Annotated in this window: 52 protein-coding genes and 1 pseudogene; 26 read left to right on the top strand and 27 right to left on the bottom strand. The window is 68.6% G+C overall.

What is annotated here, in order from left to right:
* Window positions 1-393 precede the first annotated feature (393 nt).
* The 7 genes from DK254_RS18335 to ppc form a co-directional block, all read right to left on the bottom strand.
* On the bottom strand, window positions 394-1,179 hold the full coding sequence (locus DK254_RS18335; RefSeq protein WP_109934928.1) for a class I SAM-dependent methyltransferase: 786 nt from the start codon (window positions 1,177-1,179) through the stop codon (window positions 394-396).
* 47 nt (window positions 1,180-1,226) lie between these two features.
* Entirely contained in the window at window positions 1,227-2,054 is an 828-nt protein-coding gene (locus DK254_RS18340) for an oxaloacetate decarboxylase (protein ID WP_109934929.1), read from the bottom strand.
* 50 nt (window positions 2,055-2,104) lie between these two features.
* On the bottom strand, window positions 2,105-2,965 hold the full coding sequence (locus DK254_RS18345; protein ID WP_109934930.1) for a DUF72 domain-containing protein: 861 nt from the start codon (window positions 2,963-2,965) through the stop codon (window positions 2,105-2,107).
* A complete protein-coding gene (locus DK254_RS18350; RefSeq protein WP_109934931.1) occupies window positions 2,962-3,312 on the bottom strand; it encodes a hypothetical protein in 351 nt (116 codons plus the stop codon). The genes DK254_RS18345 and DK254_RS18350 overlap by 4 nt, the downstream gene beginning before the upstream one ends.
* Window positions 3,313-3,376: 64 nt before the next feature.
* Window positions 3,377-4,051, bottom strand: coding sequence for a tRNA (adenosine(37)-N6)-threonylcarbamoyltransferase complex dimerization subunit type 1 TsaB (gene tsaB, locus DK254_RS18355; protein WP_109934932.1), 675 nt, complete (start codon window positions 4,049-4,051; stop codon window positions 3,377-3,379).
* An 87-nt stretch (window positions 4,052-4,138) separates the two neighbouring features.
* Window positions 4,139-4,786 carry an adenylate kinase gene (gene adk / locus DK254_RS18360; protein ID WP_089391528.1) on the bottom strand — a complete coding sequence of 216 codons (648 nt, stop codon included), beginning with the start codon at window positions 4,784-4,786 and terminating at the stop codon, window positions 4,139-4,141.
* A gap of 160 nt (window positions 4,787-4,946) precedes the next feature.
* A complete protein-coding gene (gene ppc / locus DK254_RS18365) occupies window positions 4,947-7,583 on the bottom strand; it encodes a phosphoenolpyruvate carboxylase (RefSeq protein ID WP_109934933.1) in 2,637 nt (878 codons plus the stop codon).
* A gap of 195 nt (window positions 7,584-7,778) precedes the next feature.
* Here ppc and DK254_RS18370 point away from each other — a divergent pair, with 195 nt between their 5' ends.
* Window positions 7,779-8,126 (top strand): pilin assembly protein, encoded by a 348-nt coding sequence (locus DK254_RS18370; RefSeq protein ID WP_089391526.1) that lies wholly within the window; start codon window positions 7,779-7,781, stop codon window positions 8,124-8,126.
* A gap of 152 nt (window positions 8,127-8,278) precedes the next feature.
* Here the strand turns inward: DK254_RS18370 and cadR are convergent, their stop codons facing one another.
* Complete coding sequence (cadR, locus tag DK254_RS18375; protein ID WP_074985207.1) at window positions 8,279-8,746, bottom strand: Cd(II)/Pb(II)-responsive transcriptional regulator; 468 nt, start codon at window positions 8,744-8,746, stop codon at window positions 8,279-8,281.
* A gap of 85 nt (window positions 8,747-8,831) precedes the next feature.
* Between cadR and DK254_RS18380 the strand changes: the two genes are divergently transcribed.
* Entirely contained in the window at window positions 8,832-11,096 is a 2,265-nt protein-coding gene (locus tag DK254_RS18380; protein WP_109935780.1) for a heavy metal translocating P-type ATPase, read from the top strand.
* 50 nt (window positions 11,097-11,146) lie between these two features.
* Here DK254_RS18380 and DK254_RS18385 read toward each other — a convergent pair whose 3' ends face one another.
* Window positions 11,147-12,349 (bottom strand): ISL3 family transposase, encoded by a 1,203-nt coding sequence (locus DK254_RS18385; RefSeq protein WP_109931384.1) that lies wholly within the window; start codon window positions 12,347-12,349, stop codon window positions 11,147-11,149.
* A 261-nt stretch (window positions 12,350-12,610) separates the two neighbouring features.
* On the opposite strand from DK254_RS18385, the gene bfrB reads away from it, so the two are divergent.
* On the top strand, window positions 12,611-13,087 hold the full coding sequence (bfrB, locus tag DK254_RS18390) for a bacterioferritin BfrB (RefSeq protein WP_009618404.1): 477 nt from the start codon (window positions 12,611-12,613) through the stop codon (window positions 13,085-13,087).
* A gap of 40 nt (window positions 13,088-13,127) precedes the next feature.
* Here the strand turns inward: bfrB and DK254_RS18395 are convergent, their stop codons facing one another.
* The 3 genes from DK254_RS18395 to DK254_RS18405 all read right to left on the bottom strand — a co-directional run bounded on the left by DK254_RS18395 (window position 13,128) and on the right by DK254_RS18405 (window position 16,891).
* Entirely contained in the window at window positions 13,128-14,288 is a 1,161-nt protein-coding gene (locus tag DK254_RS18395; protein WP_109934934.1) for an MFS transporter, read from the bottom strand.
* Between the two features lie 79 nt (window positions 14,289-14,367).
* A complete protein-coding gene (gene grxD, locus DK254_RS18400; protein ID WP_058070522.1) occupies window positions 14,368-14,694 on the bottom strand; it encodes a Grx4 family monothiol glutaredoxin in 327 nt (108 codons plus the stop codon).
* A gap of 103 nt (window positions 14,695-14,797) precedes the next feature.
* Window positions 14,798-16,891: a molybdopterin oxidoreductase family protein gene (locus DK254_RS18405; protein WP_109934935.1), complete on the bottom strand. Its 2,094-nt coding sequence runs from the start codon at window positions 16,889-16,891 to the stop codon at window positions 14,798-14,800.
* A gap of 316 nt (window positions 16,892-17,207) precedes the next feature.
* Between DK254_RS18405 and argF the strand changes: the two genes are divergently transcribed.
* Complete coding sequence (gene argF, locus DK254_RS18410; RefSeq protein ID WP_109934936.1) at window positions 17,208-18,125, top strand: ornithine carbamoyltransferase; 918 nt, start codon at window positions 17,208-17,210, stop codon at window positions 18,123-18,125.
* Window positions 18,126-18,253: 128 nt separating this feature from the next.
* Window positions 18,254-19,327 (top strand): ABC transporter ATP-binding protein, encoded by a 1,074-nt coding sequence (locus tag DK254_RS18415; RefSeq protein ID WP_109934937.1) that lies wholly within the window; start codon window positions 18,254-18,256, stop codon window positions 19,325-19,327.
* Between the two features lie 330 nt (window positions 19,328-19,657).
* On the opposite strand, the gene DK254_RS18420 is transcribed toward DK254_RS18415, so the two are convergent.
* Both DK254_RS18420 and DK254_RS18425 read right to left on the bottom strand, forming a co-directional pair.
* Window positions 19,658-22,540: an HD domain-containing phosphohydrolase gene (locus tag DK254_RS18420; RefSeq protein ID WP_109934938.1), complete on the bottom strand. Its 2,883-nt coding sequence runs from the start codon at window positions 22,538-22,540 to the stop codon at window positions 19,658-19,660.
* Window positions 22,537-23,388 (bottom strand): ABC transporter substrate-binding protein, encoded by an 852-nt coding sequence (locus DK254_RS18425; protein WP_109934939.1) that lies wholly within the window; start codon window positions 23,386-23,388, stop codon window positions 22,537-22,539. Before DK254_RS18425 ends, DK254_RS18420 begins: the two co-directional genes overlap by 4 nt.
* A 491-nt stretch (window positions 23,389-23,879) precedes the next feature.
* On the opposite strand from DK254_RS18425, the gene DK254_RS18430 reads away from it, so the two are divergent.
* Window positions 23,880-24,782 carry an alpha/beta fold hydrolase gene (locus DK254_RS18430; protein WP_089394773.1) on the top strand — a complete coding sequence of 301 codons (903 nt, stop codon included), beginning with the start codon at window positions 23,880-23,882 and terminating at the stop codon, window positions 24,780-24,782.
* 228 nt (window positions 24,783-25,010) lie between these two features.
* Complete coding sequence (gene ppnN, locus DK254_RS18435) at window positions 25,011-26,387, top strand: nucleotide 5'-monophosphate nucleosidase PpnN (protein ID WP_109934940.1); 1,377 nt, start codon at window positions 25,011-25,013, stop codon at window positions 26,385-26,387.
* A 378-nt stretch (window positions 26,388-26,765) separates the two neighbouring features.
* On the opposite strand, the gene DK254_RS18440 is transcribed toward ppnN, so the two are convergent.
* Window positions 26,766-27,194: a MarR family winged helix-turn-helix transcriptional regulator gene (locus DK254_RS18440; RefSeq protein WP_109934941.1), complete on the bottom strand. Its 429-nt coding sequence runs from the start codon at window positions 27,192-27,194 to the stop codon at window positions 26,766-26,768.
* A gap of 77 nt (window positions 27,195-27,271) precedes the next feature.
* Between DK254_RS18440 and DK254_RS18445 the strand changes: the two genes are divergently transcribed.
* From DK254_RS18445 to DK254_RS18460, 4 genes are all read left to right on the top strand, one after another.
* On the top strand, window positions 27,272-28,006 hold the full coding sequence (locus tag DK254_RS18445) for a siderophore-interacting protein (RefSeq protein WP_109934942.1): 735 nt from the start codon (window positions 27,272-27,274) through the stop codon (window positions 28,004-28,006).
* 218 nt (window positions 28,007-28,224) lie between these two features.
* Window positions 28,225-29,580, top strand: a complete 1,356-nt coding sequence (locus DK254_RS18450; RefSeq protein ID WP_109934943.1) for an aromatic acid/H+ symport family MFS transporter — start codon at window positions 28,225-28,227, stop codon at window positions 29,578-29,580.
* Window positions 29,581-29,601: 21 nt separating this feature from the next.
* The gene (locus tag DK254_RS18455; RefSeq protein WP_109934944.1) at window positions 29,602-30,864 is read left to right on the top strand and encodes a gallate dioxygenase; all 1,263 of its coding nucleotides are present in this window, start codon (window positions 29,602-29,604) and stop codon (window positions 30,862-30,864) included.
* Window positions 30,865-30,953: 89 nt separating this feature from the next.
* Window positions 30,954-32,198: an OprD family porin gene (locus DK254_RS18460; RefSeq protein WP_109934945.1), complete on the top strand. Its 1,245-nt coding sequence runs from the start codon at window positions 30,954-30,956 to the stop codon at window positions 32,196-32,198.
* Window positions 32,199-32,567: 369 nt separating this feature from the next.
* On the opposite strand, the gene DK254_RS18465 is transcribed toward DK254_RS18460, so the two are convergent.
* A complete protein-coding gene (locus tag DK254_RS18465; RefSeq protein ID WP_177412080.1) occupies window positions 32,568-33,770 on the bottom strand; it encodes a PilT/PilU family type 4a pilus ATPase in 1,203 nt (400 codons plus the stop codon).
* Window positions 33,771-33,963: 193 nt separating this feature from the next.
* Here DK254_RS18465 and DK254_RS18470 point away from each other — a divergent pair, with 193 nt between their 5' ends.
* The 5 genes from DK254_RS18470 (at window position 33,964) to DK254_RS18490 (ending at window position 38,072) form a co-directional block, all read left to right on the top strand.
* On the top strand, window positions 33,964-34,242 hold the full coding sequence (locus DK254_RS18470; RefSeq protein WP_109934947.1) for a peptidylprolyl isomerase: 279 nt from the start codon (window positions 33,964-33,966) through the stop codon (window positions 34,240-34,242).
* Between the two features lie 13 nt (window positions 34,243-34,255).
* Window positions 34,256-34,618 (top strand): MmcQ/YjbR family DNA-binding protein, encoded by a 363-nt coding sequence (locus tag DK254_RS18475; RefSeq protein ID WP_109934948.1) that lies wholly within the window; start codon window positions 34,256-34,258, stop codon window positions 34,616-34,618.
* The gene (locus tag DK254_RS18480) at window positions 34,615-35,172 is read left to right on the top strand and encodes a putative glycolipid-binding domain-containing protein (RefSeq protein ID WP_109934949.1); all 558 of its coding nucleotides are present in this window, start codon (window positions 34,615-34,617) and stop codon (window positions 35,170-35,172) included. The genes DK254_RS18475 and DK254_RS18480 overlap by 4 nt, the downstream gene beginning before the upstream one ends.
* 177 nt (window positions 35,173-35,349) lie before the next feature.
* Window positions 35,350-36,549: an MFS transporter gene (locus DK254_RS18485; RefSeq protein ID WP_109934950.1), complete on the top strand. Its 1,200-nt coding sequence runs from the start codon at window positions 35,350-35,352 to the stop codon at window positions 36,547-36,549.
* A gap of 242 nt (window positions 36,550-36,791) precedes the next feature.
* The gene (locus DK254_RS18490; RefSeq protein WP_109934951.1) at window positions 36,792-38,072 is read left to right on the top strand and encodes an OprD family porin; all 1,281 of its coding nucleotides are present in this window, start codon (window positions 36,792-36,794) and stop codon (window positions 38,070-38,072) included.
* A gap of 90 nt (window positions 38,073-38,162) precedes the next feature.
* Here the strand turns inward: DK254_RS18490 and DK254_RS18495 are convergent, their stop codons facing one another.
* Window positions 38,163-39,458: an OprD family porin gene (locus DK254_RS18495; protein WP_109934952.1), complete on the bottom strand. Its 1,296-nt coding sequence runs from the start codon at window positions 39,456-39,458 to the stop codon at window positions 38,163-38,165.
* Between the two features lie 236 nt (window positions 39,459-39,694).
* Between DK254_RS18495 and DK254_RS18500 the strand changes: the two genes are divergently transcribed.
* From DK254_RS18500 to DK254_RS18510, 3 genes are all read left to right on the top strand, one after another.
* The gene (locus DK254_RS18500) at window positions 39,695-40,213 is read left to right on the top strand and encodes a sigma-70 family RNA polymerase sigma factor (RefSeq protein WP_109934953.1); all 519 of its coding nucleotides are present in this window, start codon (window positions 39,695-39,697) and stop codon (window positions 40,211-40,213) included.
* Window positions 40,214-40,215: 2 nt separating this feature from the next.
* On the top strand, window positions 40,216-41,184 hold the full coding sequence (locus DK254_RS18505) for a FecR family protein (protein ID WP_109934954.1): 969 nt from the start codon (window positions 40,216-40,218) through the stop codon (window positions 41,182-41,184).
* Window positions 41,185-41,263: 79 nt separating this feature from the next.
* A complete protein-coding gene (locus DK254_RS18510; RefSeq protein ID WP_109934955.1) occupies window positions 41,264-43,699 on the top strand; it encodes a TonB-dependent receptor in 2,436 nt (811 codons plus the stop codon).
* 48 nt (window positions 43,700-43,747) lie between these two features.
* Here the strand turns inward: DK254_RS18510 and DK254_RS18515 are convergent, their stop codons facing one another.
* From DK254_RS18515 to DK254_RS18540, 6 genes and pseudogenes are all read right to left on the bottom strand, one after another.
* A complete protein-coding gene (locus DK254_RS18515; protein ID WP_109934956.1) occupies window positions 43,748-44,218 on the bottom strand; it encodes an arsenate reductase ArsC in 471 nt (156 codons plus the stop codon).
* A 26-nt stretch (window positions 44,219-44,244) separates the two neighbouring features.
* On the bottom strand, window positions 44,245-45,531 hold the full coding sequence (locus tag DK254_RS18520) for an arsenic transporter (RefSeq protein WP_109934957.1): 1,287 nt from the start codon (window positions 45,529-45,531) through the stop codon (window positions 44,245-44,247).
* Between the two features lie 21 nt (window positions 45,532-45,552).
* Window positions 45,553-45,897 carry a metalloregulator ArsR/SmtB family transcription factor gene (locus DK254_RS18525; protein WP_109934958.1) on the bottom strand — a complete coding sequence of 115 codons (345 nt, stop codon included), beginning with the start codon at window positions 45,895-45,897 and terminating at the stop codon, window positions 45,553-45,555.
* Window positions 45,898-46,084: 187 nt separating this feature from the next.
* Window positions 46,085-46,240, bottom strand: a pseudogene (locus DK254_RS18530) (alcohol dehydrogenase); the annotation flags it as partial.
* A gap of 108 nt (window positions 46,241-46,348) precedes the next feature.
* On the bottom strand, window positions 46,349-46,690 hold the full coding sequence (locus DK254_RS18535) for a gamma-glutamylcyclotransferase family protein (protein ID WP_109934959.1): 342 nt from the start codon (window positions 46,688-46,690) through the stop codon (window positions 46,349-46,351).
* 12 nt (window positions 46,691-46,702) lie between these two features.
* Complete coding sequence (locus DK254_RS18540; protein WP_109934960.1) at window positions 46,703-47,368, bottom strand: M24 family metallopeptidase; 666 nt, start codon at window positions 47,366-47,368, stop codon at window positions 46,703-46,705.
* A gap of 166 nt (window positions 47,369-47,534) precedes the next feature.
* On the opposite strand from DK254_RS18540, the gene DK254_RS18545 reads away from it, so the two are divergent.
* From DK254_RS18545 to DK254_RS18555, 3 genes are all read left to right on the top strand, one after another.
* On the top strand, window positions 47,535-48,353 hold the full coding sequence (locus DK254_RS18545; RefSeq protein WP_109934961.1) for a protein phosphatase 2C domain-containing protein: 819 nt from the start codon (window positions 47,535-47,537) through the stop codon (window positions 48,351-48,353).
* Window positions 48,354-48,750: 397 nt separating this feature from the next.
* A complete protein-coding gene (locus DK254_RS18550) occupies window positions 48,751-49,212 on the top strand; it encodes an antitoxin Xre-like helix-turn-helix domain-containing protein (protein ID WP_089390473.1) in 462 nt (153 codons plus the stop codon).
* Entirely contained in the window at window positions 49,212-49,709 is a 498-nt protein-coding gene (locus DK254_RS18555; protein WP_089390472.1) for an RES family NAD+ phosphorylase, read from the top strand. Before DK254_RS18550 ends, DK254_RS18555 begins: the two co-directional genes overlap by 1 nt.
* Window positions 49,710-49,834: 125 nt before the next feature.
* On the opposite strand, the gene DK254_RS18560 is transcribed toward DK254_RS18555, so the two are convergent.
* From DK254_RS18560 to DK254_RS18570, 3 genes are read right to left on the bottom strand one after another with little or no spacing between them, the layout of a single operon-like run.
* Complete coding sequence (locus DK254_RS18560; RefSeq protein WP_089390471.1) at window positions 49,835-50,260, bottom strand: VOC family protein; 426 nt, start codon at window positions 50,258-50,260, stop codon at window positions 49,835-49,837.
* A gap of 48 nt (window positions 50,261-50,308) precedes the next feature.
* Complete coding sequence (locus DK254_RS18565) at window positions 50,309-50,584, bottom strand: type II toxin-antitoxin system RelE/ParE family toxin (protein ID WP_109934962.1); 276 nt, start codon at window positions 50,582-50,584, stop codon at window positions 50,309-50,311.
* Window positions 50,584-50,862 carry a CopG family ribbon-helix-helix protein gene (locus DK254_RS18570; RefSeq protein ID WP_089390469.1) on the bottom strand — a complete coding sequence of 93 codons (279 nt, stop codon included), beginning with the start codon at window positions 50,860-50,862 and terminating at the stop codon, window positions 50,584-50,586. The genes DK254_RS18565 and DK254_RS18570 overlap by 1 nt, the downstream gene beginning before the upstream one ends.
* A gap of 298 nt (window positions 50,863-51,160) precedes the next feature.
* Here DK254_RS18570 and DK254_RS34400 point away from each other — a divergent pair, with 298 nt between their 5' ends.
* Both DK254_RS34400 and DK254_RS18575 read left to right on the top strand, forming a co-directional pair.
* Entirely contained in the window at window positions 51,161-51,322 is a 162-nt protein-coding gene (locus DK254_RS34400; RefSeq protein ID WP_177412081.1) for a hypothetical protein, read from the top strand.
* A 2-nt stretch (window positions 51,323-51,324) separates the two neighbouring features.
* The gene (locus DK254_RS18575) at window positions 51,325-51,954 is read left to right on the top strand and encodes a helix-turn-helix domain-containing protein (RefSeq protein WP_256595901.1); all 630 of its coding nucleotides are present in this window, start codon (window positions 51,325-51,327) and stop codon (window positions 51,952-51,954) included.
* 68 nt (window positions 51,955-52,022) lie between these two features.
* On the opposite strand, the gene DK254_RS18580 is transcribed toward DK254_RS18575, so the two are convergent.
* The gene (locus DK254_RS18580) at window positions 52,023-52,526 is read right to left on the bottom strand and encodes a hypothetical protein (RefSeq protein ID WP_081884540.1); all 504 of its coding nucleotides are present in this window, start codon (window positions 52,524-52,526) and stop codon (window positions 52,023-52,025) included.
* Window positions 52,527-53,171: 645 nt separating this feature from the next.
* Between DK254_RS18580 and DK254_RS18585 the strand changes: the two genes are divergently transcribed.
* Window positions 53,172-53,471 carry a metalloregulator ArsR/SmtB family transcription factor gene (locus DK254_RS18585; RefSeq protein WP_208604341.1) on the top strand — a complete coding sequence of 100 codons (300 nt, stop codon included), beginning with the start codon at window positions 53,172-53,174 and terminating at the stop codon, window positions 53,469-53,471.
* Between the two features lie 124 nt (window positions 53,472-53,595).
* The gene (locus DK254_RS18590; RefSeq protein WP_109934963.1) at window positions 53,596-54,864 is read left to right on the top strand and encodes an OmpP1/FadL family transporter; all 1,269 of its coding nucleotides are present in this window, start codon (window positions 53,596-53,598) and stop codon (window positions 54,862-54,864) included.
* Window positions 54,865-55,025: the final 161 nt, after the last annotated feature.

Here is a 55,025-nt window from a genome sequence, read left to right on the forward strand (position 1 = left end):
TGTGCCGGTGCCTGGCCTGAACTCCGCTCCCTCTCCCTAACCCTCTCCCTGAAGGGAGAGGGGACCGTTCGGTGTGCTTGGATGTTCTGGAGTTAGTCGGCAACTCCAGCGGTTTCCGGCTGAAACCATTCCTTGTCTCGGCACGGACAAGCCCCCTCTCCCTTCAGGGAAAGGGGGCCGTTCGGAGTGTTTGGATGTTCTGGAGTTAGCCGGCAACTCCAGCGGCCTCCGGCTGAAACCATTCCTTGTCTCGGCACTGACAAGCCCCCTCTCCCTTCAGGGAGAGGGCTGGGGAGAGGGGACGGACTTCGACATCGCTCCGGAGCAGGGCCTGACGCCATTGTTCGCGAGCAAGAGCTAGGCGCCCCCCTCGCTCCTACGAAAAGCCGTCAGTCAGGGCTTGAGGGACTTCAACGGATAGATGTCATACCGGCTCGACTTGCCTTCCAGGCTGTAGCTGGGCTTGGCGCCGTCGATGATCGGCGCCTTGCGCGGGCGCTTGACCACCACGCGGTGGCTGGCCAGGGCCAGGGCCGCCTGGAGCAGCGCCGGGGCGTCCTGGTCGTCGCCCACCAGGGGACGGAACAGGCGCATTTCCTTCTTCACCAGGGCGCTCTTGTCGCGGTGCGGGAACATCGGGTCGACGTAGACCACCTGGGGCGCCTCGCCCTGCCAGGCGCCCATCAGCTCGATGGCGTTGCCCGGCAGCAGTTGCATGCGCGCCACTATCGGCGCCACTTCCAGGTCGCGCGCGGCGCGGGCCAGGCCGTCCTCCAGCAGGGCGGCGATCAGCGGTTGGCGCTCGATCAGCTGCATCTCGCAGCCCAGGGTGGCGAGGACGAAGGCGTCGCGGCCCAGGCCGGCGGTGGCGTCGAGCACGTGCGGGCGTACGCCCGGCTGCACGCCCACCGCCTTGGCGATCATCTGCCCGCTGCCGCCGCCGAACTGGCGGCGGTGGGCGGCGGCGCCCTCGACGAAGTCCACGCGCACAGGCCCCGGCGAATCCGGGCCCAGTTGCAGCAGTTGCAGGCCCTGCTCACCGACCTGCAGGGCGAAGTCCGCCACGCCCTCCTCCGCCAGTTCCAGGCCCAGGCGCTGCGCCCATTGCCCGGCGGCCTCGCGGCAATGCGGCGCCAGGGCCTGGACGATGATGCGGGGGGTGGCTGCGCTGGCGCTCATGCGGGTCGATCCGGTGCAAAAGCGCCGATTCTACCGCAGCCCCGGGCTCAGCGCCGGAACAGCGCGTTGAGGCGGGCGAAGGGCATGCCCTCCTGGGTCGCCTCCAGGTGCCCGCTGGCCAGCTCGGTGGCGGCGTGGAAGAAGGCGCCGTAGGCCACCCGCGCCAGGGACGAGCCCAGGCTGACGCGCTTCACGCCCAGCTCCGCCAGTTCGCTCAGCGACAGTTGCAGGGCCGGCGAGCCGACCAGCACGTTCACCGGCCGCGGCGCCACCGCGCGCACCACCGCGTCGATCTGTTCGCGGGTGCTCAGGCCGGGGGCGTAGAGCACGTCGGCGCCGGCCTCGGCAAAGGCCACCAGGCGGCGGATGGTGTCGTCCAGGTCGTCGCGGCCGTGCAGCAGGTTCTCCGCGCGGGCCGCCAGGGTGAAGGGGAATTCCAGGGAATGCGCGGCCTGGACCGCCGCGCGCACGCGCTCCACGGCCAGCTCGAAGGGATAGATGGGATCGTCCGGGCGGCCGGTCGCGTCCTCGATGGAGCCGCCCACCAGGCCGATGCTGGCGGCCAGGCGAATGGTCGCCACGCAGTCCTCGGGCGCATCGCCGTAGCCGTTCTCCAGGTCCGCGGCCACCGGCAGCGGCGTCGCCTCGACGATGGCGCGGGCGTTGGCCAGGGCTTCCTCGCGGCTCACCTCGCCCTCGGCGTCGCAGCGGCCAAGGGCGAAGGCCAGGCCGGCACTGGTGGTGGCCAGGGCCTCGAAGCCCAGGCCGGCGAGCATCTTCGCCGAGCCGGCATCCCAGGGGTTGGGCAGGACGAACAGGCCGTCGCGCCGGTGCAGGGCCTGGAAGGCCAGGCCGCGTTCGCGTTGGGTGGTCATGGGCGCTCTCCGTGCCTGAGGGGAGCTTGCAGGTTAGCGCAACCGGGGCCTCAGAGCAGGCCCAGTTGCTCCACTTCCGGCTGCGGCAGCTGCAGCGCCGGCAACCCCGGCAGGCGCTCGCCCAGCAGGGCGTGGAAGCGCTGCGCCTGTTCGGCGGCGCGGTGGTTGTCCGGGGTGTGGAGGAACACGTGGGGCGTCAGGCCGTCCTCGATCCAGCCGGCCACCTTGTCCACCCAGGGCGTCAGGTAGGCCCGGTTGGCGTCCAGGTCCGGCCCGCCGATGAAACGCACCTGCGGGCTGTCGCTGAAGGCCGCCGGGCGCACCGGAATCCTCGGTTTCTTCGATTGCGCGTGGCGCACCGCCGGGTCGTCGGAGCGGCAGGCGAACAGCGCCCGCGAATCCAGGCAGATGCGCTCCACGCCGCGCTCGTGGAGCAGGCGGTTGAGCACCCGCTCTTCCTCGCCCTTGTCGAAGAACGCCGGGTGGCGTACTTCCACGGCGATGCGCCGGGCGCCGAACTCATCCAGCCAGGCGGCCAGCTCGCCCAGGCGCTGCGGGCCGAAGCCGGCGGAAAGCTGCAGCCACAGCGGGCTCACCCGTTGCCCCAGCGGTGCCAGCAGGTCGAGGAAATCGCCGGTGGCGCCGAACTGCTCGCGCAGGTCGCCTTCGTGGCTGATGTCGCGGGGCAGCTTGGCGCAGAAGTGGAAGTCCGCCGGCATGGTCTGCGCCCAGCGTACCAGCGTTTCGGCGCTGGGCCGGGCGTAGAAGGTGGTGTTGCCCTCCACCGCGTTGAACACCTGGCTGTAGAAGCCCAGGGTATCGGCCGGGCGCAGGTCGGCAGGGTAGAAGCTGCCGCGCCAGGCGGGCTCGTTCCAGGATGGGCAGCCCAGGTAGTACGGCAGGGCCATCAGGCGTAGAGGTCGATGCCCAGCACTTCCGGGGCGTCGTAGCCGCCCAGCGGCAGGTTGGCGGTGCTGCTGTAGCTGGCCAGGGCCTGGGCGGCGCGGTTGCTGACCGGGCGCTGGTAGGCCAGGACGTCGCTGAGGACGATGGGCAGGCTGCCGGTGCCGGCGTTGCCCGGCTCCACGTAGCGCGCCTGCGCCTGCTGCTCGAAGCCCTGGCTGGCGGCGATGGACGCCGGCTGCTCGCGACGCGCCTCGGCCTCGCGCATGACCTCGCGATAAGGCGTGACCGCGGTGCCGGAGCGGCTGCCGGAGTCGGGCGTGATGGAGTAGCTGGACAGGCCGTCGATGCGCATCTTTCAGGGCTCAGCGGGTAAGGATTTCACTCTAGCGAGCGCTCCCGGGCTTGGCAATCGCCGGTCAGCCGGCCTTGGGCGTGGCCACGTTGTCGCGCAGGTACACCGGCTGCGCCTGGTCCGCCGGCACGGCATCGCCGCGCTGCCAGGCGAACAGCGCCAGGTCCAGCAGGTCCTGGGCGTTGGGCAGCAGGCTGGCGTCCTCGGCCTGCACCTTCACCGCCAGGCGCTCGCGGTAGCCCCAGCCGGTGCCGGCGCCGAACCAGTCGCCCCGGGCATCGCGTGGCAGCGCCACGTGCTCCGGCGGCAGCACCGCCTCGGCGCCGGCCAGGCGCATCTCGCCCTGCTCCAGGCGGTAGCTGCCCCAGTACACCTCGTCCATGCGCGCGTCGATGGCGGCCGCCACCTGGCTGGCGCCATGCTCGCGGTGGGCGCGCTGGGCCAGCACGGCGAGGTCGGAGATCGGCAGCACCGGCTTGTCCAGGGCGAAGGCCAGGCCCTGCACCACGCCGATGGCGATGCGCACGCCGGTGAAGGCGCCGGGGCCGCGGCCGAAGGCGATGGCATCCACCGCCCCCAGGGCGATGCCGGCTTCGTCGAGCAGTTCCTGCACCATCGGCAGCAGGCGCTTGGCGTGCAGCCGCGGGATCACCTCGTGGCGGCTGAAACGCCGGCCGTCGTGCAGCAGGGCGACGGAGCAGGCTTCGGTGGAGGTGTCCAGGGCCAGCAGGGTGGGCATCGGGGTCTTCCGGCAAGCTGAAAAAGGGCGGGCATTATAAACGCCAAAGGCCCGCAAGCGGGCCTCTGGTGCAGGTCGGGCGGCGGCTCAGCTGAGCGCGGCCAGGACCTTGGCGGTGATCTGGTCGACCGAGCCGACGCCTTCGACGCGGCTGTACTTCGGGGTGCCTTCGACGGCGGCCAGCTTCTGGTAGAAGTCGACCAGCGGCTTGGTCTGGGTGTGGTAGACCGACAGGCGGTGGCGCACGGTCTCTTCGCGGTCGTCGTCGCGCTGGATCAGGTCTTCGCCGGTGACGTCGTCCTTGCCGGCGACCTTCGGCGGGTTGTGCTCGACGTGGTAGACGCGGCCGGAGGCCGGGTGCACGCGGCGGCCAGCCATGCGGCTGACGATCTCTTCGTCGTCGACGGCGATCTCGACCACGTGGTCGATGGTCACGCCGGCTTCCTTCATGGCCTCGGCCTGGGGAATGGTGCGCGGGAAACCGTCGAACAGGAAGCCGTTGGCGCAGTCGGGCTGGGCGATGCGCTCCTTGACCAGGTTGATGATCAGGTCATCCGAAACCAGGCCACCGGCATCCATCACGCTCTTGGCCTGCAGGCCCAGCTCGGTGCCGGCCTTGACCGCCGCGCGCAGCATGTCCCCGGTGGAGATCTGCGGAATGCTGAACTTCTCGGTGATGAAGCGGGCCTGAGTACCTTTGCCGGCACCGGGCGCCCCGAGCAGAATCACACGCATCGATATGCTCCTTAGTCTTGTTGAAAGCGAAATCCCGGATCTGCCTTATGGGGCCAATCTGAACATGCTTGAAATGGCGCAGGAATACGCCGAAAGGCTGATCAAGATACACAGCGCACCCTGAGCGCACAAGCCACCGGAAAGTCGTGGTCGGGGCCCCTCAGCCGGTGTTGCGCAGCCCCGCGGCGATGCCCGCCACCGTCACCAGCAGGGCCTGTTCCAGAGCGCCGCAGGCGTCGCCCTCGCAGCGTCTGGAACGGGCCAGCAGCTCCGCCTGGAGCAGGTGCAGCGGGTCCAGGTAGATGTTGCGCACGGCTATGGATTCGCGCGTCTCGGTGGCCTGCGCCAGCAGGCGCTGCTGGCCCGTCAGGCCGAGCACCACGCGCAGCGCCTGCGACAATAGGTCGCGTAAATGCGCACCTAATGGTCGCAGTTCCGATTGCACCAGACGTTCGTCGTAGAGTTGGGCGATCTCGCCGTCGGCCTTGGCCAGGACCATCTCCAGCATGTCGATGCGCGCGCGGAAGAACGGCCACTGGCTGCGCATGCGCTCCAGCAGGCTGCCTTCGCCGCGGTCGATGGCGTTGAACAGCGCGGTCTCCCAGCCCAGCCAGGCCGGCAGCATCAGCCGTGTCTGCGTCCAGGCGAAGATCCACGGGATCGCCCGCAGGCTCTCGATGCCGCCCTGGCGGCGCTTGGCCGGGCGGCTGCCCAGGGGCAGGCGGCCGAGCTCCTGCTCCGGGGTGGCCTCGCGGAAGTAGTCGACGAACTGCGGCGTCTCGCGCACCACCTGGCGGTAGGCGGCCAGGGAGTCGGCGGCCAGGCGCTGCATCTCCTCGCGCCAGGCCGGTTCCGGCGCCGGCGGCGGCAGCAGGGTGGCCTCCAGCACCGCGGCCAGGTAGAGGTCGAGGTTCTGCCGGGCGATGCCGGGCAGGCCGAACTTGAAGCGGATCATCTCGCCCTGCTCGGTGGTGCGGAAGCGCCCGGCCACCGAGCCCGGCGGCTGCGAGAGGATGGCCGCGTGAGCCGGGCCGCCGCCGCGCCCGACGGTGCCGCCGCGGCCATGGAACAGCAGCAGCTCGACGCCATGGGTGCGGCAGATGTCCACCAGCGCTTCCTGGGCGCGGTACTGCGCCCAGGCGGCGGCCAGGGTGCCGGCGTCCTTGGCCGAGTCGGAGTAGCCGATCATCACTTCCTGCGGCCCGGCCAGGGCTTCGCGGTAGGCGTCCAGGCCGAGCAGGCGGTCGATGCAGGGGCCGGCGTTGTCCAGGTCGTCGAGGGTCTCGAACAGCGGCACCACCCGCATCGGCCGGCGCAACCCGCACTCCTTGAGCAGCAGTTGCACCGCCAGCACGTCGGACGGCTGGCCGGCCATGGAGATGACGTAGGAGCCCAGCGACGCCCGCGGCGCGGCGGCCGCCACGCGGCAGGTGGCCAGGACCTCGGCGGTGTCGGCGCTGGCCTGGTAGTCCGCCGGCAGCAGCGGGCGATGGTTGCCCAGCTCTTCCAGGAGGAATTCCTGGCGCACCGCCTCGTCCCAGTCCTGGTAGCGGCCCAGGCCCAGGTACTCGGTGATCTCGCTCAGGGCGGCGGCATGGCGGCCGGCGTCCTGGCGGATGTCCAGGCGCGTCAGGAACAGGCCGAAGGTGGCGGCGCGGCGCAACGTGTCGAGCAGCGCGCCGTCGGCGATCACGCCCATGCCGCAGGCGTGCAGCGAGCGGTGGCACAGCTCCAGCGGCTCCAACAGCTCGCGGTTGTCCTGCAGCACCGCCTCGGGTGCAACCTCGTCCTCGGCCAGCGCGCGTTCGGCCCAGGCCCGGGTGGCCCGCAGGCGCTCGCGCAACTGCTTGAGCAGGGCGCGGTAGGGCTCGGCCACCGCGCCGGTTTCCGCCAGCAGTTCCTCGCTGGCCTGTTGCATGGAGAGGTCCGCGGCCAGGCTGTCGACGTCGCGCAGGTACAGGTCGGCGGCCATCCAGCGCGCCAGCAGCAGCACCTCTCGGGTGATGGCGGCGGTGACGTTGGGGTTGCCGTCGCGATCGCCGCCCATCCAGGAGGCGAAGCGGATGGGCGCGGCCTCCAGCGGCAGGCGCTGGCCGGTGCCGTCTTGCAGGGTCTCGTCGACGTGGCGGAGGAAATCGGGCACGGCCTGCCACAGCGAATGCTCGATCACCGCGAAGCCCCACTTGGCCTCGTCCACCGGCGTCGGCCGGGTGCGGCGGATCTCCTCGGTGTGCCAGGCCTCGGCCACCAGCCGGCGCAGGCGCCCGTCCACCTGCTCGCGCTCCTCGGGGAGCAGGTCGGCGTGGTCCTTGGCCGCCAGTTGCGCGGCGATGGCGTCGTACTTCTGGATCAGCGTGCGCCGCGCCACTTCGGTGGGGTGTGCGGTGAGCACCAGCTCGATGTCCAGCTGCGCCACCTGGCGCGCCAGTTCCGCCGGCTCCACGCCGGTCTTGCGCAGGCGCCCCAGCAGCTCGCCCAGCACGCGCTGCTCGAAGGGCTGCGGCTCCTTCGGCCCGCGGCGGCGGATGCGGTGGTACTGCTCGGCGATGTTGGCCAGGTTGAGGAACTGGTTGAAGGCCCGCGCCACCGGCAGCAGCTCGTCCTCGCCGAGGCCGTCGAGGGCCGCCGCCAGCTGCCGCGCGCCTTCCGCCGAACCGCGCCGCGCCGCCTTGGCGCCCTGGCGGATCAGCTCGACCTTGTCGAGGAAGGCCTGGCCGTACTGGTTGCGGATGGTCTGCCCGAGCAGTTCGCCGAGCAGGTGCACGTCCTCGCGCAGGCGCGCGTCGATATCCGCCATGACGGGTTCTCCGTGTCTGATTCTACTTACAGTGCCGCCTGGCGACACCGGCTGACAAGCGTGCGACGAACGCCCGCGATCCTGCTCCGACAGCGTCTAGGCTGAATGTGATCCCGAAGGAATCGGGAAATTCTTCCCGGCGGCCCCAGAAGGGCCGTCTTCCACGCCGGCCACGAGCCGGCCCACGAGGTGAACATGAAGATCCGCGATCTGGTACGCCATTGGGAACAGAACGCCAGGGGGCGCATGACCAGCCACAGCTACAGCATCCCGCTGGACGTGGAAACCGCGGCGCGCCTGGCCGCGCTGCACGACATGTACCCCAAGCGCAGCGTCGAGGAACTGCTGGGCGAGCTGGTCGGCTCGGCCCTGGAAGAGCTGGAGGCGAGCTTCCCCTACGTGAAGGGGCAGAAGGTGGTGGCGCACGACGAGCAGGGCGACCCGCTCTACGAGGACGTCGGCCCTACCCCGCGCTTCCTGCAGCTGTCGCGCAAGTACCTGCACGAGCTGACGGGGCACCAGGAAGAGCCGAGCCACAGCTGAGCCCATCCCGTAGGGCGCATAACGCCTCCGGCGTTATCCGACGTTTGGCCTTGGTCCCCGGCGGCTCCGGGACCAACCTTGGCGTTGACTTTGGCCTCGGTGTATCGGCGGATAACCGCGAACGGTTATGCGCCCTACGGCTGGAACGGGCTTCAATGCCGGCCATGCACCCCGGGCACATGCAGGTGCCCGGCCTCGGCGCAGGCTTCCGGCACCGCCGAGGGCTCGGCGGGCAGCTGCAGTTCGCGGAGGATGCCGCAGTCCTCGCTGTTGCCGCTGCCGCTGCAGCGGGCGCGCAGGTCCTGCAGTTGCTGGCGCAGCGACTGCAGCTCGGCGATGCGCACCTCGACGTGGTGCAGGTGCTCGTCGATCAGCCGGTTGGCGGTGCCGCAATCGGACTCGGGGCGGTCGCGCAGGCCGAGGAGGATGCGGATCTCCTCCTGGGTCATGTCCAGCGAGCGGCAGTGGCGGATGAACGACAGCCGCTCGACGTGGGCGTTGTCGTACTGCCGGTAGTTGCCGCCCGTGCGCGCCGGTTCCGGCAGCAGGCCCTCGCGCTCGTAGTAGCGGATGGTCTCCACCGGGCAGCCGGTCAGTTTCGCCAGTTCACCGATCTTCATCAGCCTTTCCTCCCGGAACCGCTTGACTCTGTAGTTGCTACAGGGTGTGCAATCGCAAGCATACCGTCAAATGGGAAACGACCTGATGACCGACGCCAACAGCCGCCAGCCTGGATGCGGGCCCTGCTGCCACGACCACGCCCCCGCCGCCGCGCACCGCCACGAGCACGACCACGGGCATGACCACCACCACGAGCGCCCGCGCCATGCCGAAGCCGCGCTGGGCGCCGCCGCGGCCGTCGCCACCGGCGAGCTGCGCTGGAGCAGCCTGCGCATCGAAGCCATGGACTGCCCCACCGAGGAGCGCCTGCTGCGCGACGCCCTGGGCAAGCTGCCGGCGGTGGAGCAACTGGAATTCAACCTGATGCAGCGCCTGCTCAAGGTGCAGCACCGCTTCGACAGCCTGGAACCGCTGCAGAAGCTGGTGGCCTCCCTGGGCATGGAAGCCGAAGCCATGGAAGACGGCCAGCCGCTGGCCAGCGCGCCGGCGAAGCACAAGCCCTGGTGGCCGCTGGCCCTGGCCGGGGTGCTGGCGCTGGCCGCGGAGGTCTGCGAATGGTTCGCCCTCGGCCCGCAGTGGCTGGTGGCCGGCCTGGCCGTGGCGGCCATCCTCGGCGCCGGCCTGCCGACCTACCGCAAGGGCTGGATCGCCCTGAAGAACCGCGACCTGAACATCAACGCACTGATGAGCATCGCCGTGACCGGCGCCATGCTCATCGGCCAGTGGCCGGAAGCGGCCATGGTGGCGGTGCTGTTCGCCATCGCCGAGCTGATTGAGGCGCGCTCCCTGGAACGCGCGCGCAGCGCCATCCGCGGCCTGCTGCAACTGGCCCCGGAACAGGCCACGGTGCTGCGCGACGGGCAGTGGCAGGACGTGCCGGCCAAGTCGGTGGCCGTGGGCGAGCGCGTGCGCGTGCGCCCCGGCGAGCGCATCGCCCTCGACGGCGAGGTGCTCGACGGCCGCTCCAGCGTCAACCAGGCGCCCATCACCGGCGAGAGCCTGCCGGTGGAGAAACAGGCCGGAGAGCCGCTGTTCGCCGGCAGCATCAACGGCGAGGGCGCGCTGGAGTACGCGGTGAGCCGCGGCGCCGACGACAGCACCCTGGCGCGGATCATCCACGCCGTGGAAGAAGCCCAGGGCTCGCGGGCGCCGACGCAGCGCTTCGTCGACCAGTTCGCACGCATCTACACGCCAGTCGTGATCCTCATCGCCATCGCCACCGCGCTCATCCCGCCGCTGGCCTTCGGCGGCGCCTGGCTCGACTGGGTGTACCGCGCCCTGGTGCTGCTGGTCATCGCCTGCCCCTGCGCGCTGGTGATCTCCACCCCGGTGACCATCGTCAGCGGCCTGTCGGCGGCGGCGCGCGCCGGCATCCTGATCAAGGGCGGGGTGTTCCTCGAACTGGGCCGGCAACTGCAATGGCTGGCCCTGGACAAGACCGGCACCCTCACCGAAGGCCGCCCGACGCAGACCGACTTCCACGGCCTGCGCGGCGACGCGGCGCGCGCCCGTGCGCTGGCCGCCAGCCTGGCCGCCCGCTCCGACCACCCGGTGTCCCAGGCCGTGGCCCGCGCCGCCGAAGCCGACGGCCTGGCGCTGTATGCCGTCGACGCGCTGGAGGCCATCCCCGGCCGCGGCGTGAAGGGCGAAGTGGACGGTCGCCTGCACCACCTGGGCAACCACCGCCTGGTGGAGGAACTGGGGCTGTGCTCGGCGGCCCTGGAAGCCCGCCTGGACGCCCTGGAGCAACAGGGCAAGACCGTCATCGTCCTGCTCGACGACGAAGGCCCGCTGGCGCTGTTCGCCGTGGCCGACGCGGTCAGGCAGACCAGCCGCGAGGCGCTGGCCGAACTGCACGGCCTGGGCGTGAAGACGCTGATGCTGACCGGCGACAACCCGCACACCGCGGCCGCCATCGCCGCCCAGGTGGGCATCGACCAGGCCCGCGGCAACCTGCTGCCCGAGGACAAGCTGCGCGAGGTCGAGCAGCACCAGGCCGGCGGCGCGCGGGTGGGCATGGTCGGCGACGGCATCAACGACGCCCCGGCCCTGGCCCGCGCCGACATCGGCTTCGCCATGGGCGCGGCGGGCACCGACACGGCCATCGAGACCGCCGGCGTGGCGCTGATGGACGACGACCTGCGCAAGCTGCCGCAGTTCATCCGCCTGTCGCGCCGCACCCACGCCGTGCTGGTGCAGAACATCAGCCTGGCGCTGGGCATCAAGGCTGTGTTCCTGGCCCTCACCCTGGCCGGCCTGGGCACCCTGTGGATGGCCGTGTTCGCCGACATGGGCGCCAGCCTGCTGGTGGTGTTCAACGGCCTGCGCCTGCTCCGCCTGCGCTTCTGAAAGCCGCGCCGCAGATAGGGCCGTCCTTCCGGGCGGCCATTTTTTTTGGTTCATCGCGCTTTCCCGGGGAAGGCGGCCTTGATTTTCAGGAAGAAGTAGGCGGAGTCCCTGAAGCCATAGGCCATGCGCTTGATCACCTTGATGCGGTTGTTTACCCCTTCCAGCAGGCTGGTGTGCATGGGGAAGCGAGCGCTGGCCAGGATGCCTCGGACGTATTTGCGCAGATTGCGAGCGAAGCGTTGCAGCGGGGCCAGGCCACTGTCCCTGGCGTGGCGCAACCAGTCCCGCCAGCGGCGCCAACCCTCCCGCACGCTGGGGGCGTACCAGATTTCCTTGAGCGCATCCTTGAGCACGTAGACCGTGGCCAGTGGCTGGTTGGCCTCGAGGATTTCCTGCAACTGCACGGCTTGCTGATCCTTGAGGTTTTCGCGATTGCGCAGCAGCAACCAACGACTCTGCTTGATTACCTTGCGTGCCGCTTTGTCCTGGCGTAGCGCGTTGGCCTGATCGACACGGATGCGGTCGATCACCTCCCGGCCATAGCGAGCCACCACGTGGAATAGGTCGTAGACCACTTCGGCACGGGGGCAATGCTGTTTTACTTCCAGATCGAAGGCGGTGTTCATGTCCATCGCCACGGCCTCGATTTGCTGGCAGCGCTCACCGAGCAGTTCGAAGAACGGCTGAATCGCCTCGCGGCTGTTGCCATGCCCGACCCACAGCACGCGTGTCCGCTGCGCATCCATGATCACGGTGGCGTAACGATGTCCTTTGTGAAGAGCGAACTCGTCCATCACCAGGCGGCGAACGTCACCCGGCTCGAAAGCACCGACTGCGGCCTCTAGACGACGTTTGTCGAGCTGCTTGAGCGTGTGCCAATGCAGACCGACGAGGCGACTGACGTGACTGATGGGCAGTAATTGCAGCAAAGCCTCGAGCCAGATGCGCAAGCGCTGGGTCAAGCGCGACGCTGGCTCCAGCCAGTCGATCCGCTCGGTCACCCGACCACAGCGCAGGCAGTCGACGCGGCGCACCGGCAGTTGGAGCAGGACGCGCTGGTCGAACAGATCGCGATCACGCACCCGGCGAATCCGCCGTTCGTGGATTAATGGACTGGCCTGACCGCAGCGCCCGCATTTGGGGACAGCGCTGGCGTGAGGCTTGAGCTCGATCAGCAGGGTGCTGTCGGCAGATGGGTGGCAGGCGATGACTTCGTAGCCTGGCCAGAAAGCAGCAAGATCAATAGGATGCACGGCGACAGCAGGGGGTGGGGGTTGGTTCGTTTGGCGACTGCCAATCTACCCGCTTCCCTGACTGTCAATCCGCTCTTTCCCCAGACTCCGCGAAGAACCTTTTTTTATGCCCGCAATTCAAGTATTTAGCGTCTAACTGCGGAATGAAAACATTCGTATTCATATTCCTTTTTATAACTAAATCAATAGCTTACGTTTGACATCAGGTTATAAGAAGCCCAAAATTTCAGTCCTACCCCACTCCATACGGCAGGACTCGGCATGAAAGGCGACAAGAAAGTCATCCAGCATCTGAACAAGGTCCTCGGCAACGAGCTGATCGCAATCAACCAGTACTTCCTGCACTCGCGCATGTGGAACGACTGGGGCCTGAAGCGCCTCGGCGCCCACGAGTACCACGAGTCGATCGACGAGATGAAGCATGCGGACAAGCTCATCGAGCGCATCCTCTTCCTCGAGGGCCTGCCCAACCTGCAGGACCTGGGCAAGCTGCTGGTCGGCGAGAACACCCAGGAAATGCTGCAGTGCGACCTGAACCTGGAACTCAAGGCCGCGAAGGACCTGCGCGACGCCATCGTGCATTGCGAAAGCGTGCATGACTACGTCAGCCGCGACCTGCTCAAGAACATCCTCGAGTCCGAGGAAGAGCACATCGACTACCTGGAGACCCAGCTCGGCCTGATCCAGAAGGTCGGCCTGGAGAACTACCTGCAGTCGCACATGCACGAAGACGACTGATGGCTACGGGCGCCGCCCCGCGCGGCGCCCCGGCCCTGCTCTACCCCGCCTGCTGCGGGCGGCGCACCAAGTGCGCCCAGCACAGCAGCCCCGCGCACAGCCCCACCACCACCAGCAATGCCAGGCGCAGGCCGATGTGCTCGGCCAGGATGCCGATCAGCGGTGGCCCCAGCAGCAGCCCGCCATAGCCGAACGACGCCACCGCGGCGACCCCGCTCGATGCCTCCACGCCCGGCCGGTTGCCGGCCGCGCCGATGAGGATCGGCACCACCACCGACAGGCCCAGGCCGACCAGGGCGAAGCCCGCCACCGACAGCTCGACGCGGCCGCCGAACAGCGCCAGCAGCATGCCGGCGATGGCCAGCAGGCTGAGCCCGCGCACCAGGGCGACGTCGGCGACGTGCAGGCGCAGGCGGTCGCCGAACAGCCGGCCGACCACCATCGTCGCCGAGAAGGCCGCGAAGCCCAGCGCCGCCACCCGCTCCGAAGCGCCCAGGACGCTGTGCAGCAGCAGCGCGCTCCAGTCCGCCACCGCGCCTTCGGAGACGAACGCGCAGAGCGTCAGCAGCCCCAGGCCGACCAGCGCCGCCGGTGGCAGCCGCGGACCGCGGCGGCGCGGTTGCGCCTCGGCCTGCGGTTCGCTGCGCCCCTCCAGCAGGCGCCGGCCGAACAGCGGCAGGGCCAGCAGCGCCAGCACGGCGAGCAGGCTGAAATGCCAGAACGGCGTGAGCCCCGCCAGCAACGCCGCGCCCAGCGCGCCGAGCAGGCCGCCGAGGCTGTACATGCCGTGCAGGCTGGACAGGCAGGGCCGGCCCAGCAGGCGTTCCACCTCCACCGCCTGGGTGTTCATCGCCACGTCCAGGGTGGCGAAGGTCAGCCCCACCAGCAGCAGCGCCAGGGCCAGCTCCCACCAGCCGTGGCACAGCCCCAGCAGCGGGAACACCAGCAGCAGCGCCGCGGCGCTGGCCAGTGTCACCCACCGGCTGCCGAGGCGGCGCACCAGGGCGCCAGCGAAGGAGAACGCCAGCAGCGCGCCGAGCCCGGCGCCCAGCAGCGCCTGGCCCAGCGCCTGCTCGTCGACGCCGGTGAGGCTCTTCAGCGCCGGGATGCGCCCCATGACGCTGCCATGCACCAGCCCGCCCGCGCCGAAGCAGAAGGCGCAGGCCCAACGGGCCGCGCGGGCCCTCTTGCGGTCGTCCATCGGTTCGAATCCCTTCCCCGCACAAATGAAAAACCCCGCGCTGGCGCGGGGTTCTTCGCTACGACGGCTACGCCGTCGATCAGGCTTCGGCGTTGCCGACGGCCTGCTTGATCAGCGGCTGCAGTTCGCCCTTCTCGAACATCTCGACGAGGATGTCGCTGCCCCCGACCAGCTCGCCACCCACCCACAGCTGCGGGAAGGTCGGCCAGTTGGCGTACTTCGGCAGGTTGGCGCGGATTTCCGGGTTCTGCAGGATGTCGACGTAGGCGAATTTCTCGCCGCAGGCCATCAGCACCTGCGCGGCGCGGGCGGAGAAGCCGCACTGCGGAGCGTTCGGCGAACCTTTCATGTACAGCAGGATGGGGTTGTTGGCGATCTGCTCTTTGATGGTATCGATGATGTCCATTGGCTAACCTCGGCTGAACTTCGCTACTGCCCGGCCATGCAGCCGGTACTTTGCCGGCAGTGTACCGGAAAGCCGAGCACCGCGCTCGGCTTTACCGCCGACTTCAGGCCGCCTCCACCTCCACCGGCACGCCATTGAGCGCGGCGTTGCCGGACAGCGTGTCCAGGTGGCGCTCGTCGGTCAGGTCGTTGGCGCTGGCGCCGCCCTGTTCGCTGGCGATGGCCAGTTGCACCCCGGGGCGCGCGTGGCCCCAGCCATGGGGCAGGCTGACCACCCCGGCCATCACCTCGTCGCTGGCCGCCACCTCGATCTCGACGCTGCCCACCCGCGAGCGTACCCGCACCCGCTGGCCGTCCACCAGGCCGCGGCTGGCCAGGTCCTGCGGGTGCATCAGCAACTGGTGGCGCGGCTTGCCCTTCACCAGGCGGTGGTAGTTGTGCATCCAGGAGTTGTTGCTGCGCACGTGGCGGCGGCCGATCAGCAGCAATTGGCCCTCGGCCGGCGCCGGGGTGTCGGCGAAGCGCCCGAGGTCGGCGAGGAACAGCGCCGGCGCGGCCTCCACCTGGTGGCTGGCGGTCTTCAGCCGCGCTGCCAGGTTCGGCTGCAGCGGGCCCAGGTCGAGGCCGTGGGGGTGCTCGCGCAGGCGCGCCAGGCTCAGCTTGTGCTCGCTGGCATCGCCGTAGGGGCCGAAGCGCAGGCCCATGTCGATCATCTGCTCCGGCGGCGCCGTCGGCTTCAGCTCGGTGCCCTGGCGCGCGGCATAGGCCCTGGCCAGGCCGACGAATATCTCCCAATCGTGCAGCGCGCCAGCCGGCCGGGGCAGCACCGCCTCGTTGAAGCGGGTGACGTTGCGCACCGCGAAGACGTTGAAAGTGGTGTCGTAGTGCTCGTGCTCCAGCGGCGCTGTGGGCGGCAGGATGAGGTCGGCGTAGCGCGTGGTCTCGTTGATGTAGAGGTCGATGGCGAGCATGAACTCCAGGCCGTCCAGGGCCTGCTCCAGGCGCCGCCCGTTGGGGGTGGAGAGCACCGGGTTGCCGGCCACGGTGATGAGCGCGCGGACCTGGCCCTCGCCCTCGCTGAGCATTTCCTCGGCCAGCGCCGCCACCGGCAGCTCGCCGCCGTATTCCGGCAGGCCGGACACCCGGCTGCGCCAGCGGCCGAAGGCGCCGCCGGAGGTACTGGCCACCAGGTCCACCGCCGGCGTGGTGCAGAGGCTGCCGCCGACGCGGTCGAGGTTGCCGGTGACCAGGTTGATCAGTTGCACCAGCCATTGGCAGAGGGTGCCGAAGCGCTGGGTGGAGACGCCCATGCGCCCATAGCACACCGCCTTGTCGGCGGCGGCGAAGTCCCGGGCCAGGGCGCGGATATCCGCCGCCGGCACGCCGCAGCGCCGGGCCATGGCCTCGACGCCGAAGGGCGCCAGCGCCGCGCGCACCTCGTCCAGCCCGGCCACCGGCAGGTGGCTGGCGCGCCCCAGGTTCTCGCCGAACAGCACGTCGAGGATGCCCAGCAGCAAGGCCGCGTCCTGCCCCGGGCGGACGAACAGGTGCTGGTCGGCCAGCGCCGCGGTCTCGGTGCGCCGCGGGTCCACCACCACCAGGCGGCCGCCGCGGGCCTTCAGGGCCTTGAGGCGCTTTTCCACGTCCGGCACGGTCATGATGCTGCCGTTGGAGGCCAGCGGGTTGCCGCCGAGGATCAGCATGAAATCGGTATGGTCGATGTCCGGAATGGGGATCAGCAGGCCGTGGCCGAACATCTGCTGGCTGACCAGGTGGTGCGGCAGCTGGTCCACCGAGGTGGCCGAGTAGCGGTTGCGCGTCTTCAACTGGCCGAGGAAGTAGTTGCTGTGGGTCATCAGCCCGTAGTTGTGCACGCTGGGGTTGCCCTGGTACACGGCCACGGCGTCGTTGCCGTGGCGCTCGCGGATTTCCGCCAGGCGCGCGGCGACCAGCTCGAAGGCCTCTTCCCAGGCGATCGGCTGCCACTCGCCGCCGACCCGCCGCATCGGCTGGCGCAGGCGGTCGGGGTCGTTCTGGATGTCCTGCAGGGCCACCGCCTTGGGGCAGACGTGGCCGCGGCTGAAGCTGTCCTGCGCATCGCCCCTGATCGACAGGATGCGCTGTTCCTCGGTCTCGATGGTCAGGCCGCAGATGGCCTCGCACAGGTGGCACGCACGGTGGTGGAGGGTCTTGCTCATGGCTCGCCTCTTGTTGTTGCGCCGACCTTCGCGGGCCGGTCGTTACCAGAGCGAGCACTATGGAACGGCGCTGCGGCGAGCGCCACAAGCCTAAGTGCAGTGAATCGCGGGATATAGGCGCGAATCGGGGCCGCGCAGCTGCCCGGCGGGGCGCTCCGCGGCAAACTTGCGTGAATGCGTAATTTCCTTATAGGATCGCGTCTTCCCCCTAAATTTCCGCTGCATGCGGTCAGGCCGCAGGTTCAGTCCGTTTTTTCTCGAAAAGCCGGCCAGACCCTCGGTCGCAACTCTGAGAATAAGCAGTAGGTACTGAATCATGAGCGCAAGGCACTTCCTCTCGATGCTGGATTACACGACCGACGAACTCCTCGGTCTGATCCGCCGCGGCAGCGAGCTGAAGGACCTGCGCGACCGAGGCGTGCTCTACGAGCCGCTGAAGAACCGCGTGCTGGGCATGATCTTCGAGAAGGCCTCCACCCGGACGCGGATTTCCTTCGAGGCCGGCATGATCCAGCTCGGCGGCCAGGCGATCTTCCTCTCCCCGCGCGACACCCAGCTGGGCCGCGGCGAGCCCATCGCCGACGCGGCGAAGGTGATGTCGCGCATGGTCGACGCGGTGATGATCCGCACCTTCGCCCACAGCACCCTCACCGAGTTCGCCGCCAACTCGCGGGTGCCGGTGATCAACGGCCTGTCCGACGACCTGCACCCCTGTCAGCTGCTGGCCGACATGCAGACCTTCCACGAACACCGCGGCAGCATCGCCGGCAAGACCGTGGCCTGGATCGGCGACGGCAACAACATGTGCAACAGCTACATCGAGGCGGCCATCCGCTTCGACTTCCAGCTGCGCGTGGCCTGCCCCGAGGGCTACGAGCCCAGCGCCGCGCTGCAGGCCCTGGCCGGCGAGCGCGTGCGCGTGGTCCGCGACCCGCGCGAAGCGGTGGCCGGCGCGCACCTGGTGAGCACCGACGTCTGGGCCTCCATGGGCCAGGAAGACGAGGCCCAGGCGCGCCTGCGCACCTTCCGCCCCTACCAGGTGAGCCGCGAGCTGCTCGACGGCGCCGCCGCGGACGTGCTGTTCATGCACTGCCTGCCGGCGCACCGTGGCGAGGAGATCAGCGAGGACCTGCTGGACGACCCTCGCTCGGTGGCCTGGGACCAGGCAGAGAACCGCCTGCACGCGCAGAAGGCGCTGCTCGAACTGCTGGTCGAACACGCCCACTACGCCTGAGCCCTCATTGCCGCCGCACGGCCCCGGCCTGCCGTGCGGCACGGGGTCACCGGCATCGCGTTGGCGAGTAATTCTCATTCGCCACGTGTAAACTCTCTGCCTCCGCTTCTTTCTCCACGGCACCATCCATGACCCGACCGTTGTTGCTCGAACTCAGAAACCTCTCCTGTGGCTATGGGCAACAGCGCGTGGTAGAGGACGTCAGCCTGCACCTGAACGCCGGCGACATCGGTTGCCTGCTGGGCCCCTCGGGCTGCGGCAAGACCACCACCCTGCGCGCCATCGCCGGGTTCGAGCCGGTGCAGGAAGGCGAGATTCACCTGGCCGGCGAGACCATCTCGCGCCCCGGCTTCACCCTGGCGCCGGAGAAGCGCCGCATCGGCATGGTGTTCCAGGACTACGCGCTGTTCCCGCACCTGACGGTGGAGGACAACGTCGGCTTCGGCATCCGCAAGCACCCCGAGCGCCGGCGCATCGTCACCGAGCTGCTGGAGCTGGTGAAGCTCGACAAGCTCGGCCGGCGCTACCCCCACGAGCTGTCCGGCGGCCAGCAGCAACGCGTGGCCCTGGCCCGCGCGCTGGCCCCCGAGCCGCTGTTGCTGCTGCTCGACGAACCCTTCTCCAACCTCGACGTGGAGCTGCGCCGCAAGCTCAGCCACGAGGTCCGCGAGATCCTCAAGGCGCGCGGCACCAGCGCCGTGCTGGTGACCCACGACCAGGAAGAAGCCTTCGCCGTCAGCGACCAGGTCGGCGTGTTCAAGCACGGCCACCTGGAGCAGTGGGACACCCCCTTCAACCTCTACCACGAGCCGCAGACGCCCTTCGTGGCCAGCTTCATCGGCCAGGGCTACTTCATCCGCGGGCAGATGCTCGACCCGGACAGCGTGCAGACCGAACTGGGCGTGCTGCGCGGCAACCGCGCCTACAGCCTGCCCCAGGGCAGCGCGGTGGACGTGCTGCTGCGCCCGGACGACCTGGTCTACGCCCCGCAGGGCCCGCTGAAGGCGCGCATCGTCGGCAAGTCGTTCCTCGGCGCGGCCACCCTGTACCGCCTGCAACTGGCCACCGGCACCCTGCTGGAGTCGATCTTCCCCAGCCACGCCGACCACCAGCCGGGCGAGGAAGTCGGCATCGGCGTGGCCGCCGACCACCTGGTGCTGTTCCAGGCCGAGGGCAGCGTGGCGCTGGACTCGCCGCGCTGACGCGGCCCCCGGAGGGAGAGGGGCTGTTCGTGCCACCGGGGCGTCCGGCGTGGCCGGTGAATCCAATCGCGGACAAAGTCCGGCCCCACCCGCGCCATTCCCGTTGTAGGAGCGCGCCCTGCGCGCGAATCGCGGGCAGGGCCCGCTCCTAGGTGGAGGAGAAACGCCGTCGTAGGATGGGTTGAGCTTGCGATACCCATGCTGCCGTGGTGATGGGTATCGCTTCGCTCAACGCCATCCTACGAAAAGCCGTGTTTCCCTGAACCGTAGGAGCGGACTCTGTCCGCGATTCGGCGGATAACGCCGTAGTGAACAGCATTACGCTGCAGCTCAGGCCTTCTCCGCCTGGTCCGCCTCGACGATCGCCAGCAGCGCCGCCTCGTCCACCACGTCCATCTGCTCCGGGCGCAGGAAGCGCTCGCCGTATTCGCGGTAGACGCCGCTGGCCACGAACAGGCGGAACAGCCCCGCGTCCACGTGGCGGTCACGGGCCATGCAGGCGAGGATCTTCAGCGACTCGGAGAGCGTCTTCGGCGCCTTGTAGGGGCGGTCGGCGGCGGTCAGCGCCTCGAAGATGTCGGCGATGGCCATGATCCGCTCGGGAATGCTCATGTCCTCGCCCGACAGCCGCCGCGGGTAGCCGGTGCCGTCCATCTTCTCGTGGTGGTTGGCGGCGATGGTCGGCACCCGGCGCAGGTGCCGGGGCAGCGGCAGCGCGCTGAGCATCATCAGCGTCTGGACGATGTGCTCGTTGATCTTGAAGCGCTCCTCGTCGGTCAGGGTGCCGCGGCGGATGCCCAGGTTGTACAGCTCGCCGTAGTGGCTGGCGAAGGCCGGCAGGCGCATGTCGAAGCCCCAGGCGTTGCGCGGGTCGTCCCGGGCCACGGGTGGCTTGCGCTCGCCCCAGGGCACCTGGTGCGACGGCTTGTCGGCCAGCAGGCGCTCCTCCACCGGCAGCGGCTCGGCCGGCGTCGCCGCCAGGCGCTCGGCCTCGTCGTGGGAAATGCCGATGCGGTCGTCGAAGTGCCGCCACCAGCGGCGCTCGCCGATGCGCGCCAGGCGCTCGATGTCCTCGTCGCGCATGAACTCGCCGCCGACGTTGGCCTGGGCGACGAAGGCGAAGTCCTCGCGCAGCGCCTGCTGCTCGGCATCGCGCCGCTCGCGCAGGGCCGCCTCCTCGCCGCCCTCGGCGCGGCCGCGCCAGTAGCGGATGTCGGCGTCGCGCCAGAGCACCTCGAAGCGCATGCGGACCTCGTGCAGGCGGTTGTACAGGGTCTCCAGCTTGGTGGCCTTGTCCACCACGTACTCGGGGCTGGTGATCTTGCCGCAGTCGTGCAGCCAGGCGGCGATCTGGAATTCGTAGCGCTCGGCGTCGCTCATGGCGAAGGCCGCGTAGGGCCCGTCGCGGTCGTCGATGGCCTTCTGCACCAGCATGTCGGCCAGCTGCGGCACCCGCTCGCAGTGGCCGCCGGTGTAGGGGCTCTTGGCGTCGATTGCATCGGCCAGCAGCTTGATGATCGCGTCCAGCAGGCGCTGCTGCGCCTCGATCAGCTGGCGCGTCTCGATGGCCACGGCGGCGGCCCCGGACAGCTCCTCGACGAAGCGCTTGAACGGCCGCCGCGGCTGGCGCCGGCGCTCGCCCTCCTCCTGCAGCTGCAGCACCAGCATGCCCAGCAGCTCCTCGCTACGGTTGCGCAGCGGCACCTCCATGTGCCGGCCGCGGCCGCTCAGGGCCTGGTCCACCAGGCTGGCCAGCTGCGCCTCGTCGAAGCCTTCGATGAGCAGCGACTGCGGGTAGTGCCCGCCGTTCACCGCGCAGGCCTGCGCCAGGCGGTTGTCCTGCTCCTGCAGCAGGTACACCGCGCCGCCCCGCACGCCGGTGGCCTCCACCAGGCGCGTGAGCACCTCGGCGAGCATGCTGTCCAGGCGCGTCTCGCGGCTCAGGCTCAGGGTGATGCCCTGGAAGTTGTGGATGGTCCGCGACATGCCGCCGAGCACCCGGCTCAGCTCGCGCACCTCGCGGATCTTCGAGTCGACGCCCACCGGCCGGGCGAAGTCGAAGGCCGCCAGCGCGCCCACCTGGTCGGCCAGGGCCCGCAGCGGGCGGGCGATGCGCCGGCCGATCAGCCAGCCGAGCAGCAGCAGGACCAGCAGCAGCGCGCCGCTCCAGGCGGCCTGGCGCAACAGCACCTGGCGCGCGCCGGCCAGCAGTTCGTCGGCCGGGATGCCGATCAGCACCCGCGCCTGGCCGCTGGCGAAGTTCACCAGCGGCACCCAGATGCCGTACCAGTCCTCGCCCGCCACCTGGTAGCGCTGCGGCGTGCCGGCTGGGCCGCCGAGCTCCACCAGGCGCTCCAGGCTGGGCACGCCGAGTTCGTCGAGGTGGGCCAGGCGCACCTCGTGGTCGTCGTGGCGCAGCAGGCGCCCCAGGTCCGGGTAGGCGATCACCGTGTTCTGCGCGCCGAGCACCGCCAGCTCGGTGTTGGCGGTCTGGCGCAGGTCGCCCATCTCGGTGGCCAGGTCGTCCACCGAGGCGTCCATGCCGATCACCGCCGCGCCGTCGACGCTGCGCAGGGCCAGGGTCAGGCCGATCTCCTGGGTGGTGAAGAACACGTAGGGCTGCGTCAGCACCGTGCCCTTGCCGGTGTAGGCGTCCTTGTACCAGGGACGCTGGCGCGGGTCGTAGCGGTAGTCGGGGCGTTCCTGGCGCTGCAGCAGTTGCAGCCGCGCATCGTAGAAGCGCCACTCGCCGACCAGCGCGCCCTGCTCGCCGAGGGTCTGGCTCTGCACCAGGTAGAGGGTCTTGTCCGGCGCCTTGAGCGCCTGCCGCGCCTTCGCCGTGCGCAGGGCGCGGATCAGCAGGAACTCGCCGTTCGGGTAGCCGACGTAGAGCGCGCTCAGGGTGCGGTTGGCGCGCAGGTTCTCCGCCAGCATGGGCAGGCGCTCCAGGCGCGCCGGCAGGTTGTCGGTCTGCGAGATGCCGTCGTAGCTGAGCAGGCGCAGGGTGTTCTGCGCCGGGTCGAGCAGGCGGCGGATGCGCTCGTTGACCGTCACCCCCAGTTGCGCCGCGGACTCGCCCGCCGCCGTCACCAGCGCCCCTTCCACGCCGCGGTAGCCCTGCACCAGCAGCGACACGGCCAGCACCAGCATGCTCAGGATGATGGCGCCGGTCACCAGGACCTGCAGGGGAATGCCGCGCTTGTCTGCCCTCATGGTGCCTCGTCCTGTTCGCCGAGCCCATCGGGCGTCGGTCGGTAGCCGTTGTCGAGAAGCGACGCCGCGACGTCCAGCGGCGCGTTGCCGAGGAAGATGCGGGCCAGCGAGCCGTCCAGCCGCAGGTCCTCGAACAGGCGCTGCCACTGCGCGCTCTGCGCCGCACTGAAACGCCCGCGGGCCAGCACCAGGCTGCGCGGCACGCCGGTCCCGCGGGCCACGTCGATGCCGCGGAAACGGTGACGCAGCGCCGGGTCGTGGAGCAGGCCGGCCAGGCTCAGCTCGTGGCCGATCAGCCCGTCCACCTCGCCCCCCAGCAATGCGTTGAAGCAGGCCGTCTCGTCGACGTATTCGCGCACCCGCCCCTCGCTGCGCAGGATGCGCAGCATGGCGTCCAGGTAGGGGCCGTGGTTGTAGCCGGCGACCGCGCCCAGGCGCACGCCCGGCAACGCGTGGAAGTCGTCCAGGCTGTGCAGGTCGGCGGACAGGTCCAGCGGCACTATCAGCCGCTCGCGCAGGTGCAGGTAGGGCACGAAGTAGGCGTAGCGGCGTTGCTCGGCGGTGGCCACGGCGCTGGTGGCCATGTCCAGTTCGCCACGCTGCAGGGCCGTCCAGATCTGCGCCCGTGGCCGCACCGAGACCTCGAAGGCGCAGCCGGTGCGGCGCGCAAGCTCGGCCACCAGGTCAGCGTCCAGGCCCTTGCCGTCGTGGTAGAACACCTGGTTGCGGTAGAACGCCAGGCGCACGGGTTGCGTGCAGCCGTAGCGATCATCCGCGGCCGCGGGCAGGCACAGGCAGGCCAGCACGGCGAAAGCCAGCCCGGTTCGCAAAACAGGGTGCACGACCATGAATCCGACCCATCCATTGTGTCGGCCAGGGAGGAGCGCAACGACCTCTTCCGCGGCTGGAGGATTCGCAGGAAACGACTGAAGGAAAGTGTAATAGGGCGCTGGCCTTTTGCCGGAAAAACGCAGTTCGTCGGATTCCCGGTCGACGGCAGTGGGAAAACGCCCGGCACAGGGTTGCGGTCGACGAACCGTCCTGCTTAACTCTGCCCCATGCGTGACTCATCGGTCACGCATCACGTCCAAGAAGATTTTTCCGCCCGGCACTTCCCCGCCCGGCCTTTCCTACCTGCCTCGAAAGCCCCCGCGCACGGCCCTCGAAAAGAGGTTCGACGCTTCGCTTTTGCAATTATAAGTTTTTGAAAATAAAGAAAATATGAACTTTCGCCGGGTGACATGAAGCTGTCACCTCGAGGCGTTTTCCTTCTGCCTGGTAGTTCTCTCGCACCCGATCGTGGGGTGCATCCATTCGAGCTGCGTATGGAGGAAGCGACATGAGGCCGGAAACCGCCGTCGTCGAGATTCTGCAACACCGGGTATACACGGAGTTCCACGCCAACAGGGAAGCACGCCAGACCATCATCCTGGTCAACGGCTCGCTGTCCACTACCGCCTCCTTTGCGCAAACGGTGAAATACCTGCAACCGCACTTCAACGTGGTCTGCTACGACCAGCCCTATGCCGGCGGGTCCAAGGCGCACAACGACTGCCGCGAGTTCATCAGCAAGGAGTACGAGGCGCAGCTGCTGCTGGGCCTGATCGAGCACTACCGCGCCGACGTGGTGATGTCCTTCTCCTGGGGCGGGGTGGCCACCCTGCTGGCCCTGGCGCAGCGCCCGAGCCGCATCCGCAAGGCGGTGATCAGCTCCTTCTCGCCGCTGCTCAACGCCTCGATGCTGGACTACCTGCACCGCGGCCTGGACTACCTCGGCGCCTGCGACCGGCCGAACGTCGCCAACCTGGTCAACGACACCATCGGCCGCTACCTGCCGCAGTTGTTCAAGCGCTACAACTTCCGCCACGTCGCCGGCCTGGACGATCACGAGTACCGGCAGATGCACTTCCACGTCTGCCAGGTGCTCAAGCTCAGCGCCGAGAGCTACATGGAGAAGTTCGCCGCCATCGACATCCCGCTGCTGTTCGTCAATGGCGAGCTGGACATCTACACCACCCCGGCCGAGGCCAAGCTGTTCCAGCAGCTGATCCGCGATTGCGAGTTCCGCACCATCCGCAACGCCGGGCACTTCATCGACGTCGAGCACAAGCAGGGCTGGCAGGACACCCGCGACGCCCTGCTGGGCTTCCTGAAACCGCAGCGCCAGCCGGTCAGCCTGTCCCTGGGCAACGGCTACCTGCCCAACCACGAGGGCATTCCGCTGGCCGCCCTGGCCGGCTGAACGCCCCTTCCCCGTCGTCCGGCTCCCGCCTCCCGGCGGGCGGCCGAGGCCGGCCCGCAGCCGTGATGGCAATCCGCAGGGCTCGCCGCCTCGCTCCCCACGCACTACTATCCGGATAAGCCCCACCCTCACCGGGCCGCCCTTGCGGCCACACCGGGGCAGGACACCGCCAGCGCGCGGTCGAGTACCCAGGTGCCCTCCCGGGCATCCGCACCAATGGAAGCTGTAATGTCCCCCAGACCCACCATCAATGCCTCGGTCAGCCCCAAGGGCACCCTCGAAACCCTGTCCCAGCGCGAAGTCCAGCAACTCAGCGAAGCCGGCTCGGGCAGCGTCTACCAACTGTTCCGCCAGTGCGTCCTGGCCATCCTCAACACCGGCGCGCGCATCGACAACGCCAAGACCATCCTCGACGCCTACCGCGACTTCGAGGTACGCATCCACCAGCAGGACCGCGGCGTGCGCCTGGAACTGGTCAACGCGCCGGCCGACGCCTTCGTCGACGGCGAGATGATCGCCGGCACCCGCGAGATGCTCTTCAGCGCCCTGCGCGACATCGTCTACACCGCCAACGAACTGGACGACCAGCGCGTCGACCTGCACACCTCCCAGGGCATCACCGACTACGTCTTCCACCTGCTGCGCAACGCGCGCACCCTGCGCCCGGGCGTGGAGCCGAAGATAGTCGTGTGCTGGGGCGGCCACTCCATCAGCACCGAGGAATACAAGTACACCAAGAAGGTCGGCCACGAGCTGGGCCTGCGCAACCTGGACGTGTGCACCGGCTGCGGCCCGGGCGTGATGAAGGGGCCGATGAAGGGCGCCACCATCGGCCATGCCAAGCAGCGCCACCACGGCGGCCGCTACCTGGGCCTGACCGAGCCGGGGATCATCGCCGCCGAGGCGCCCAACCCCATCGTCAACGAGCTGGTGATACTGCCGGACATCGAGAAGCGCCTGGAGGCCTTCGTCCGCGTCGGCCACGGCATCATCATCTTCCCCGGCGGCGTCGGCACGGCGGAGGAGTTCCTCTACCTGCTGGGCATCCTCATGCACCCGGACAACCAGGACCTGCCCTTCCCCCTGGTGCTCACCGGCCCGCGCAGCGCCTCGGCCTACTTCGAGCAACTGCACGCCTTCGTCGGCGCCACCCTGGGCGAGGCGGCGCAGCGGCGCTACCAGATCATCGTCGACAACCCCGCCGAAGTGGCGCGGCACATGGCCCAGGGCCTGAAGGAGGTCAAGCAGTTCCGCCGCGAGCGCAACGACGCCTTCCACTTCAACTGGCTGCTGAAGATCGACGTCGGCTTCCAGCGCCCCTTCGACCCCACCCACGAGCACATGGCCGGCCTGCAGCTGAGCACCGACCTGCCGCCCCATGAACTGGCGGCCAACCTGCGCCGGGCGTTTTCCGGGATAGTCGCCGGCAACGTCAAGGAAAAGGGCGTGCGGGCGATCGAGGAGTTCGGCCCCTACGAGATCCACGGCGAACCGGCGCTGATGCGCCGCCTGGACGAGCTGCTGCACGCCTTCGTCAAGCAGCACCGGATGAAGCTGCCGGGCGGCGCGGCCTACGAGCCGTGCTACCGGGTGGTGGAGGGTTGATACGCGCCATGTCCCTGTAGGAGCGGGCCCTGCGCGCGAATCGCGGGCAGGGCCCGCTCCTACGGGGGCCGCTATTGCGCTCGGGCATCGGCCAGCTTTTCGTAGGAGCGAGCTTGCTCGCGAACGAGGTAACCGGCGGCGCCGCTGCCATGCCAACCTCCGCGCCCTCTCCCTAACCCTCTCCCTGAAGGGAGAGGGGACCGTTGGGCAGAGTCTGCTGTTATGACGTCAGCCGGTTAGCCCGGCAGGTTCCGGCTGAAACCATCACTTCTCTCGGCACGGACTAGCCCCCTCTCCCTTCAGGGCGGGGCGCGCAGCCGAGGGCTGGGGAGAGGGAACGGCGCCCACCCACCCCACCAAAACCACCGGCGAGCCCCCTCACTCCCCCTGCAGATTCGCCTCCACCCGCGCCAACAACCCCTGCAACTGCGCCCGCTCCTGCGCGCTGAAGCCCCGCACGGCCACCTCCGAGAGATGCCGGCCCTGGCCTTCCACCTCGGCGTAGACCGCATCGCCTTCGGCGCTCAGGCTCAGGCACACGCTGCGCTTGTCCAGCGCGTCGGCGCTGCCCTCCAGCAGGCCCTTGTTGCGCAGCCCCTGGATCAGCCGGGCGATCTGTGCCTTGTCGCGGCCGCTGTGCTCCACCAGTTGGCGTTGGGTGGCGCCCGGGCGGCGGGCGAAGAAGGCCAGCACCTTGAACTCCATGTGCGTCAGGTCGTGGGGGCCGTCGCGCAGTTCGCGGTACTGCCGCGAACGGTACAGGTGCATGACGGCATGGATGGTTTCGAGAACGTCGTCGGCTTTCATGGCTATACGGTTGACTTTATCAACTAATGATTCTTATGATCGTTGATATTATCAACCATAGCTCAAGAGGGCCACCCATGACCCAAGCCACCCAGCAACGCCGCGTGCACCGCGTCCGCCACGAACTGCGCATGCGCGAAGTGCAGGTCGCCCGCCGCGAGCAGCTCAGCCCGCATTTCGTCAGCCTCACCTTCGCCGGCGAGGCCCTGGCCGACTTCGTGTCCGCCGGCTTCGACGACCACGTCAAGTTCATGTTCGAGGACGACGACGGCAGCATCGTGCGCCGCGACTACACCCCGCGCCGCTTCGACGCCCAGGCCCGCGAGCTGACCCTGGAGTTCGCCCTGCACGGCCACGGCAAGGCCTGCCAGTGGGCCGAGCAGGCCCAGGTCGGCGACAACGCGGTGATCGGCGGCCCGCGCGGCTCGATGATCGTCCCGCCAGACTTCGACTGGCACCTGTTCGTCGCCGACGCCACCGGCCTGCCCGCCGTGCACCGGCGCCTGGAGGAAATGCCGGCGGGCACCCGCGCCATCGTCCTGCTGCAAGTGGAGGCGGCCGACCGCCGCCGGTTCGCCACCGCCGCCGACCTCCAGCTGCAATGGTTCGACGACGACCAGGCCTTGCTGGCCGCCGTCGAGGCCCTGGCCCTACCCACCGGTGAAGGCTTCGCCTGGGGTGCCGGCGAGGCCGCGGCCATGGTCCGCGTGCGCAACCTGCTGCTGGACAAGGGCCAGCCGAAGGAAGCCATGCGCGTCGCCGCCTACTGGCGCCAGGGCCAGGCCGACTACCACGAGGAACTCGGCCAGTGAAACGCACCCGCCAGGCGTCGCCGGCCCCGGCCGACGCCTGTGCAAGCACCTCATAAACAAAACCGATACCCGCTTAAGGATTTCCCAGAGGCAGCCCCCGCCCCTTGAGCCTTACAGTCGCCCCACGCCGAAAAACGGCGAGGTGATTCCTGCCGGTCATCATCGTTTTCGAAGCCTGTTGGAATTTTCACCACTACAAGAACAAAAGGTGAACGCGAATGCTCAAGCAAAACCCCGGCGGCACGCAGACTGTCGACGTCAAAGACTGGATCGACAGCCGCCCGATCTCGCCCTACCAGTGGCTGGTCCTGTCCCTGTGCTTCCTCATCGTCCTGTTCGACGGCTTCGACGTGGCCGTGATGGGCTTCATCGCCCCGTCGCTGATGCAGGAGTGGGGCCTGTCCCGCGCCGCCTTCGGCCCGGTGATGAGCGCCGGGATGATCGGCCTGGCCATTGGCGCGCTGACCGCCGGCCCCTACGCCGACCGCCTCGGGCGCAAGAAGGTGCTGCTGATCGCGGTCACCGGCTTCAGCCTGCTCAGCCTGGCCTGCGCCTTCGCCCGCAGCCCCTACGAACTGGCCATCCTGCGCCTGCTCACCGGCGTCGCCCTGGGCGCCGCCATGCCCAACAGCACCACCCTGCTGGCCGAATACCTGCCCGAGCGCAGCCGCTCGCTGCTGATTACCATCATGTTCACCGGCTTCAACATGGGCTCGGGCCTGGGCGGCTTCCTCGCCGCCTGGCTGATCCCGCACCACGGCTGGCAGGCGGTGCTGCTCGCCGGCGGCCTGCTGCCGCTGGCCCTGCTGCCCTTCCTGCTGTGGCTGCTGCCGGAATCCGCCCGCTTCATGGCCGCGCACAAGGCCCCGGCCGAGCAGATCGCCGCGGCCCTGGCGAAGCTGGGCGGGCGCTTCGCCGCCGACACCCGCTTCACCGTCAGCGAACCGCCGGTGCAGCACAAGGCCCCGGTGCGCCTGCTGTTCACCGAGCGCTACCGCCTGGGCACCCTGGCGCTGTGGGCCACCTACTTCATGGGCCTGCTGGTGATCTACCTGACCATGGGCTGGCTGCCCACCCTGCTGCGCGACGGCGGCCTGTCCATCGAGCGCGCCGCCACCATCACCGGGCTGTTCCAGATCGGCGGCACCGTCGGCGCCATCGTGGTCGGCTGGATCATGGACAGGCGCAACCCCAACCGCGTCATCGCCATCGCCTACGCCCTGGGCGGCCTGTGCATCGTGTCGCTCGGCGCGCTGAGCCTGGAGTCCAGCCTGCTGGTGGTGGGCGTGGCCGCCGCCGGCTTCTGCATGAGCGGCGCGCAGACCGGCCTCAACGCCTTCGCCCCGGGCTACTACCCCACCGAGTTCCGCGCCACGGGGGTAAGCTGGATGCTCGGCATCGGCCGCTTCGGCGCCATCTTCGGCTCGCTCGTCGGCGGCGCGGTGCTCAGCCTCGGCCTGGGCCTGCCGCTGCTGTTCACCTTCCTCGGCCTGCCGGCGTTCGCCGCGGCCCTGGCGATCCTGGCCAACGGCCACGCCCGGCGCCGCGCGAGCCAGGCCCTGGCCGCGCAGTAACCTGAACCAGAGGACCCCGTCATGGCACGCATCATTGGTGGCCTAGCCGTCTCCCACACCCCGACCATCGGCTTCGCCGTCGACCACGACAAACAGCAGGAGGCGGCCTGGGCGCCGATCTTCGAGGGCTTCGAGCCGATCCGCGCCTGGCTCCAGGAGCAGCGGCCGGACGTGCTCTTCTACATCTTCAACGACCACGTCACCTCGTTCTTCTTCGACCACTACAGCGCCTTCACCCTCGGCGTCGACGACCAGTACGGCGTCGCCGACGAGGGCGGCAACCCGCGCGAGCTGCCGCCGGTGGGCGGCCACGCGGCGCTGTCGCGGCACATCGGCGAAAGCCTGATGGCCGACGAGTTCGACATGAGCTTCTTCCGCGACAAGCCGCTGGACCATGGCTTCTTCTCGCCGATGTCGGCGCTGCTGCCCTGCGCCGACGGCTGGCCGCTGCAGATCGTCCCGCTGCAGGTCGGCGTGCTGCAACTGCCGATCCCCAGCGCGCGGCGCTGCTACAAGCTGGGCCAGGCCCTGCGCCGCGCCATCGAGAGCTACCCGGAGGACCTCAAGGTCGCCATCGTCGCCACCGGCGGCGTGTCGCACCAGGTCCACGGCGAGCGCTGCGGCTTCAACAACCCGGAATGGGACGCACAGTTCATCGAGCTGCTGGTCGACGACCCCGAGCGCCTGACCGCGATGACCGTCGCCGAATACGCCACCCTCGGCGGCATGGAAGGCGCCGAGGTGATCACCTGGCTGATCATGCGCGGCGCGCTTTCCGCCCGCGTCGACAAGCTGCACCAGGACTACTACCTGCCGTCCATGACCGGCATCGCCACCCTGCTGCTGCAGAACCGCGACCAGGCCCTGCCGGCCCCGGCCATCGAGCGCCACCGCCAGCACATGCGCCACCAGCTGGCCGGCGCGGAGCAGCTCGAAGGCACCTACCCCTACACCCTGGAGCGCAGCGCCAAGGGCTACCGGCTGAACAAGTTCCTCCACCGCATGATCGAGCCGCAGTGGCGCCAGCGCTTCCTCGCCGAGCCCGAGGCGCTCTACGCCGAGGCCGGCCTTTGCGAGGAAGAGCGCGACCTGCTGCGCCGCCGCGACTGGCGCGGGCTGATCCACTACGGGGTGATCTTCTTCGTGCTGGAGAAACTCGGCGCCGTGCTCGGCGTGTCCAACCTGGACATCTACGCCGCCATGCGCGGCCAGAGCCTGGAAGACTTCATGAAGACGCGCAACCAGCAGGTGCGCTACTCGGTGGCCGGCAAGGCCCCGCGCTGACCCCACTCTAGCCAGCTTCCCCGCCCACCAGCGACGCCACCGCGCCGCTGGCCGGCAACGCTTTGCCCAAGAAACGGAGAACAACAACAATGATCCGCCCGACCAAGCACCGTCTCGTCTGCACCCTGGCCCTGGCCGGTACCACCCTCCCCGCCTTCGCCGATGGCTTCCTGGAAGACGCCAAGTCCAGCCTGACGCTGCGCAACTTCTACATGAACCGCGACTACACGGGCGACGCCGCCCAGGGCAAGGCCGAGGAGTGGACGCAGAACTTCATCCTCGACTTCAAGTCCGGCTTCACCCAGGGCACCGTCGGCCTCGGCATGGACGTGCTCGGCCTGTACAGCGTCAAGCTCGACGGCGGCCGCGGCACCGCCGGCACCCAGCTGCTGCCGGTGCACGACGACGGCCGCCCGGCCGACGACTTCGGCCGCCTGGCGGTGGCCGGCAAGGCGCGGCTGTCGAAAACCGAGCTGAAAGTCGGCGAATGGGCCCCGGCGCTGCCGATCCTGCGCTCCGACGACGGCCGCTCGCTGACCCAGACCTTCCAGGGCGCGCAGTTGACCTCGAAGGAAATCGCCGGCCTGACGCTGTACGGCGGCCAGTTCCGCCAGAACAGTCCGCGCAACGACGCCAGCATGGAGGACATGAGCCTGTTCAACCGCACGGCCTACACCTCCGACCGCTTCGACTTCGCCGGCGGCGAATACCGCTTCAACCAGGAGCGCACCCTCGTCGGCCTGTGGAACGCCGAGCTGAAGGACATCTACCAGCAGCAGTACCTGCAGGTGCAGCACTTCCAGCCGCTGGGCGACTGGGTGCTGGGCGCCAACCTCGGCTATTTCTGGGGCAAGGAGGACGGCAGCGCCCGCGCCGGCGACCTGGACAACCGCACCGCCTCGGGGATGTTCTCCGCCAAGGTCGGCGCCAGCACCTTCTACCTGGGCCTGCAGAAGGTCATGGGCGACGACGAGTGGTTCCGCGTCAACGGCGCCAGCGGCGGCACCCTGGCCAACGACAGCTACAACTCCAGCTACGAGAACGCCAAGGAGCGTTCCTGGCAGCTGCGCCACGACTACGACTTCGCCGGCCTCGGCGTGCCCGGCCTGACCCTGATGAACCGCTACATCCACGGCAGCAACGTGCACAACGCCAGCACCGACGACGGCACCGAGTGGGGCCGCGAAAGCGAGCTGGCCTACACCGTGCAATCGGGGCCGCTGAAGACGCTGAACGTGAAATGGCGCAACTCCACCATGCGCCGCGACTGGGGGCGGACCAACAGCTTCGACGAGAACCGGTTGATCGTCAGCTATCCGCTGGATCTGTTGTAAGAACGTAGGGCGTACAACCGTTCGCGGTTGTACGCCGATACACCCGGCCCTATGCCCAACTTCACGGACGGGAACGGAGCACCCTCGAACAGGCGCTCCGTGCTCGAATCCGCAGCACGCCGGGGATCACGGTCAAACGGCGGATAACCGCGAACGGTTATCCGCCCTACGTCAGGCCCACCCGGTGATGTAGGGCGTACAACCGTTCGCGGTTGTACGCCGATACACCCGGCCCCATGCCCGACTTCACGGGCGGGAACGGAGTGCCCCCAAACAGGCGCTCCGTGGCCGAATCCGCGGCGCGCCGGGGATCACGGTCAAACGGCGGATAACCGCGAACGGTTATCCGCCCTACGCCTCGCCTACCTTTCAACCGCCCTTCTTGTCTTCCTCGTCCTCGGCCTTGATCTCTTCCAGGGCCAGCTCCAGGCCCCAGCTGGAGGCTTCCACCGCGGGTGCGGCCGGGGCCGCCGGCTGGGTGCCGGCCGCCTGGGCCGTGGCGCTGGCCGGATTGTCCCGGTGCAGCTTGAGCTTCAGCCGCAGGTTGTTCGCCGAGTCGGCGTTCTTCACCGCCTCCTCCTCGCTGATCGCGCCTTCCACCGCCAGGTCGAACAGCGCCTGGTCGAAGGTCTGCATGCCCAGGGCGCGGGACTTGTCCATGATCTCCTTGATCGAGCTGAAGTCGCCGCGCTTGATGATGTCGCTGATGGTGGCGGTGCCCAGCAGCACCTCCACCGCGGCGCGGCGCTTGCCGTCCTGGGTGCGCACCAGGCGCTGGGAGACGAAGGCCTTGAGGTTGTTGCCCAGGTCGTTGAGCAGCTGCGGCCGGCGTTCCTCGGGGAAGAAGTTGATGATGCGGTCCAGCGCCTGGTTGGCGTTGTTGGCGTGCAGGGTGGAGATCGCCAGGTGCCCGGTGTCGGCGAAGGCCAGGGCGTGCTCCATGGTCTCGCGGTCGCGGATCTCGCCGATCAGGATCACGTCCGGCGCCTGGCGCAGGGTGTTCTTCAGCGCGGCGTGGAAGCTGCGGGTGTCCACCCCCACCTCGCGCTGGTTGATGATCGACTTGCGGTGCCGGTGCACGTACTCGATGGGGTCCTCGATGGTGATGATGTGCCCGCCGCTGTTGCGGTTGCGGTGGTCGATCAGCGCCGCCAGGGAGGTCGACTTGCCCGAGCCGGTGCCGCCGACGAAAAGCACCAGGCCGCGCTTCTCCATCACCACCTTGAGCAGCACCTCGGGCAGCATCAGGTCCTCGAAGCGCGGGATGTCCAGCTTGATGTTGCGCGCGACTATGGACACCTCGTTGCGCTGCTTGAAGATGTTGATGCGGAAGCGTCCGACGCCGGCGACCGAGATCGCCAGGTTCATCTCCAGCTCGCGCTCGAACTCGGCCTTCTGCTCCTCGTCCATGATGGCGTCGGCGATGCGCGCCACGTCGCCGGCCTTCAGCGGCTCGCTGGACAGCGGCTTGAGCACGCCGTTGAACTTGGCGCAGGGCGGCGCGCCGGTGGACAGGTAGAGGTCGGAACCGTCCTGGCTGGACAGGATCCGCAGCATCGCTTGGATTTCCATCTGTATTGCATCCGCACGCTAGGAGGAGGCGCCGTCCGCAAAGGGCGGTCGCTTGTAGGAATAATCGCCAGACTCTAGGTAGAGCCAGGGGCGGGCACAATGCCAGCCCCGGAGAAATGCGATATACGTCACCGCCCTTCGGCCAGGCGGCGGAAGGTACAATCAGCCTTTTCCGTCAGCAGAGAGCCACCCCATGCCCGTCGCCATGGCCCGCCACATCCTGGTCAAGACCGCCGCCGAGGCCGAGCAGCTCAAGCAGCGCCTGGCCAGGGGCGAGGACTTCGCCACCCTGGCGAAGAAACACTCCACCTGCCCCTCCGGCAAGCGCGGCGGCGACCTCGGCGAGCTGCGCCCCGGGCAACTGGTGCGCAGCGTCGACGCGGTGGTCTTCAAGAAGCCGCTGAACGTCGTGCACGGCCCGGTGAAGAGCCAGTTCGGCTACCATCTGGTGCAGGTCTACTTCCGCGGCTGACGCCGGAGAACCCATGACGCCCGACCAGATCGCCCGCTTCTGCCTGCAACTGCCCGGCGCCCGCGAGGACATCAAGTGGGGCAGCAACCGGGTGTTCTCGGTGGCCGGCAACAAGATGTTCGCCATCCTCGACTTCCTCGACGAAGGCCGCGGCGGCCTGGCCTTCAAGGTCGGCCCGGAACTCTTCCTCGGCTTCGTCGACCGCCCCGGCATCCGCCCCGCACCCTACCTGGCCCGCGCCTACTGGATCGCCATGCAGCGCCCCTACCCCATGGGCGCCGACGAGCTGCGCGAGGCCCTCACCCGCTCGCACCAGCTGGTGGTCGCGCGCCTGCCCAAGCGCCTGCGCCTGGGCCTGCTGCTGGACCCGGCATGAACCGCCAGCTGACCTGGGAAGGCCTGTGGCAGGCCCCGCCGGCCAGCTGGGAGCGCCTGCTGCTGCAGGACGGCCGCGCCGACAGCCAGCTGCGCGTGGCCGCCGCCGACGGCCAGCCGCCCTACCAGCTGGAGTACCGCCTGGAATGGGATGCCGACTGGCGCCTGCGCGAAGCCGAGCTGCTGGTGGAGGGCGAACACCTGCGGCGCCAGCTGGTGCTGCTGGCCGACGGCCGGGGCCGCTGGACGCTGGGCGACGGCAGCCCGCTGGCGGAGCTGGACGGCTGCCTGGACATCGACATCTGGCCCAGCCCCTTCACCAATACCTTCCCGATCCGCCGCCTGGGCCTGGCCGACGGCCAGTCGGTGGCCCTGGACGTGGTCTACGTGGAAGCGCCGCAGCTGCGGCCACGCAGGATGCACCAGGGCTACACGCGCCAGGATGCCCACCACTACCTGTACCGCAACCTGGAGGGCACGGACTTCCAGGCGCTGCTGGAGGTGGATGGGCAAGGGCTGGTGCTGGACTACCCGACGTTGTTCCAGCGGGTCTGAAAGAGCGTTCGCGAGCAAGCTCGCTCCTACAAGGGGCGCCCGCTCTTCGTAGGAGCGAGCTTGCTCGCGAACCAAGGCCGAGCGACGAATCCTTCAGGTAGTTCGTTAGCTAGCTTTCCTACAAGCCGGCGGCGGTTCATCATGCCCCTCCCCTCTCCGCCCCTGCTGTTCACGTCCATGTCCGCCGATACCGCCACGCCCCGTTCCAACGCCGCCATCACGCTCGAGGTGGTGTCGGTGGTGCTGTTCACCTTCCTCGCCTACCTGACCATCGGCATCCCCCTGGCCGTGCTGCCGGGCTACGTGCATGGCGACCTGGGCTTCGGCTCGGTGCTGGCCGGGCTGGTGATCAGCGTGCAGTACCTGGCCACCCTGCTCACCCGCCCCTACGCTGGCAAGGTGATCGACAACCTCGGGCCCAAGCGCGCGGTGCTCTACGGCATGCTCGGCTGCGCCGGCAGCGGCCTGCTGATGCTGCTTTCGGTGTGGCTGCAGGACATGCAGGCACTGAGCCTGGGTTGCCTGCTGCTCGGCCGGATGATCCTCGGCACCGCCGAGAGCCTGGTGGGCACCGGCGCCATCAGTTGGGGCATCGACCGCGTCGGCTCGCTGCACACCGCCAAGGTGATCTCCTGGAACGGCATCGCCAGCTATGGCGCACTGGCCGTGGGCGCGCCCTTCGGCGTCCTGCTGGTGCAGCACCTGGGGCTGTGGAGCATGGGCGCGGTGGTGATGCTGCTGGCCGCCATCGGTTTCGCCCTGGCCTGGCCCAAGCGCGCCGCGGCCATCGTCCACGGCGAGCGCCTACCCTTCCACCACGTGCTCGGCCGCGTGGCTCCCCACGGCACCGGGCTGGCCCTGGGCGGCATCGGCTTCGGCTGCATCGCCACCTTCATCACCCTGTACTACGCCAGCCGCGGCTGGGGTGGCGCGGTGTACTGCCTGAGCGCCTTCGGCGCCTGCTTCATCGGCGCGCGGTTGCTGTTCGCCAGCGCCATCAACCGCCATGGCGGCTTCGCCGTGGCCATCTGCTGCCTGCTGGTGGAAAGCCTCGGCCTGCTCCTGCTGTGGCTGGCCCCGGGGCCCTGGTCGGCGCTGGCCGGCGCGGCGCTGACCGGTTTCGGCTTCTCCCTGGTGTTCCCCGCCCTGGGCGTGGAGGCGGTGCGCCTGGTGCCGGCTTCCAGCCGCGGCGCGGCGCTGGGCGCCTACTCGCTGTTCATCGACGTCTCGCTGGGCATCACCGGCCCGCTGGCCGGCGCCATCGCCAGTGCCTGGGGCTTCCGGGCGATCTTCCCGTTCGCCTGCGCCGCCGCGATCATCGGCCTGGGCCTGAGCCTGTGGCTGCAACGGCGCAACAACGCGCAGCCCCTTGCCTGAGCGGGAACCAGGCTCCCAATTTCGCGTAGGCGCTTTCGCAAAAACGCGCCAACCCTTCGAAATTCCTGGATTTTATCCACGTTCTGCTATCATCGCGCGCCATCGGGGCCTGTGAGGGGCCTCGTGACCATCCAAGAAACGCCAGCACCCAGCGTCGCCGGCCCCGGGTTGGAGCACCCGGGCGGGCAAGCTTTTTTCTGCGTTCGGGCGCTGCGAATAAACAGACTGCAGGAAATAACAAGATGATGAACAAAAAGTTCAGTTTGCTTGCATTGGGGATCCTCGCTGCCAGCACCCAGGTCATGGCCGACGATCAGGCAGCCGCCAAGGGCTTCGTGGAAGACAGCCACCTGGACCTGTTCTTCCGTAACGCCTATATGAACCGTGACTACAAGCACGGGGCACCGGACAAGGCCGAGTGGGGCCAGTCCGCCACCGCCACCTTCAACTCCGGCTTCACCCAGGGCACCGTCGGCTTCGGCGTCGACGCCTTCGGCCTGTACGCCCTGCGCCTGGATGGCGGCAAGGGCAAGAGCGGTGCCGGCGGCATCGACTTCTTCAAGCGCGGCGACAGCGGCGAGGCGGCCAACGACCTGTCCCGCGCCGGTGGCGCAATCAAGGCGCGCATCTCCAACACCGTGATCAAATACGGTGACCAGATGCCCAGCCTGCCGGTGCTGAGCTACGACAACTCGCGCCTGCTGCCGGAGAGCTACACCGGCACCCTGATCACCTCCAAGGAGATCGAGGGCCTGGAACTGAACGTCGGCAGCTTCACCGAGGAAGTCCGCAAGAGCGCCGAAGGGCGTGACAGCGGCGGCCTGAAGCGCATCGACGTGTACGGCGGCAGCTACAAGTTCACCGACAACTTCAGCGGCTCGCTGTACGCCTCGGACAACAAGGACGTGGCGCGCAAGCAGTACCTGAACCTGAACTACGTCATCCCGATGCAGGATGCGCAGTCGCTGACCTTCGACTTCAACGGCTACAAGACCAAGCTGAACAAGGACTTCGCCAACCTGAACTTCGGCGGCGACCGCGACAACACCATCTGGAGCCTGGCGGCCACCTACGCCATCGGCGCCCACTCGTTCATGATCGCCCACCAGCGCAACACCGGCGACACCGGCTACAACTACGGCTGGTACCAGAACGCCGGCGGCCTGGGCGACGGCGGCACCACCATCTGGCTGGCCAACTCCTACTGGTCGGACTTCAACGCCGAGGACGAGCGCTCCTGGCAGGCCAACTACAGCATCAACTTCGCTGAATACGGCATCCCGGGCCTGAGCTACACCGTCGCCTACGTCTATGGCGACAACATCAAGACCTCGCAGACCAACAATGGCCACGAGCGCGAGATCTTCAACCAGGCGAAATACGTCGTGCAGAGCGGTCCGGCCAAGGACCTGTCGATCAAGCTGCGCGGCTCCTGGGTGCGCGTTTCCAACGACGCCCGCGAGTACAACGACGACGGCAACGAAGTCCGCGTCTTCGTCGAGTACCCGTTCAGCGTGTTCTGATCGGCGTCGCGACCTGACGTGAACGAAAAAGCCCCGTGGCATGCGCCACGGGGCTTTTTTCATGGGCTCACGCTGACCTGAGCAGCCGCCTCAGAAGATCGACAGGTTGTAGCTGGCGATCAGGCGCACCTCGTCCACGTCCCGGGCCCACTGTTCATAGTCGGTGCGGTAGGTGGCGTTGCGCAGGCGCAGGCTCAGGCCCTTGAAGGTGCCGGCCTGCACCACGTACCTGGCCTCCAGGTCGCGCTCCCATTCCTTGCCCTCGCCACCGCTGGCCAGGCGGATGTGGTCGCCGTTGAGGTAGCGGGCCATGAAGCTCAGGCCGGGGACGCCGACGCTGCGCAGGTCGAAGTCGTAGCGCAGCTGCCAGGAGCGCTCCTCGGCGTTGGCGAAGTCGTTCACCTGCACGTAGTTGGCCACGTAGGGGTTGCTGCCATCGAGGTAGGGCATCGAGCTGTCGCCGCTCATGCGCTGCCAACCGGCGCTGAAGGTGTGGCCGCCGCGGGCGTAGGCCAGCAGCAGGCTGAGGGCGCGGTTGTCGATCTCGCCGGCGCGGGCGGCGCCATCATCGTCGCTGTCGAACCAGCGCAGGTCGGCGCTGGCCACGCCCCCGCCCAGCGCCCGCTTGCCGAGCAGGCCGACGAAGCGCTGGCGGTAGACGTTCTCCAGCCCGCCCTGGGCGTACTGCAGCAGCAGGTCGTCGTTCACCTTGTAGTCGAGCTGGTAGGCGTCGAAGCGGTTGCCGGTGGTGTCGCAGGCGTAGCGCTTGTTCTTGCAGTTGAGGCGGATGTCCTGGGCGTCGCTGGAATCCCGCGCGGTGTAGCGCTCCAGGCGCGTGGCGGAGAACTTCAGGTCGCGGATATCCTCGCTGGCCAGTTGCGCGCCGTGGAACATGTTCGGCAGCAGGCGACCGTCGTTGTACTTGAGCAGCGGCATGTCCGGCAGCATGGCGCCGTAGCGCAGCTGGGTGCGCGAGAAGCGCAGCTTGCCGGCGACCCCGGCCTTGGCGTACTGATCGGCCGAATGACGCGGGTCGTGGCCGCTGGACGGCAGCAGGCCGCTGTTGCTGTCGGCCGGGCTGGAGTCGAGCTTGACGCCGAGCATGCCCAGGGCATCCACCCCGACGCCCAGTGGGCCCTCGGTGAAGCCGGAGCGTACGTCAAGGATGAAGCCCTGGGCGGTCTCCTCGCGCTTGGAGGCGCCCTGCGGGTTGGAAGACGCGCCATCACGGAAGTCGCGGTTGAAGTACAGGGTGCGCGCCTCCAGGCGGGCGCTGCCGTCCTCCAGGAACTCCGCACTGGCCGGGCCGGCGAAGCCGCCGAGCAGCGCAAGGGCGCCCAGGCTGCAAAGCGAACGGGGCGTACTGGAGGGGAAAGGCAAGGGCATGGCGTGGCTCCGGAAAACAGGGACGGCAAAACGGCGCGGGAAGGTGTCACAGATGCCCGGCAGGGGTCTTTAGGACCTTGGTCTAGAGCGGCGCAAGCAGGATTTCGGGGCAGCGCCAGCGCTCCCCTTCCGACACCGGAATTTCCGACATCCATCGGATTCGGCATCAAGGAAATTGCTGAAAGTCACCGCCCTCCTTACAATTGATATGAATTATCAATTGCATTTACCCCAACATGCACAAGCCAGCCGATCCGCCGCGTCGCACCGTGCACGAGCTCTACCTGGACCATCACGGCTGGCTGTTCGGCTGGCTGCGGCGCAAGCTCGGCTGCCCGCAGAACGCCGCGGACATTTCCCACGACACCTTCATGCGCATCCTCAGCGCACCCGACTGCCTGGCCGACATGCGCCAGCCGCGCGCCTACCTCAGCACCACCGCGCGCCGGCTGGTCATCGACGAAGCGCGGCGCAAGCGCCTGGAGGCCGTCTACCTGGAAGAGCTGGCGAGGCTGCACGAACACAGCGAGGGCTCGCCCTCCCCGGAACGGATCAACGCCACCCTGGAGCTGCTGGAAATCCTCGCCTTCGCCCTCGAAGGCCTCGGCGAGAAGGCCCGCCAGGTCTTCCTAATGCGCTACCTGGGCAACCTCCCGCAGGGCGAGATCGCCCAGCGCATGGCGATCTCCGAACGCATGGTGCGGCGCTACCTGGTACAGGCGCTGGTGCACTGCAACCAGGCGATGGACGTCTGAGCATGAGCGACGAACGCATGCTCGAGGAAGCCGCCGACTGGCTGCTGCGCCTGGAAGAGGACGACTGCTCCGCCGCCGAGCGTCAGGCCTTCGAACACTGGTGCGCCGGCGACCCGCGGCGCAGCCGGGCGGTCGAGCAGATGCGCGGCCTGATCGGCCAGCTGCAGGGCCTGCAGGAGGAAAGCCAGGCGGTCCAGGCGGCCCTCTCCAGCACCCTGGCGGCACCGCGCCGGCGGCGGCCGGGCGCCCTGGCCGGCCTGGGCGCGGCCGTGCTGGGCCTGTCGCTGCTGCTGGCGGCGAACGGCGACTGGCGCCACTACTGGCTGGCCGACCTGCGCACCGCGCCGGGCGAATGGCGCCGCGAGCGGCTGCCGGACGACTCCGTGCTACTGCTCTCGGGCAACAGCGCGGTGGACCTGCACTACGACGGCGGCCAGCGCAGCGTCGAGCTGCTGCGCGGCGAAGTGCTGGTGGAGGTGGCGCCCGATCCGAAGCGGCCGTTCCGCGTCACCACCGACGACGGCAGCATGCGCGCGCTGGGCACCCGCTTCGTGGTGCGCCGCGAGGAACGCGACACCCTGCTGAGCATGCTGCACTCCCGTGTTTCGGCGCAGAGCGCCGACGGCTCGCACACCCTGGAGGTGAGCGCCGGCTCGCAGGCGCGGCTGAGCCGGGACGACGTCCGGCTGGTCGGCAAGGTGGAGCCGGCGGCAGTCGACCAGGCCTGGCAGCGCCACCAACTGGTGGTGCACGACGCGCCCCTGGGCGAGGTGCTCGCCCAGCTGTCGAGCCAGCAGCGCGGCTACTGGCGCTACGACAGCAAGGCGCTCGCGGGCATGCGCATCTCCGCGGTGCTGCCGCTGGACGACAGCGAGCGCGCCCTGGCGCTGATCGAGGACAGCCTGCCGGTGAAGGTGCGGCGCTTCACGCCCTGGCTGGTGTGGATCGAGGCGAAGGGCGGCCAGGAATGATTTACGGGTGAGAGTGGTTCCGCTTTTTCCGGGCCGTCCGTCAAGGAAGAAGCCAACCAAGAAACGGAGCTTTCACCCGATGTCCACCCTTCGATACTCAGCCAGGCGCGCCGCCCTGGCACCCCTGGTCCTGGCCGTGCAACTGGCGCTGCCGCTGTGCGGCGCCACCGCCCTGCCCCAACTGGCCCAGGCCGCGGCCAGCACCTTCGACATCCCTGCCGGCGACCTGGGCGAGAGCCTCAACCGCTTCGCCCAGCAGGCCGGCATCGCCATCCTCTACCGCACCGCCGACCTGCAAGGGTTGCGCTCGCCGGGGCTCAAGGGCCACTACGAGGTCGAGGAAGGCTTCGCCCGCCTGCTCGCCGGCAGCGGCTACCAGGCCAGCCAGGGCGAGCACGGCTACCGCCTGGTGAAGCAGGGCGAGGTGCTGGAAATGGGCGCCACGAACGTCATCGGCAGCGAGCCGGTGGCCACCACCGAGGGCTCCCACTCCTACACCTCCGGCGCCGTGACCCTGGGCAAGGGCGTACAGAAGCTCAAGGACATCCCGCAGTCGGTGACGGTCATCACCCGCAAGCAGATGGACGACCAGAACACCGAGACCATCTCCGACCTGGCCAAACGCACGCCGGGGCTGACCGCCACCAAGTCGCCCGGCTCGGGGCTGTTCATCTTCTCCCGCGGCTTCAGCATCGACACCATCCAGTACGACGGCGTGCCCATCCCGCGCAACACCTACTCGCTGGGCAGCTACCTGACCGAGGACATGAGCTTCTACGACCGCGCCGAAGTGCTGCGCGGCCCGGCGGCGTTGCTGCAGGGCGGCGACAGCCCGGGCGGGGCACTGAACCTGGTACGCAAGCGCGGCCAGCAGAAGGCCACCGTCAGCCTGACCGGCAAGGCCGGCTCCTGGGACCGCTACGGCATGCAGCTGGATGCCGGCGGCCCGCTGAACGAAAGCGGCACCCTGCGTGGTCGCACCGTGGTCAGCTACAACGACAGCGACTCGTTCATCGACTACGTGCGCGGCTGGAACCAGACCGTCTACGGCGCGGTGGACTACGACTTCACCCCGGACCTCACCGTGGGCGTCGGCGTGGCCAACCAGAAGGGCCACTCGCGCCCGCCCATGCTAGGCCTGCCGCGCTACGCCGACGGCGGCAACCCGGACTGGTCGCGCTCGACCTACGTCGGCGCCGACTGGAACCGCTCCGACAACGACCAGACCAGCGTCTTCCTCGACGCCACCTACCGCCTCAACGACGACTGGCGGGTGAAGGCCGCCAGCGTCTACATGAGCGAGCACAACGGCGCCACCTACCAGGCGCTGTGGGACGCGCTGCCCACCGACGGCTCCACCGACAACACCTACATCGACTGGAGCACCGACTTCACGACCCACAGCAAGGGCCTGGACCTGTACCTGGACGGCCAGTTCACCGGCCTGGGCTTCGAGCAGAGCTTCCTGCTGGGCGGCAACTACTCGCGGATCAAGACCGACGACCGCTGGGCCCGCGCCCCCACCTTCGGCGCCGATTCCGCCAATGTCGACCACCATCGCCCGATGCCGGACATTTACGACCTGGCCAGCCGCGGCCTGGGCCGGCTGACCGACTACGACGTGGTGCAGAAGGGCCTGTACTCGCGCTGGTCGATCAACCTGACCGAGCCGCTGAAGCTGATCCTCGGCGCGCGCACCAGTTGGTACGACTACACCTACGGCGCCGAGACCTTCGCCCACACCGCGCGCAGCGAATCCACCACCACCAGCACCGGCAAGGTCTCGCCCTACGCCGGCCTGGTCTACGAGCTGGACCCGCAGTGGTCGGTCTACGCCAGCTACACCGACGTGTTCCAGCCCCAGACCGACCGCACCGCCTCCGGCTCCATCGTCGAGCCGATCACCGGCAGCAACTACGAGCTGGGCCTGAAGGGCGAACTGCTCGATGGCGCGGTCAACACCTCGCTGGCGCTGTTCCGCTACGACCAGGAAAACCGCGCGGTGCTCGACCTCGGCGGGCCCATGGACTGCGACGGCTGGTACTGCGCCAAACCCTCGGGCAAGGTGCGCAGCCAGGGCCTGGAAGCGCAGATCAGCGGCGAGGTGCTGAGCGGACTGCAACTGATGGCCGGCTACGTCTACAACACCACCAGGTACCTCAAGGACAACGACTACAAGGACAAGGTGTTCAGCACCTGGACACCCAAGCACCAGCTCAAGCTGTGGGGCGACTATACCCTGCCGGGAAACTGGAACCGCGTGTCCCTGGGCCTGGGCACCACTGCCGTCAGCGGCACTACCTCGTACGACCACAAGTTCGACCTGCCCGGCTACGCCATCTGGGATGCGCGGGTTGCGTACAAGCTGAGCGACGAGGTCACGGTGGCAGCGAACATGAACAACCTGTTCGACAAGAAGTACTACGTGCCCGCGTACAACACCATCGACTACAACAACTACTACGGCGACCCGCGCAACCTGATGTTCAGCGTGAAATACACGCCGCAACTCTGAGCCGCGCCCCGCGCCCGCCACGGAGGCTGCCCTGCGTGGCGGGCGCGGTCAGAGGTGGCCGATACGCGCCAGCTCGTGCTCCAGCGCGGCGCGATCGAGGCTGGCGAAAGGCAAGGCGAAGAAGGCCAGGCAACGCCGTTCGATACGCGCCAGGGTGGCGCGGAAGGCGGCATCCAGCTGCGCTTCGTCGCCCTGCGCCTCGGAGGGGTCCTCCAGGCCCCAGTGGGCCTTCAACGCCGGGCCGAAGTACACCGGGCAGGCTTCGCCCGCGGCCTTGTCGCAGACGGTGATGACGATGTCCGGCGGGTTGTCCGCGAAGGCCTCGTTGCCCTTGCTGCTCAGGCCCTCGGTGGCGATGCCGGCGCGCTCGAGGGTCGCCAGGCTGCGCGGCAGCACCTGGCCGCGGGGGAAGCTGCCGGCGCTCACCGCCTCGAAGCCGGCGGGCGCCAGGTGGTTGAACAGGGCTTCGGAAAGGATGCTGCGGCAACTGTTGGCCGTGCACATGAACAGGACTCGCATGGAAGGCTCCTGCCGCCGCCGGGCGGCTATCGGAAGGCCAGGCGCAGGGCCAGGGCCGAGAGGGTGACGAGCAGGACCGGCAGGGTCAGCAGGATGCCGACCCTGAAGTAGTAGCCCCAGGTGATGCGGATGCCCCTGCGCGCCAGCACGTGCAGCCAGAGCAGCGTGGCCAGGCTGCCGATCGGGGTGATCTTCGGCCCCAGGTCGCAGCCGATGACGTTGGCGTAGACCATCGCCTCGCGGACCACGCCCTCGGCCGCGCCGGCCTGGATGGCCAGCGCCCCCACCAGCACGCTGGGCATGTTGTTCATGACCGAGGACAGCAGCGCCGACAGCAGGCCGGTGCCCAGGGCAGCGGCCCACACGCCCTGCCCCGCCAGGCCGTCCAGCACGCGGGTGAGGAAGTCGGTGAGGCCGGCGTTCTTCAGGCCGTAGACCACCAGGTACATGCCCAGGGAGAACACCACCACCTGCCAGGGCGCCTCGCGCAGCACCCGGCGGGTGGAAATCACCTGGCCACGGGCGGCGACGGCGAACAGCACCGCCGCGCACAGCGCCGCCACCGCGCTGATCGGGATACCCAGCGGCTCCAGGGCGAACAGCCCGAGCAGCAGCGCCAGCAGCATCCAGGCGCCGACCGCGAAGGTGGCCGGGTCGCGGATCGCCTCCCGCGGCGCCTGCAGCTGGTCCACTGCGTAGCGCTGCGGCAGGTCGCGGCGGAAGAACAGGTACAGCACCAGCAGCGTCGCGGCGACGCTGGCCAGGTTCACCGGCACCATCACCGCGGCGTACTCGGCGAAGCCCAGGCCGAAATAGTCGGCGGAGACGATGTTCACCAGGTTCGACACCACCAGCGGCAGGCTGGCGGTGTCGGCGATGAAGCCGGCGGCCATGACGAAGGCCAGGGTCGCCGCTGGCGGGAAGCGTAGCGCCAGCAGCATGGAAATGACGATGGGAGTGAGGATCAGGGCCGCCCCGTCGTTGGCGAACAGCGCGGAAACGGCGGCGCCCAGCAGCACGCAGAAGGCGAACAGGCGCCGGCCGCTGCCGCCCGCCCAGCGCGCCACGTGCAGCGCCGCCCAGGCGAAGAAGCCGGCCTCGTCCAGCAGCAGGCTGATGACGATGACCGCGATGAAGGTGGCGGTGGCGTTCCAGACAATGGCCCAGACGCTGGGGATGTCGTGCAGCGACACCACGCCCAGGGCCAGGGCGACGAGCGCGCCGGCGCTGGCGCTCCAGCCGACGCCCAGGCCCCTGGGCTGCCAGATGACCAGGACGAGGGTGAACAGGAAGACGGCAGCGGCGAGCAGCATCGAGGCGGGTTCCGGGAGGGGTCAGCAGCAGCTGGCGCGCACGGGGCGGCCATCCATGTCGCGCAGGCGGGCGGCGCTTTCCTTCAGCCAGTCGGCGTTGGCCTGCAGGGTGACGCGCAGCACCTCGTGGACCCAGGCGGGCAGAACGGGGTTGAGCCGGTAGTACACCCACTGCCCCTGGCGGCGGTCGAGCAGCAGCCCGGCGGCGCGCAGCTGCGCCAGGTGGCGGCTGACCTTGGGCTGGCTGTCGCCCAGCGCGCACATCAGCTCGCAGACGCACAGCTCGCCCTGCTCGGCGATCAGCAGGGTGGCGCGGGTGCGGGTCTCGTCGGCCAGGCACTTGAAGACTTCGGGGGGCGTGAGCATGGTGGTCGCCAGAACATATGGAAAACAGAATATACGGTTTTCCATATGTTCAAGGCAACCACCGGGGTGCCCTTCCCTGTCGAACGAAGGCGTCCGCCGGGATACCTTTGCGGGGCAGTCGGGACTCGAAGCGCAGCGGCTGGCGGCGCAAGGCCGAGCGCGGCCACGGCGGGCCGCGCCCATCACGTCACTTGCCGGCGTCGAGCACGATGCAGTAGCGGGTCTTGCCGCTGCGCAGGTGTTCGATAGCCTCGTTGACCCGGCTCATGGGGAAGTGCTCGACCCGCGGCAGTATCCGGTGGCGGGCGCAGAACTCCAGCGTGGCCGCCGTGGTGCTCGGCGCGGTCGCTGCCCAGACGGTGAAGGGGGTGGTTGCGACGCCGTTGCTCATGGGAAACCTCCTGGAACGCAGAAACAGAACCCCAGGGAAACGGAGCGCCGCGAAGGCGTATCAGGCCTGCACGTAGACCCACGCCTGCAGGCCGGACTGCAGCTCGGCGCTGACGCGCTGGTAGTCGGCCACCTCATAGGCGTCCGCGGCGAGCAGTTCCTGCGGGGTGATCTCGAAGACCGTACCCGGCACCCGGTCGCCGGCCACGCCGCTGTAGCGGACGATGGGGTGGTAGCGCTTGCCGCTGGTGGCCAGCACGGCGGGATCGGTGATCTCCACCAGGTCCTGGCGGTAGCCGACCAGGGCGTCCGCCCGGCCCTGGAGTTCGCGGCCGAAGCTGGCCAGTTGCACGGCCCTGTCCTGCAGGGTGCCGTAGGAGAACAGCAGCACGACTTCGCTCATGGCGCCTCCGCGTCAGGCCAGCAGGTCTTCGTAGAAGGCCCCGTAGGGCTTGTCCGGGTGGGCGATCTGGATTTCCAGGATCCACAGCCCGCCGCCCGGGTGCTCGGCGTAGTCGCCCAGGTCGCCGGCGCGGTAGATGGCATGGGGGAAGTCGCTGACGCGGTGGCCCTTGATGTCCAGGTTGAGCTTCCAGCCCAACGCCTGGGCCCGGGCATGGGCGAAGTCGTACAGCGCCACGCCGCTGCAGCGGGTTTCCCGCCAGTGCGCCTCGACGTGCAGGAACAACTCCCTGGCCGCTGCCGCGCAGGCTGTCATCTCAGGGTCGTCGCCAACCACGAAGGTGGCCCCGGCATCGCCTTCGTGGCCGCGCCAGACCACACCCATGTCGATGAAGAAGATGTCGTTCTCGCCCAGCAGCGGGTCGCCGTCGGAGCGTTGCTTGAAGGTCTTCAGGGTGTTGGCGCCGAAGCGGATCAGCAACGGGTGCCAGATGCGCTCCATGCCCAGCTCGGCGAGCACCTGCTTGCCGATGGCGGTGGCCTGGGACTCGCTCATCCCCGGGCGGATGGCCGCGGCGATGGCATCCACGGCCTCCCAGGTGCGGGCCTGGGCGTATTTCATCAGTTCCAGCGCGTAGTTCGCGCCTACGGCTTCCTTGGCGTGCACGGCGGTATTCATTCGGGCGCTCTCTGCGAAGTCCTCGGGGTTCGCCGTATAGAGTTCTACATAGCGAACCCGGAATGCAAGCCACGCAGGGTGGACAGCGCGTCGCGCGGCTGACAGGCTCTGTCCTCGGCCGGCAGCGGCCACCAGAGACCAACGCTTCACGGGAGACCCCCTGCCCATGCACCTCGATCTGCTCCAGGTCCTCAGCCTCGCCGGCAAGGCGGAGGTTCCCAACGACGACCGCATCGGCTGCGCCGAGCGGCATGCCTGGATCATCGACGGTGCGACCGACCTCGGCGCGCCGGGCCTGCTGGGCGAGCGCGGTGGCGCCGCCTGGCTGGCCGCGTCCGCACACCGGGCTTTCGCCGCGGCCTCCGGCACCCTCGCGAACCTGTGCGAAGGCATGTTCGAGACGGTCGCCGACGACTACCGGCGCGACCGCCGCCGCGAGCCGGTCGCCGCCTGGGAGCTGCCGCGAGCCTCCTTCGCCGCGGTGGCGATAGAGGGCGACAGCCTTGCCTGCGGCTTCCTCGGCGACTGTGCGGTGATCCACCGCAGCGCCGCCGGCGTGGCCTTCCTCACACCCGAACCGAACCGAGCGGAGGAACTCGCCGAAGCCGCCGCCCTCGGCCCCGGCGCCGGTGCCGGCGGCGTGCGTGCGCCCCATGTGCTGGCCGACCGCCGCGCCGCCCGCGAACGGCCCAAGGCCGTGCTGGGGGTGGATGCCGCGCAGGCCAGGGCTGGCCTGCACCTGGCCCGCGCGCCCCTGGCCCGGGGCGACGACCTGCTGCTGATGAGCGATGGCTTCGCCGCACTGTTCGACACCTACGGCGCCTACGACGCCGCCGGCCTGGTCGCCCGCGTGCTCGCCCACGGCCTGGGGCCGTTGGCGGAAGAACTGCGCGGCATCGAGCGGGACGACGCGGCGTGCCTGCGCTACCCGCGCTTCAAGGCCAGCGACGACGCCTCGGCGATCTGGCTGCGGGTCGCGGGATAGCGGCCGTCGATGCCGCATGGCCGTAGGGCGTTATCCGCCATCGTTCGTGGACATAGGCGCAGTGGCCGACGGCGGATAACCGCGAACGGTTATTCGCCCTACCCTAACGCTGGACTCCCCGCCCATACCGAACGGCCCCCTCTCCCGCCTGCCGGTGGCTTTCAGCGGCAACCCATCCAGGACCATGGCGCGCCGCGGAAGCTTGTCGTTGGCCATGCGCACGCGGCACCACGCGAGGAAAGCGTCGAGATCAATGGCCTGGCCCCGGCGGCGGAAGATCGTCCAATGGGACTAGCCAGTGCGCAAGGGCCGACAACCGTTCGGCCAGTTTCACTGGTCATTCACGCCACCTGGCGGTAAATTCTCGCCATATGGCAAAAAACAGGAGCGCCGCGCCATGAACCTCGGCAATGACAACCGCCATCGCCTTCCCCAGGACCCGGACCGGCCGCTGCGCCTGCTCTATGGCGACAAGGGGCCCCACGCCAGCAGCGTGTTCGAGGTGCACGAGATGATCGAGCGCGGCCTGCCGTCGGACGTGGTGATCGCCTTCGCCGAGTCCCTGGAGCTGGACAAGCAGGCTTTCATCAAGCTCATCGGCATGTCCGAGCGCACCCTGCAGCGCCGCCTCAAGCACCCCGAACCGCTGTCCGCCGAGCAGAGCAGCAGCGCCTGGCGCCTCGCCAAGGTGCTCAGCCGCGCCGAGGAGGTGTTGGGTTCGCGCCGCGCCGCGGTGGACTGGCTGATGGCCCCGGCCCTGGGCCTGGAGGGCCATGCGCCGGTAGACCTGCTGACTACCCAGGTCGGTTTCGAGCTGGTGGACGACTTCCTCACCCGCCTGGACTACGGGGTCTACTGATGCAGCCATTGCCAGGGAACGGCGAGCTGTACCTCTGGCGCCTGGACCGCCGCGAACACGCCGACGGCTGGGACAGCGGCATCGGCGCCGAACTGGCCGGCGGGCGCTGGAACTCCAGGGGCGTGCGCGCCGTGTACGCCAGCGCGGATGCCGCCACGGCCATCCTCGAGGTGGCGGTGCACAAGGGCTTCGCCGCGCTGGACCGGGTGCCCCACGTGCTGACCTGCGCGCGCATCCTCGACCCCGCCCGGGTACTGCGCGTCGAGCCGGGCAGCCTGCCGAACCGCAACTGGCTGGTGCCCGGCATCCCCAGCCATGGCCAACAGCTGTTCGGCAACGAGCTGCTCGACGCCCACCCGTTCATCCTCATCCCCTCGGCGGTGGTGCCGCACTGCTGGAACCTGCTGCTCAGCCCGGCCCTGGCCAAGGGCGCCTACGAGTTGGTCAGCCAGGAGGCCTTCGCCCTGGATACCCGGCTGAACCCGCCGGCGCCGTGAGAAAACCGGCCAGCCCCAGGCAATGAAGTGAAGGCAAGGCTCCATATTCGAGAGCCCCCTTCAATCAGGAAAGCATGCCGGCGTGCCCTGCATGCCCGGCGGCCTTCCGCGCCTGCTGCCCTGAGCTACTTGGCGAACAACTGGCCGATGTCCTTGAACGCCTTGAACTCCAGGGCGTTGCCGCAGGGGTCGAGGAGGAACATCGTCGCCTGCTCGCCCACCTGGCCCTTGAAGCGCACGTAGGGCTCGATCACGAAGCGCACGTCGAACCCGCGCAGGCGCTCGGCCAGCGCCTCCCACTGCGCCCAGTCGAGCACGATGCCGAAGTGCGGCACCGGCACGTCGTGGCCGTCCACCGGGTTGCAATGGGCGCTTTCCTGGGATGCGGTGCGCGGGTGCTCGTGGATCACCAACTGGTGGCCGTAGAAGTCGAAGTCCACCCACTGGGCGCTGGAGCGGCCCTCCTCCAGGCCGAACACCTCGCCGTAGAAGCGGCGGGCGGCGGGCAGGTCGTGGACGGGGATGGCGAGGTGGAAGGGGCGAAGGCTCATGGATGGCTCCTGGCGGTGGCGTGGGTTGCTTTCAGCCTAGGCCAACCGTCAGCGCTCTTCGCGGGTATGCCATACACGAAGCAGATGGATGTCGGAGCCCCGTATCTCGTAGCGCATCTCGTAATGGCCAACCAGAAGCCGCCGGACATCACGCGGCACGAACTCATCCAGGCGCTCACCGAGACGTGGGTTGGTCAGTAAGACAGCCGGCGCGGCGACCAGTTGCTGGGCGGTACGGGCCGCCGCAGACCGATTCACCGGAGCGAGAAACTCGTGGAGCCGTGCCAGATCGGACAAAGCCTTGCTCGTCCACTGCAACGCCATCAGCGCGGTACCGGCAGCGGTAGCGGTGTGTCGGAGTCCAGGCTCTCCGCCCAGGCCTGGACGGACTGATGATCGATTACCCGGCCGGCATCCACATCGGCCAGGGCCTCGCGAGTCAAGCGGCTACGCTCGTCCTCCTGGTCTAGCCAGGCGGACAAGGCCTGCTTGACGATCCAGTTCTTCGAGCGTTCCAGGCGCTCGGCGATTTCGTCCACGCGCTCCGCCAGTTCGACGGGAACGTGAGCGGTGACCGAGCGAGTCTTGTAAGTCGTGGCCATGTCAAGTGCCTCCTGGGCAGAGTTAGTCATTTCGATTAAAAACCAATCGTAACCAATAAAGATAAGGCGTCAAGCGATACTCACCAGGCTCAGTGGAAGACTTAAGCAGCAAACGGTTGCGACCTCGCTGTTCTTCGTGGGGCGCTCGATCCAAACGTCATGGCGACCGGACACCCTGTCGAGGCCAAAGCACTTAGACCGATAAATGCTTAACAAATGAAAACTCAGTATTTATGGTTCTAACACAACCCCAGCTAGGCTAGCCCCATCTTCACCGCCGCCCCCTTGAGGAGTCGCCATGGACCGCACCGACAACGTCATCGACCTCGCCCGCTACCGCACGCGCCGCCAGGCACGCCGCATGGCCGAGCTGATGTGGGCGATGTACGCGAGCCGCGCCGGCTTCGGTGCCGCCCAATGGGTGCAGCAGCAGCGCGACAGCGGCATCCGCGAGGCCTGAACATGGGCCTGCCGCTTTCCACCGACGCCACCGAGGCGGGCCTGGAGGCCGCCCCGGCGGCCGCCGACGACCCCATCGGCCAGCGCGTGGCGCACAACCTGCTGCGCCTGCGCGGCAAGCGCAACCTCTCCCTCGACGGCCTGGCGCGGCTGTCCGGGGTGAGCCGGGCGATGCTGGCGCAGATCGAGTCCGGGCGCAGCGTCCCCTCGATCAAGGTGCTGTGCAAGATCGCCCAGGGCCTGAAGGTCTCGGTGGCGGCCTTCCTCGACGACCGCGCCTTCGACGGCGTGGCCCTGCTGCCGGCGCGCGAGAGCAAGCGCCTGGTCAGCGGTGACGGCGCCTTCGTCAGCCGCGCGCTCTTCCCCTTCGACGTCTCGCGCCAGGTGGAATTCTACGAACTGCGCCTGGCCGGCCTGGCCATCGAGCACTCCGCCGGCCACGCCCCCGGCACCCGGGAGAACCTGGTGGTGGCCCAGGGCGTGCTGGAGATCGCGGTGAACGAGGAGCGCTTCCTGCTCGGCACCGGCGACTCCATCCTGTTCTATGCCGACCAGGCGCACAGCTACCGCAACCCGGCCGACAGCGAGGCCGTGGCCTACCTGGTCACCACCTACGCCGAACGCCTGGACTGAGACGGCGGCGCAAAACGAAAGGCCCGGCGGGTTTCCCCACCGGGCCTTTCTCGTTCAGCGCGCCGCGATCAGCAGGTGCAGCACATCATCGGCATGCCGTTGCAGCTCATCATCATCGGCATGCCGCATTCCATCATCTTGTTCATCAGCATGCAGCAGTTCTTGAACATCTCCATGTTCATACCCTGCATCGGCATCATCTTGCACATCATGGCGTCGCCCTGCATGGAGCACTCCATCATGCACTTCATCGACGGCATGGGCATGCCCATCATCATCGGCATCATGTTCATCATGCCCATCATCGGCATCATCGCCATGCCGGTCTGGGACATGCACATCATCGACATGTTGCCGCAGTGCATCATCATCGGCATGCCGCAGTTCATCATCATCGCCATCATTTCGGCGTTGTTGCGGAACATGGCCGCGTCCATGCCCATGGCCGGCATCATCTTGCACATCATGCCGTCGTCCTGCATTTCGCACTGCAGGGTCGCCATCATCATCGGCATGCCCATCATCGGCATCATCGGGTTGGCGTTCATCGGCATCTGCATGGCATTCATCATCTTGGTATCTCCCTGAACTGGACGGAATGGATAACTGCGAATGGCTGCGATTCTAGGCCGACGGTGCGGGCGGACAAGCTGGCGGGGCAGCGGCGGATTGCTTCGCCGGCCCTCGGGGAAACGGAGATCCAGTGGAGCACTCGTTCGTTATCGCTTCTTTATTTCCGTCATTGCAGGCAAACAAGATTCCATGACTGCCAAATAGACAACATGGATATCGCCTGCAGCACTAAGCAAATAACCGTAGTGAATAAACATTCTAAACAGGCCCGAAGATTTTCCTGCCGCCTCGCCTGGCCCCTGCCACACGCTTTCGCCGGCACATGAAAATGCCTTCGCGCTATTTATCGCCGGGGCACGGCCACCGCTATAGTGCCCGGCCAGCCCCGCGCCGCGCACGCACAGTTCCTCGCCATGGACAGCCAACGCCACATGAAACCCGAGCGCAGCGCTCGGCCCAGCTGGCCGCCCTCGTCGAAGCGGCGCGAACGGCCCCGCGGCAAGGCTGAGCCCACCCCAAAACTTGCAATTTTCCTATACTGTTCGCCAGCAGCGGCCCGCCTCCGCTCCGGCGAACCGGCCGGCGATTTGTGCCGGCCGGCGCTTTCCCTATACTGCCCGCCTCTTTAACCCACCGAGGGCCCCATGGATATCCAGCAGATGCGCCAGGCCGCCGCCGAGGCCGCCACCACCTTGCGCTCCCTGAGCCACCCGGACCGCCTGATGCTGCTCTGCCAGCTGAGCCAGGGCGAACGCTCGGTGGGCGAGCTGGAGGAACTCCTGGGCATCCAGCAACCCAACCTCTCGCAGCAGCTCGGCGTGCTGCGCAGCGAAGGCCTGGTCGACACCCGCCGCGACGGCAAGCGCATCTTCTACTCGGTGAAGGACCCCAAGGTACTGCACCTGCTGAGCACCCTCTACCTGCTCTACTGCCCGCAACCCTGACGTCTTCATATTGCCGAAAGGAATATTAAAATAAATTAATATTATAGTTAGATATTATACATTCTATTAAATTGACATCTCTTCAGGCGGCAAGGTGCCGCCTCGCCATGGGGAGTGTCGATTCATGCAAGTCCAGTCACGTCTGCTGCTCGGCCTGGTGGCCCTGGGCGGGCTCGCCAGCCCGGCGGCCCAGGCCACCAACGGCTATTTCTTCCACGGCTACGGGATCAAGGCACAGGGCCAGGCCGGGGTCAGCATCGCCCAACCGCAGGACGCCCTCGCCGCCGCCAACAACCCGGCCGGCACCGCCTGGATCGGCGACCGCCTGGACCTGGGCGCGAGCCTGTTCGCCCCGGACCGCAGCGCCAGCATCGAGGGCAACGGCGCCGGCGCCAACGGCCACTACAACGGCAACGCGCGCAACCTCTTCCTGATCCCCGAGTTCGGCGTCAGCAAGCAGCTCAACGAGCGCCTGGGCGTGGGCCTGGCGGTGTACGGCAACGGCGGCATGAACACCGACTACCGGCGCAACCCCTACGCCGCCTTCGGCAGCCGCGGCAGCGCCGGGGTGGACTTCAGCCAGGTGTTCCTCACCCCCTCGGTGGCCTACCGCTTCAGCGAGCGGCAGTCCTTCGGCGCCGCGCTGAACATCGTCTACCAGCGCTTCGCCAGCAAGGGCCTGAGCGCCTTCGCCAACCCGATGTTCTCCAGCGACCCGGGCAACCTCGACGACCGCGACCACGACAGCTCCACCGGCGTCGGCGTGCGCCTGGGCTGGCAGGGCCAATTGACCGACGAACTCACCCTGGGCCTGACCTGGGCCTCGAAGATCAAGGCCGACAAGTTCGACCGCTACGCCGGCCTGTTCGCCGACGGCGGCAGCTTCGACGTGCCGGAGAACTACGGCGCCGGCCTGTCCTACAAGCTGACTCCGCGCCTGACCCTGGGCGCCGACGTGCAGGAGATCAAGTACGGCCACGTGACCTCGGTGGGCAACCCGTTCGACGCGCAGCAGCTGTTCGCCGGCAACCAGCTCGGCTCGAAGAACGGCCCCGGCTTCGGCTGGCGCGACATCACCGTGTACAAGTTCTCCGCCAGCTACCAACTGAGCCCGCAGCTGACCGTGCGCGGCGGCTACAGCCATGCCGAACAGCCGGTGCCGAGCAGCCAGACCTTCCTCAACATCCTCGCCCCCGGGGTGATCCGGGACCACGCCAGCCTCGGCCTGACCTGGAGCCCGTCGGCGGACAACGAGCTGAGCCTGGCCTACACCCACGGCTTCGAGGAGAAGGTCAAGGGCAGCGGCTCCATCGACCCGGCCTTCGGCGGCGGCGAGGCCGACCTGAAGATGAGCCAGGACATTCTCGGCGTCGGCTACGCCTGGAAGTTCTGACCCGCCAGCTGTTGCCCAGACAACAGCGAATCAACATTTTGCCCGCCAAGCAACAGCCCGCCGCCGCAGTGGCAGGCTGCAGGCCGCGAATCCCGGCGCTGGCACAGGGCTTGCCTTTTCCGCGGCGAGCCCTCCCACCTACAAGACTCACCGCCACGCGT

The sequence above is a fragment of the Pseudomonas sp. RW407 genome, from assembly GCF_003176655.1.
Classification (GTDB): domain Bacteria; phylum Pseudomonadota; class Gammaproteobacteria; order Pseudomonadales; family Pseudomonadaceae; genus Pseudomonas; species Pseudomonas delhiensis.

What these genes read in the sequence shown, in the direction of transcription:
- adk (WP_089391528.1), bottom strand. Translation starts at nt 4,786, where the DNA reads ATGCGTGTGATTCTGCTCGGGGCGCCCGGTGCCGGCAAAGGTACTCAG.
- DK254_RS18420 (WP_109934938.1), bottom strand. Translation starts at nt 22,540, where the DNA reads ATGAGGGCAGACAAGCGCGGCATTCCCCTGCAGGTCCTGGTGACCGGC.
- DK254_RS18490 (WP_109934951.1), top strand. Translation starts at nt 36,792, where the DNA reads ATGATGAACAAAAAGTTCAGTTTGCTTGCATTGGGGATCCTCGCTGCC.
- DK254_RS18465 (WP_177412080.1), bottom strand. Translation starts at nt 33,770, where the DNA reads ATGGAAATCCAAGCGATGCTGCGGATCCTGTCCAGCCAGGACGGTTCC.
- tsaB (WP_109934932.1), bottom strand. Translation starts at nt 4,051, where the DNA reads ATGCCCACCCTGCTGGCCCTGGACACCTCCACCGAAGCCTGCTCCGTC.
- DK254_RS18560 (WP_089390471.1), bottom strand. Translation starts at nt 50,260, where the DNA reads ATGAGCCTTCGCCCCTTCCACCTCGCCATCCCCGTCCACGACCTGCCC.
- DK254_RS18555 (WP_089390472.1), top strand. Translation starts at nt 49,212, where the DNA reads ATGCAGCCATTGCCAGGGAACGGCGAGCTGTACCTCTGGCGCCTGGAC.
- DK254_RS18500 (WP_109934953.1), top strand. Translation starts at nt 39,695, where the DNA reads ATGCACAAGCCAGCCGATCCGCCGCGTCGCACCGTGCACGAGCTCTAC.
- ppc (WP_109934933.1), bottom strand. Translation starts at nt 7,583, where the DNA reads ATGGCGGATATCGACGCGCGCCTGCGCGAGGACGTGCACCTGCTCGGC.
- DK254_RS18470 (WP_109934947.1), top strand. Translation starts at nt 33,964, where the DNA reads ATGCCCGTCGCCATGGCCCGCCACATCCTGGTCAAGACCGCCGCCGAG.
- cadR (WP_074985207.1), bottom strand. Translation starts at nt 8,746, where the DNA reads ATGAAGATCGGTGAACTGGCGAAACTGACCGGCTGCCCGGTGGAGACC.
- DK254_RS18545 (WP_109934961.1), top strand. Translation starts at nt 47,535, where the DNA reads ATGCACCTCGATCTGCTCCAGGTCCTCAGCCTCGCCGGCAAGGCGGAG.
- DK254_RS18335 (WP_109934928.1), bottom strand. Translation starts at nt 1,179, where the DNA reads ATGAGCGCCAGCGCAGCCACCCCCCGCATCATCGTCCAGGCCCTGGCG.
- DK254_RS18440 (WP_109934941.1), bottom strand. Translation starts at nt 27,194, where the DNA reads ATGAAAGCCGACGACGTTCTCGAAACCATCCATGCCGTCATGCACCTG.
- DK254_RS18480 (WP_109934949.1), top strand. Translation starts at nt 34,615, where the DNA reads ATGAACCGCCAGCTGACCTGGGAAGGCCTGTGGCAGGCCCCGCCGGCC.
- DK254_RS18540 (WP_109934960.1), bottom strand. Translation starts at nt 47,368, where the DNA reads ATGAATACCGCCGTGCACGCCAAGGAAGCCGTAGGCGCGAACTACGCG.
- DK254_RS18430 (WP_089394773.1), top strand. Translation starts at nt 23,880, where the DNA reads ATGAGGCCGGAAACCGCCGTCGTCGAGATTCTGCAACACCGGGTATAC.
- ppnN (WP_109934940.1), top strand. Translation starts at nt 25,011, where the DNA reads ATGTCCCCCAGACCCACCATCAATGCCTCGGTCAGCCCCAAGGGCACC.
- DK254_RS18475 (WP_109934948.1), top strand. Translation starts at nt 34,256, where the DNA reads ATGACGCCCGACCAGATCGCCCGCTTCTGCCTGCAACTGCCCGGCGCC.
- DK254_RS18580 (WP_081884540.1), bottom strand. Translation starts at nt 52,526, where the DNA reads ATGATGAATGCCATGCAGATGCCGATGAACGCCAACCCGATGATGCCG.
- DK254_RS18565 (WP_109934962.1), bottom strand. Translation starts at nt 50,584, where the DNA reads ATGGCGTTGCAGTGGACGAGCAAGGCTTTGTCCGATCTGGCACGGCTC.
- DK254_RS18515 (WP_109934956.1), bottom strand. Translation starts at nt 44,218, where the DNA reads ATGCGAGTCCTGTTCATGTGCACGGCCAACAGTTGCCGCAGCATCCTT.
- DK254_RS18485 (WP_109934950.1), top strand. Translation starts at nt 35,350, where the DNA reads ATGTCCGCCGATACCGCCACGCCCCGTTCCAACGCCGCCATCACGCTC.
- DK254_RS18340 (WP_109934929.1), bottom strand. Translation starts at nt 2,054, where the DNA reads ATGACCACCCAACGCGAACGCGGCCTGGCCTTCCAGGCCCTGCACCGG.
- DK254_RS18495 (WP_109934952.1), bottom strand. Translation starts at nt 39,458, where the DNA reads ATGCCCTTGCCTTTCCCCTCCAGTACGCCCCGTTCGCTTTGCAGCCTG.
- DK254_RS18395 (WP_109934934.1), bottom strand. Translation starts at nt 14,288, where the DNA reads ATGGACGACCGCAAGAGGGCCCGCGCGGCCCGTTGGGCCTGCGCCTTC.
- DK254_RS18505 (WP_109934954.1), top strand. Translation starts at nt 40,216, where the DNA reads ATGAGCGACGAACGCATGCTCGAGGAAGCCGCCGACTGGCTGCTGCGC.
- bfrB (WP_009618404.1), top strand. Translation starts at nt 12,611, where the DNA reads ATGAAAGGCGACAAGAAAGTCATCCAGCATCTGAACAAGGTCCTCGGC.
- DK254_RS18575 (WP_256595901.1), top strand. Translation starts at nt 51,325, where the DNA reads ATGGGCCTGCCGCTTTCCACCGACGCCACCGAGGCGGGCCTGGAGGCC.
- DK254_RS18585 (WP_208604341.1), top strand. Translation starts at nt 53,172, where the DNA reads ATGGATATCCAGCAGATGCGCCAGGCCGCCGCCGAGGCCGCCACCACC.
- DK254_RS18445 (WP_109934942.1), top strand. Translation starts at nt 27,272, where the DNA reads ATGACCCAAGCCACCCAGCAACGCCGCGTGCACCGCGTCCGCCACGAA.
- DK254_RS18570 (WP_089390469.1), bottom strand. Translation starts at nt 50,862, where the DNA reads ATGGCCACGACTTACAAGACTCGCTCGGTCACCGCTCACGTTCCCGTC.
- DK254_RS18350 (WP_109934931.1), bottom strand. Translation starts at nt 3,312, where the DNA reads ATGCGCATCGACGGCCTGTCCAGCTACTCCATCACGCCCGACTCCGGC.
- DK254_RS34400 (WP_177412081.1), top strand. Translation starts at nt 51,161, where the DNA reads ATGGACCGCACCGACAACGTCATCGACCTCGCCCGCTACCGCACGCGC.
- DK254_RS18520 (WP_109934957.1), bottom strand. Translation starts at nt 45,531, where the DNA reads ATGCTGCTCGCCGCTGCCGTCTTCCTGTTCACCCTCGTCCTGGTCATC.
- DK254_RS18405 (WP_109934935.1), bottom strand. Translation starts at nt 16,891, where the DNA reads ATGAGCAAGACCCTCCACCACCGTGCGTGCCACCTGTGCGAGGCCATC.
- DK254_RS18510 (WP_109934955.1), top strand. Translation starts at nt 41,264, where the DNA reads ATGTCCACCCTTCGATACTCAGCCAGGCGCGCCGCCCTGGCACCCCTG.
- DK254_RS18525 (WP_109934958.1), bottom strand. Translation starts at nt 45,897, where the DNA reads ATGCTCACGCCCCCCGAAGTCTTCAAGTGCCTGGCCGACGAGACCCGC.
- DK254_RS18460 (WP_109934945.1), top strand. Translation starts at nt 30,954, where the DNA reads ATGATCCGCCCGACCAAGCACCGTCTCGTCTGCACCCTGGCCCTGGCC.
- DK254_RS18590 (WP_109934963.1), top strand. Translation starts at nt 53,596, where the DNA reads ATGCAAGTCCAGTCACGTCTGCTGCTCGGCCTGGTGGCCCTGGGCGGG.
- DK254_RS18370 (WP_089391526.1), top strand. Translation starts at nt 7,779, where the DNA reads ATGAAGATCCGCGATCTGGTACGCCATTGGGAACAGAACGCCAGGGGG.
- argF (WP_109934936.1), top strand. Translation starts at nt 17,208, where the DNA reads ATGAGCGCAAGGCACTTCCTCTCGATGCTGGATTACACGACCGACGAA.
- DK254_RS18455 (WP_109934944.1), top strand. Translation starts at nt 29,602, where the DNA reads ATGGCACGCATCATTGGTGGCCTAGCCGTCTCCCACACCCCGACCATC.
- grxD (WP_058070522.1), bottom strand. Translation starts at nt 14,694, where the DNA reads ATGGACATCATCGATACCATCAAAGAGCAGATCGCCAACAACCCCATC.
- DK254_RS18535 (WP_109934959.1), bottom strand. Translation starts at nt 46,690, where the DNA reads ATGAGCGAAGTCGTGCTGCTGTTCTCCTACGGCACCCTGCAGGACAGG.
- DK254_RS18450 (WP_109934943.1), top strand. Translation starts at nt 28,225, where the DNA reads ATGCTCAAGCAAAACCCCGGCGGCACGCAGACTGTCGACGTCAAAGAC.
- DK254_RS18425 (WP_109934939.1), bottom strand. Translation starts at nt 23,388, where the DNA reads ATGGTCGTGCACCCTGTTTTGCGAACCGGGCTGGCTTTCGCCGTGCTG.
- DK254_RS18550 (WP_089390473.1), top strand. Translation starts at nt 48,751, where the DNA reads ATGAACCTCGGCAATGACAACCGCCATCGCCTTCCCCAGGACCCGGAC.
- DK254_RS18380 (WP_109935780.1), top strand. Translation starts at nt 8,832, where the DNA reads ATGACCGACGCCAACAGCCGCCAGCCTGGATGCGGGCCCTGCTGCCAC.
- DK254_RS18415 (WP_109934937.1), top strand. Translation starts at nt 18,254, where the DNA reads ATGACCCGACCGTTGTTGCTCGAACTCAGAAACCTCTCCTGTGGCTAT.